The sequence below is a fragment of the Rhizobium sp. GCM10022189 genome, from assembly GCF_042656325.1.
Taxonomy (GTDB): domain Bacteria; phylum Pseudomonadota; class Alphaproteobacteria; order Rhizobiales; family Rhizobiaceae; genus Rhizobium.
The window spans coordinates 575,236-628,536 of the sequence record NZ_JBHSOR010000002.1; the positions used below are offsets into that span (position 1 = coordinate 575,236).

Consider the following 53,301-nt stretch of genomic DNA (forward strand, 5'->3'; position numbering starts at 1 on the left):
TCCGCGAGCTGACATTACCGCAGATTTCGCCCCGGGAGCAGTTTGGCAACCTTTTCGCCCGACAGAACCTCCTGTTCCATGAGGGCTCCGGCGACCCGCATGACGTCCGCCCGCCGTTCCCTGATGATAACCTGCGCTCGCGCCAACTCCTCAGCTAGCAGACGCTCCACCCGCCTTCGCAGAATAGGATCGGCCCGACGAAGCTGCTCGAGATCCCTCGAGCGCGAGACGTCGACATACCCAAGGCCCCCAACACCGTGACCGCCGACCAGGAATGTCGCAATGTCCGAAGCCCGGTGAAGATCGGATCCTTCAACCCCACCGGAGCCGACATACATATCATCGAGGACCGCCTTTTCGGCAGCTCTGCCAGCAAGCAGCATTGCAATCTCGTTCCTGTAGGCCAGAAGCGTACTGTTGCGCACGACTTGTCTCCGCCACTCGACATGCCCAGTGCTGGGGTCGCGATGCCCGGCCTGACGTGCGACCACGATTGCCGCGACATCTCCGATGCCAAGCACGGTGCCGACGAGTGCGTGTCCAGCTTCATGGACACAAATTGGCCATCGCTCCTTCTGGTTTAATACGGCGAAGGGGGGCACGATCGACATGAAATCAGAACCGCGTACTGGCCTCCTCGCTTTTCTAGCGACCCGGCGCGCGTCACGCGCGAGTTGGCGCAGCGCTGCGCCCGTGTAGCCGCTTGTGGCCACCGCGATCATCCGCAGTTCCTCCTTTGGCAGCGTCACACCGACATGTGCTGACAGAATCTGCTCACGCGCTTCAGGGTCCGGCATCTCGACTGCAATGTGGCGATCTAGGCGACCCGGCCTGCGGAGCGCCTCATCGATATCATTGGGTCTGTTCGTAGCCGCAATCACGACCACACCGTCACGCCCCTGTGCGCCATCAAGAAGTTCGAGAAGCGCATTGATGACTTGCAGACTATACCCCGCGCTGTCTCCTCGCAGGTTGCTCCGGGATCCGAAGGAGTCAAATTCATCGATGAACAGAATAGCCGGCGCCGCGGCAATTGCTTCCCGGAAAGTCTTTCGCATCGCGCGCAGCATGTCCCCGAGATGACCATGTGATTGCCAGACCGCGCTGGATGCCGCAAAGAAGGCAGCTCCGCACGATCTAGCCACCGCGCTCGCGAACAAGGTCTTGCCTGAGCCAGGCGGGCCACTTAGCAGCAATCCCGCATCGACATCGCGCCACTCGATGCACCCATTCTTCCAAGCAGTAATATCCTCGACAAGGTCGAGCGCCCACTCGGCCGCCTTGCCGTAGCCCGCAAGCTCTTCGATCCTTGGCTCCCACGCGACCGCCCGCTTCTCCTCGGTCGCTGGCGTTACCTGGCTCGCGGCTGCCAGCTTCTCGAGGGTGACTTCGATCGGACGAGATCGTCTAAGCGCCGCGAACACGAACGGTAGCGGGTGCGTGAACAGCTTCGCCGCCTGCTCACGAGTGATCAGCATGTCAAACACGGACTTTGCAGCCATGATCAAATGGTACGGCTTGAGCGGGCTCACCGGTTCGAGTTGATCCAGACACAGCGTAACTTCCGGTGGAACATCGGCGCCGTGCGCGATAAGGACGATGACGGCATTGCTCAAGGCGAGTGTCTTGAGGGCGTCGGCTGCATCGGTCTCGTCCTTGTACGCGCTGACACGCACCATCGGGACGACATAGTGGAGAATCCCGGCAGACGCGAGGACCGCCTTGACGGCCTGTTGGTATGTATCGATGTCCGCGTCTTTCGGCAGCAGCAAGCCTACGGCCTTGTCGCCCCTCAGAAAAAGCCCGCATCGCCTCAATGCAACGCGTAGCGAATTAGCATAGGTGGTCACTACGAGCGATTTCTTACGCTCGTCGGCCTTAGTCTGTCTCATCAATGCCTCCCTACGAGCGAGAGCGACGGACGATCGTGTCCGGGCCGAGCAGTTTCTCGTCGAGATCGACCTCGAGCAGGCCACGGAGGATCATGCTGGCGACAGATCCCATCGCATTGCCCTCTCGGACCGCCGACAGGCACTCAGCAAGGGAAAGCGATCCCATCTCATCGAGGCCGGTGAGAATGCGGATACGATCGCCAAGCGTCGCCTCTCGGTCAGCGTATCTGACAAGATCGCGCGCGTTCTGAAGCCGAACCGGATCAACCTCGCGCATGGAAATGGCCTGATAGCGATAACCCTTCCGGGCGACGACGCCGGGCAGCCATGTGATGACATCGGGCTGCCCGCGCCAGACTTCGACGAGCAGTGCCTCCTGTTCCGTTTCTACGAGGAAATCGACGAAGTGGTGGCGAGGTTTGCGCGCAGTCGAATCGTTAATGACTGGCTGCGTCACGCAGCGCCAGGAGATCACTTGCGGATCGAGGTCGAGCAAGCATCGCTCGCTTGCTGCGATCGATACACAGTGCGGCCGATGCATTTGACCGTGTTGAATGGAAAACGGGGCTTATAGGCCTTGTGGAGATCGCAAGCGCCATCGCCTGCGGCATGAGCGTTAGAGGTCGTCATGACCTGCCCTCCGATGAATAGCATAGTGTTGCGGCACCGGGACCCGTCCCGGAGTCGGTCAACCTATTCGTATTCGGAAGGTGGGAATGATCTTGCTCATGAGTGAACAATTAGTGAACAGAATTTCGGACGTCAACCATTTTTAAAAGGTGATCGAAAACCAGCGTTCCCGGCACTACGTCCCCGCGCGTGGCCACAGAATGAATATTGCACCGACATGGTGGCTGCACTACCTTTCCCGCGCGCAACGGAGTCGATGCCATGGACCCTCGCATTGTAGACCAGGTCAGAGCAACAAGCACCGCTCCCACTGAGGAGTTCGTCGAAGGTCTCGTCGCAGCCATCCTCGAGGTCGCAGGCGGAGCGGTGACAGTTCGGAAGGCAAGGGACGGCCTCAGCGACGTTCTGCGAAGCGCGCGCAGCGGCGTTCCGCAGATAATCGGAACTGGGAAAGATCCGGTGGTTGCGATTTCCATCGGTGATCTCGCGGCTCTTCTGAATGCGGTCAAGGAGCCTACGCTTGGCGACGTTCTCTCCGCTTCTCGCTCGGAGCCGTACCGAGGACGACGCATCGTGATTAAGCAGGGACGTAAGCGCGAGCCGTTAAAGCGAGGTCGTGTTGCCTCCGACCCTCCCTCCTGAGGCAAGCGGCCGTCGTCGCAGTCAGAAGAAGATCTTCCAGGTAACTGGTAGCAACCTCTCTGATCCGGACACTGATCATGGGGGGTAATGTACCTTGGTGGCAGTTGATCCCGAATTCTGCGAAAGTCCGCGGCACGCGCATCCCTGAGGCCCCGCCAAGCTCCAGGTCGACTGAGCCACATTTTTACGTCAGCCAGCCACCACTCGCACTTGTACGACAACTGGATCACCGGCTAACGTTGCATCACTCATCATCGGGAATGGGACCGGGCTTGGAGAAGAGCTCTTCAAGCGTTCCCTTTACCGGGATGAAAGTTATGCTGAATGTTCCGTCGGTATCCCTCACCTCTTGCGGTCCCGTGGATTTCGCGGCGTCGAAAAGCTCTCGGACACGTGCTTCGGCCTCGTTTCTGAGCCATGCCGTTTCGTGCTTCATAAACGATCCTCCATGGGTCCGCGCAGACTAGCTTCCCACCATACAATCGAAGGGAGGCAATGTGTTGATAATATTCGTACAACTAAATGAACCCCCAGGAAATGCCGTGGCGAAAAGTGTACTTCTATTAGATACCAATATCATCAGCCTGATGGGGAAGCAGAAGTCACCCGCCGGACTCCGTCCCTGGCTGCTCGAGATAGGAATCGATCGGCTAGGCATCTGCTTTCCAGTCATAACAGAGCTCCTGCGGGGAGCCCATCTCAAAGAACAGGAAAATCCGGGAAAAGCCCAGGCGATCGTCGCTTGGGTCGATCAAATTCTGAACACCAACTTCCCTTTGTTGGCAATGACCCCGACGATCGCGTCAATCTATGCCCGGATGACGGCGGTGCCCGCACTTCGGCACATGTGGACCGTTCAGCGTAAGGAGAAGCACAACAGGCTCGGACACGACCTGATGATCTCCGCAGTGTCCATATTCTACCAATCGCCAATCATTACAAACAACGTCGATGACTTCCTCAAAATCACGGAGCGGTTCCCACTTCCCGGCGTCTACGATCCGTTCTCGGAGTGCTGGTGGGTACGGCCACCATTCGAGATCCCACTCCCATCGTACGATCGCAAGGCAGCAGATCCGACAGCGCTGATGCTGCCGACGCTTTAAGTCCGGTCGTCCTCGGGCCGGACTGAGAGCAACGTTTCAATTTTAATTTCCCCTTTTTCCGGACAGCAACTTTCAGATGGTACCGGTCGCGGCAAAGGGGATCATCATGACTCAGACAATACTTCCGGACGAACAGAAACTCATCGATGACGCGGATACGCTGAAGCGGACCATGGGCAAGCTATCGAAGCTGCTGGTCGAAGCGGCGACGGTCATGAAACGCATCCAGAGCGAAACGAGTGCCGACGTCGCTGAGGCATTGGTGATGGTTCAGGCCGGCGTCACACCAGAGGATGCCCGCCTCTTTAAGGCCATTGGCGAGCTGATCGACGACGATCCGGCTCTCCTTGAGCGCGGCGTCTCCGCCGAGACCCTTCGCGTGCTTTTTGCAGGATCGGGCGCTGATCGGGCGGAGGCCATACGCGCGATCAAGGCGGGCCTTCCGGTTGGCGAAGCCAAGATGAAGCGGCTCGAAAGTCATCATCGCTGGATCGAAAGAGGAGCAGCTCAGACCGCGGCGGACGTAAGATCGGCCGCCCTCGAATCCTTGGCGGTGCGCAACGCGCGTGCCCTGCTTGGCAATCTCAGGAGCCAGGCGGACGAATTGCGCGAGGCCGCTGCAAAATTCGCCAACCATTTCGGGCCCGGTGCTCCGCAACAAGGATTCGAAATGGAGACCAACCGGCCCGGATATTTCGAAGCCCACTCACACATCACCGAGAAGGGTGCAGCCGTTCTCCACCTTTTCCAGCTCGTTCTCGGTTCAAATGACACTCTCGAAACTTTCGGGTCCAAGGATTCCCATGCGTCGGAGCTCGAGCTTTCTTGCCGCGCCTTGGAGCGCTTCTCCTCAGGTCGCTTCGGCCACAGAGGTGGCTTTTCCTTCGATGTCACCGAGGCCGACGTCTTTTCGTGGGAGATTATCGATGCCCTCGACTACATCGGCACCCAGTCCCCTCGTGAAGCGGAGCCCAGGCGCCTTCTTTCCCGTCCGCCGCGCAATTTGCGTGTTCTTGAGTTGGGCGCGGGCGCTGGCGGTCAGGCGATCGGCCTGATGTCCGCAGGTTTCGATCATGTCGCGCTCTACGAGAGAGTAAAGAAGCGTGCGCATACCCTGAAAGCCAATTGGCCCACGTGGCCAGTCCGGGACTCCGATTTGAGAACGGTTTCGGATGCCGAGCTCGCGCGACATCATGGCATCGACCTGCTTGCGGGAGGTATCTCCGCCAACGTGGTGTCGAGACAGTCCGGCAAGAACAAGCGGGGCAAGGAAGACGACCTCGTGCCGGAACTCCTCCGCGCGGTACGACTGGTTCAACCTCGCGCCTTCATGATCGAAAGTGCCCGGGGCTTCTCCTTCGAGCCTCATGTTGCCTACCTCGCGGAGTTCAAGGCCAACCTGATCGATCTTGGCTACACAGTCGATTCCTATCGTCTCGACATGAAGGTCTATGGCCTCCCCCGGAACGACGAGCGCATTGTTCTCGTCGGCATTCGTGAGGGCGAACCGGGTACGTTCCTGCCGCCAGTTCTGCGGAATCCGGTCGACCGATATGTTCTGGAAACTCTCGAGCATCTGGTAATCCGTCACGAGACCCCTGCCGATCAGATGCATTTGGTTCAAAGAGGTACACCGCAGTGGCACTACAATAATTGGGCCTTCCGCTGGCGGTCGCGCACAAAAGCGTCACGTATCACGACGATTTCCCGGGAATGGAAGGAAACTCGCGCAGCACGGCAGAAAGATTCAAAAGTGGAAGCAACCGAAGGATTCGACCGCTCGGGTTTCGCGGCGGAGCCGCCCAGAGTCGAGGATTTCCGGGAAGAAAAGGACTACTTTCTCCCGATGATGACTCGCGAGATCGCTGCGCGAGCCCAAGGGTTTCCAGAGAACTGGGTCTTCAAGGCGATCGGTGGCGGCAACATCGACATGATCGCTGATGCGATGCCGCCAGTCCTTGCGAAAGCCGTGGGTCTGCAGATCTACTCTGCGCTCACGGGCGTAACATTCGACCTCGATGCGGCACTGGCCGCGCCGATCGTCAATGAGAAGCAGATCGGCATTGGCGCACTACGACTGAACACGTCGCCCCAGATTGAAGTTCTGCTCCTCGGCGACGCCATCTTTGCCAGGGAACCGAACGCAAAGAAGCGACAGGCCAAGTTCCGGAGCCTCCTCAAGGAGGTGGAGCCGAACCACATGTGTCGTACTAGCCTTGTCAGAACCGTTCGCAGGATTCAGTTGGAGCGTGAGCGCCAGGCGGCCGAAAACCACGCCTGGACGGATCACCGATTCCCAGATGGAATTCCGGAAGGGAGGATCGACGACTAGCGGAGCAGCGAAATTTTTCGAGTCTCCTGCCCGGTGCTCAACGCGACCGCATATCTGGCCACCTCTCTGGATTCCTCCGGGCGCAGGCACGCAATCTCCTCGCCATCGGCGTAGATGGGACCACGTCCGTCGCCGGAGCGAAGGCAGAGATGGATCCGCCGTCCCTCGTGGTCCATGAAGGTGAGCGCCTCGTATTGCCTTTCCTCCTTGTCCGCCAATTCTTCGTGGTCCACCTTGGTGACCGCGATATCAGGTATGAATCCTTCGACCAGCCAGAAGATGTCGGCAAGGGCGTCGCTGGACATTTTCATCGGCTCCCGCTCGAAAGTTACTAGCTTGTTTGCGCGGATCTTGCGCGCGATCGCCGCGAACATCTCTTCGACATTGACCTTGCCGTCGACTTCGCCCTCGATCGGAAGAACCTTTTCACTCCACTTGCGCATGTGCACCCAGCCGGTGTTGCCCAGCTTCTCCTTGCGGTAGTCGCCCTGCAGGATTCGGACCTCGGACCAAGCGGGTCTGGGCTCGTCGGTGTGGCGCTTGTGCGTAAACTCGAGCGATATCGGCGAGAAGCTCCGACCTGTCTGGAAGTCGACGACATATCGCCACCCTTCATCCACGCAGAGAGCTTCCAGCCCCATCCTGTGCATGACAGGTCCCAGATGCTTCCTGATCTGGGCCATGCGCTTAGTCATGAAAATCGGTTCCATCAAATCCTCCTCCGACATGGAGGAAGGATCTCGTTGCGCAATGCACGGCACAACCGGGCGTCGCTGGTGATTATATCCGACCTGCCCCAGGCGCGCGCGGGCGTCCACTAAACGGCGTCTTCCCACCGGACGTCAACAGCCGCCGGTTGAAATATATGTCTGGACAAGAAACGCGAACTAAGCGTTAACTATAGCCGTTTTCGACATCGGCCATGCTCAGGAGAGCGCCGTCATGTGCATGCGAATATCAGCCTCCCGCAACGGGATCGCGAAAGAGCTAGCGGATTAATCCGCCCGCCGACGGACCTCACGTAGGCCCATGAAGAGCCCCCCGCTTTTGTCATCCATCGTGGTACAGGCCACGGGCCTGATCGCTAGGGCGCGTACTTCTTCAAAAACATCCCGCCAAAAGATTTTCCATGATGGTCCTGCGAAACCCGCCGCTCTCCAATACCGATGCGGTGAGATCGAAGGCCACCAGATCGATCTCAGAACTTTGACCTCAGCAAAGGAGCTGCGCCATGCCGCAGATTGAAAACGCACGCCTGCATTCCCGCTGCGACATTCCGGACGAATGCCGCGACGGTCTTCGCCTCTGGTTCGAAGAGTCCTCGACAGGTTCCTTCCCGTCCGCCGAACTGGAGCTTCACCGCGCTGTCGCCCTAGTTTACGCCGACCCCCGTCGTCCGTCGATCCGCGCCCTCTACAAGGCCCTGTGCGAAATGCTCGATTGCGACGAGTGGCTGAGCGGGATTGTCGTGAAACGCCCCTCCTATGAGGCGTTCCGCCACCTCGTCCTGACATTGCCCCCGGCCTTCGTCGACCACATGCGCTACGGCCAGCAGATCGGCACCTGGGAAATCATCAAAGCCGCCGAAAACACGAGTGCCACCATCGCCTCGCTCACGGCATCGGTACAGTAAGGAGACATACCATGGACTTCAACCACGTCGCCTCCCTGCTGAGCGGGATCAGCAGTGCCACGTCCAAGAAATCCCCTGCGAAGAAGGCCCGCAAGACGATCGGCGTCTTGGAGCTGGCAGAACTACGCGCAACCGCAATCCGGGAGGCCGTGTCAGCGGCCAAGGATTGTCCCGGCAACGAGTGGGATTTCTGGACCATCATGGACCAGGCAATCAAAGGCTTCAACCTGCAACTCCGTAGTCACGGGGAGCCGGAAATGGAGCTTGTCGCCTTCGCCGCATTCCTCGGCTTCCTAGATACGGATGCGAACCAGTCCGAGGGCGCAGATGTCTAACCTGCCCGACCGTCCGAAGCCCGCCTCGCCCGTTCGCTCGCTGAACTCATGTCTTCTCGTAGAACGCGCAACTGGACGCGTGCTGGCGCTCAAAATCGTGACCGAGGTGCTTGCCTTCCAACGAGTCCCTTGCACGGAAGCGGCGCGCGACGAAGCTCCGGTTAGCACCCCGCCCACAGCCTAACAGTCCACCCCGTCGAACGTACCCCGACGTGGGCGCCCTTGCGCCCGCGATCGGGGAAGCACGCCCAGTCATCCTTAAGGAGTTTTCGATGCGCCCCGAACACTACATCAAGCAGCACATGCTCGACCGCCGCAACGGCATCCAGCGCGACTACACGATCCCTGGAACCACAGTCTGGCATAAGCCGACGATCCAGCCTCGCTACAAGCCCGTCCTCCCGTCCGAGGCAAACCGAAAGCCGGCGCCGAAGTCGCCGTTCAACTATCGCGGTACCCAGCCGAACCTCGACGGCGAGCGCTCCATGTACTTTGAGAGCGATGTCGAACTGAAGGCAGGGCGGATCCTGCGCGCCTCGCCGCTCGTCAAGGAGCTGCGCGAGCAGTGGCCAACGATCCCTTATCGTGGCGCGGACGGTGAGTGGCACACTCACACCATCGACCTTTGGACGCTGGATCATAACAACGTGCGCTCCTTGATCGCCGCGAAGCCCTGGCAGGTTCTGGTCAAGACGGGAACCCTCCACATCCTCCGTCGCATCCGCGCTCAAGGGTTTTCCGAGTACGCCGACCGCATCAGCTTCGTCACCGACGTCTTCGCCAACGATGACAACAACGCGAACGCGGAATGGATCCTGCTCTCCCGCGTGAACCGCAACGACGAGGAATACCTCATCGCGAAGTCGATCCTGACGCGGATGGTCGGTAACACCGTGCGCTTTTGGGACCTGCTTCGCTCAGCCCCAATCGAGGCCCACCGCCGGACGGCAGTCTGGAACCTCATCGATGACGGCGTCCTAAGCCCTGCCTCACCCGGGCGCATCACCGACACATCGCTTCTCATCATTCATGCACACTGAGGACAGCCTATGAACCAGCTCCTGACCCCTGAGAGTACCGTCGCCCGCTCGATCCCGATCTTCTACTTCGGGCCGAATGACCGTGTCACGATCGATGGCAAGCACCTGACCGTCGTCAACCAGACGACGGAGGGTTCGGTGCTCAAGAATGCCGACGACATTCATGAGCGCTTCACCCACGAGCAGATCTACATGATGACGACCGAGCGTCGCATCAAAGTGGAGCGCGACTACCATATGGAGGCAGGATCGCTCCTGGCTCTCAAGTACGGTAACTTCAAGATCTCCGACTTCGCCGACTATAAGGTCCAGAAGGCGTTGTGGCTCGAAGAACTGATCAAGGAGTACATCCGCTTCGAGACGATCGGCAAAAAACATCCCGTGCTCAAGGCAGAAGGTTTCCGTCAGCGCAAAGTTTCGCTTGGCGTCGACTGCCTGAAATTCCTCCTTCCGATCCTCAAGCGCATCGTGTCGGAGCGCTGGAGCCTGGCGAACGGTGGCGCCGAAATCTCTTATAAGCTTCCGAGCCCGCGTCACTTCCGGCGTTTGCACGACCTGTATCTCGACAGCAACTTCGACCCGCTGGCCCTCGTAAGCCTGAAGACTGGACCGAAATCACGAACGATCCACAGGCAGAGGGATCTCGAACTCTGGCTCAAGTACGTGGACATGTATGCGAACAAAAGCCGCCCAAGCATGAGGGAGTGTTACCTTGCACTGATCGCCGAAGTTGACGAGCTCAATGAAGCCGCCGGCGAAGACGGCTTTCACTATCGCACGCCCTCCCGAAAGGCTTTTGAAAATCTGATCAAAAGCTTCGGCATCTACCATCTGATGGCAAAGCGCTACGGCGAGGAATACGCCCGCAAGAAGTATCAGATCGCGCACGGCGGTCTTGAGATCGAGCGTCCTGGCCAGATCGTTGAGATGGACGAATGGAAGGTTAACCTCGTCCTATTGCTCACACACCTCCGCATCTGGAACATGCTGTCGAAGGAGGAAAAGAAGGCGGTCGAGCGCACGCGCGTCTGGGTCACCGTCGCCATCGACCGCGCGACGAAGTGCATTCTCGCCATGCACTTCAGTCGCCGTCCTCCTTCACATCGCTCCTCGCTGGCTGCTCTCGAAATGGTCGTCTCGGACAAGACGCTGATCTCTAGCGTAGTCGGCGCCGGGACGCCGTGGGAATACGGCCTGAAACCGGAAACGCTCCTTACCGACGCCGGTCCCGCGTTCGTTCACATTTCCTTCCGTGCGGCCGTAGCGGCGCTGAGATGCGTGCATTCGTTCCCGCCTACTGGAAAGCCCGCAGCGCGAGGCACCATCGAGTCCTTTTTCCATACCTGCGAGCTCCGCTTCATGCATTACTTCTCGGGTCGTACGTTCTCGAACATCTTGGAAAAGGGAAAGCGCAATCCCAAGGACGAGGCGTCGCTGAACATGGACGAATTCAACAGTCTATTCGTCCGCGCCATCCTCGACATCTACCATAATACGCCTCACTGGGGGCTAGGCTATGAGACCCCGGCCAACGCTTGGCGCCGCCTTTCAAAAAAGTGCGCGATCATGCAGCCGATCTGCGCCGAAGACCGTCGTACCATCTTCGGAACGGAGTTGGTCCGGACGATCACCGACAAGGGAGTTGCATCAACAGGTATCCACTACGACCACACCGATCTCCAGCGCATGCGCTTCAATCAGCTTGCGATCCCGCATGCGGACACGCCGACCGTTACCATCCGCGTCAGTCGTCTGGACCTGAGCGCCATCTCCTTCCGCAATGCGGACGGCGAATGGATTGAAGCGAAGGCCTCGATCGGCATTCCCCACGACACCACGATCTTCGAGTGGGTCGCCGCACGCCGTGAACGGATGATGATCCACGGCGAAAATGCCAAGGCTAGCCTCTCCGGAATGCTTAAGACCGTCCGCGAGATTCGCGCGGCGGGGACCAGCGCCACCATGCGGGCGGGCATCGGTGTCGATCGTCTGATCGCCGAGAACTACGAGCACATCGAGCGCGAATACTTCAAGGAAGCAATCGTCGACGACCTACTCGCCCGGGCACCGGAACTTGCTCCGCTGACCATTCCTCACAATCCGCTCGAAGTCGGCTTGGAGGCATTCGACGACATTATGGTCAGCGAGCCGATGGAAGATCCCCAGACGGTGAAGGAGGCTGAAATCCTCACCCAGCAGGAGTCCGCGTTCTCGGGCATGGCCTACAGCGATGGCGACGATGACGAAGACGACATCTTCTTCGAGGGAGAAATCTAATGCAGGAGAACACCATGACCGCTGAGCACACCGAAAGCGCTGAGAGCATCCAGACCAGCATCATCAAGTACGACCCCGAGTTCAGGGAAGCCGCTCAGGCCATCTTCGACAGCCTCGATCCGGAGGCACAGAAGCGTGCGAAGATCGTAGGGCTGATGAATGCCGCCTACGTCGGCTCGAAGCCGCGGGACAGCCGTCTCGACCTCGCCTTCCAGGCAATCATCGAAAATGTCGCCGCCACTCTATTCGGCAGGGCTGGAAAACAGCGGGCGATGATGGTCGTCGGCGAGAGCGGATCGGGCAAGACTACCGCAATCGACTGGCATATCGCCAAGCGGCCGCAGTTCGCCCCGCGAAAGAACGCCCATGGCGATTGGGTCAAGAACCTTGTTTTTATGGAGCCGGAAAAGCCGTTGACGATCAAGGGCATCGCACGCAGTGGACTCAAGGCACTCGGATACCCGCTCGACGACACTACAAGAATGACGGCACAGGAACTCTTTGACCTGTGGAAGGTCCAGTTGCGGGAAAACCAGGTACTCTATCTCTGGATTGACGAGATGCAGCACGTTCTGAAGGGTGAGACCACGAAGGAAATCCAGGACGTCGCAGACATTCTCAAGAGTCTGGTTCAGCTTAATGGCTGGCCGATCCATCTCATCCTCAGCGGGGTTCCCGACCTCGCGAAGTTCATCCATCTGTTCGGTGATGCCGATGGGCAGCTCAAGGAGCGAAGCAATCTTGTGGAGCTGCTTCCTCTCGTTTACCCGCAGGATAGAAAGCGTATCGAGAAGATCATCATTGAGACCGTGACCAAGCACGCGGGCCTTCTCTTGGGAGATGACGTCCTAGCCAAGCCGGATGAGGATGCCGAACAGCCGAAGACCGACGGCAAACCTCCGTATAAGTTCGTCTTGTCCGAAGATTTCGTCCATCGCGTCGTCCATGCCTCAAAGGGGCAGTTTGGATCGATCATCCAGAAGACCCGCTCTGCCTGCGAGAACGCCATGCGGCTGGGAAGCGACACGATCCGAAAAGCTAACTTTGCGGCCGCCTATGCAGCAGGCGGTTGCCGCCCCTCACAGAACATCTTCCTTTCGCCGGACTGGAAGAACATTGACCCAGACCACTCCGTCACTGAGTTGGTCGCCCGGAAACGCGGACGCGGCGTAGCCGCTGTTGCGAACGCCACAACAACCAAGAAGAAGACGAAGTAAGATGTCCAACCCGTTCCCGATCCGCCCCACCGAGACCCTGCCAATGTTCGTGGCCCGGTGCGCGTGTAATACCGGTGTGGCGCTTCCGAGCTTCCTCCGACACATGCAAGCCCGCTTCGACAGGACGGGCGAATTGGCTGCCTCTATCGCGGCGTTGTCGAAGTTCACACGGTGCGATCCTGAACTTCTCGCCTCCCGCGCGATGATCACCTCGTACAAGAGCAGGACCACGATCAATGGACAGCTCGTGTTCATCAGGGATGTCGCCCGCGATGCCGCACGTTACTGCCCCGTCTGCCTACAGGCGGACCTCAAAACCTACGTAGGCAAACCATGGTCCAGGCCCTGGTGCCGTCCATCATGGCAGCACACGATGCTTGCGAACTGCGTCGAGCATCGGACACCGCTGGTGGCACTTTCAGGTCAGAAGGCTAGCCGGGGATGCTTTGACTGGTCGGGCATTATTAAGAAGCACTGGAATGCCGTTTCGGCTGTTGGTGGCCAACTCGATGTTGTTGAGGTGACACCGTTCGAACAATATTTCAGCGGCCGTCTTGATGGCGTTCCGGTCGAGAGCAACGACCTTCTCGACTCGCTACCTTTCGAAACCGCAATGAGCCTCTGCTCCGTGATCGGTGCCATGTTGGAGAATGACGACAGCTTCTCGCCGCGGTACAACTCCTCGGGGAGACGCGTGGAACTCGCCGTCATCGGACACGACGCTATTGCGAACGGATACCGCTCGCTGACCAAGGTATTGGAGATCGTCGACAAAAGGACCTGGGAGGCTGGTTGGTCTGGCGGGTTGAAGAATGTGTATCCGCACCTCTACGACTTCCTGCGTGCCCGCACGCGCTACGGCAGCGAGGACGGCGTAATGAATCTGCGAGCGTTTGTCCGTGATCACGCGATGACCGCATTTCCGCTCGGGCCCACGGATGGGTTTCTCTCAAGTGGGGGCACAAGGATCCTCCACTCAGTCCGGACGGCAACCGTCGAGTATCGGCTTCATGCCAAGACAGTCAGAAAGGTCCTCGGTGCAAATGGTTTGCTTCCGGAAAACGCTGACACACTGACCGACAACGAGATCCTGATCAATGCTGACGCAGTCTCCCGTGTGATGGCGGCCTGGAATGAGACCATGTCTGCAGTCGACGTCAGGAAACGTCTGAGGATCAGTCCCGACGTGATCGCACAGTTCGTCGAAGCCAATCTGCTGGAGCAAACGGACGCAGACCCTCGGCATCGACTCCGTTCCGGTTTCACGACCGCTAGCGTCGAAGGTCTCATGGAGCGGATCACCGAGAAGGCCACCGCCGACCCGTCGGCGCCCGGCATGACCCGCCTGGTCGATATCCGCTTGATGAACTTCGTGGAGATCACAAAGCTCATTCTTGCTGGCGAAATCGACGTGGCAGTACAGCGTGTAGGCGAGCCTGACTTCCGGCATATCCTTGTCAATCACAATGCGATCAAAAACGAAGTCTTTCCGGGCGAGCCCGCGGGAACTGTTCCAATGTTTCGGGTAACGGACGTGCTGAAGGTGACCGTGAAGGCGGTGCGCCAACTCGCATCCCTCGGTGAGATCGCCACGGTTTCTGCCATCGGACCGCGTGGCGCTCACGTCGATTTCTACGTGTTGGCATCGGTGCAGAAGTTCGCAGAGAACTATGTGTCTCGCAGAACGTTGGCAAGATATCGGGGCAGGAAAGCCCTCGATGAGTATCTTGCTGGGGTTGTTCCAGCTTTCAGTTTCCGCGATGGCGTAAGGCTGTATCGACGAATTGATCTACCGAAGCGCTGAAATCAACCACTCAAAGGACTCGCTGATGCGGGTCCTTTTTTTGTGCCCGAGATTTGAGAGTGACATTTGTTTGCGAGCAAGACATCCCTGTTTTGCGGGGTTTCGGGAATCGGCCATTGAAAACGTTGGCCTTCTGGAAAGATCGTGACTTTTGTTACGAACCCATTCAAGGTTCTACCTGAAACAGACGTCCGATTTTTTCAGGTCGACCGACCAGAAAACGACTCCAGGCGCCACGCGCCTGGAGTTTTCTGTTCAAGCGACCGGTAATCTCCTTACCCGCTCACAGCGCGCCCATGCCTTCCTCGTCCGAAAGGCTCATGCCGTAATCCTGTCGCAATGGTCGTTGTGAACATAGGATCGGAAAGGTGGGCGAGGCATGAAGATCCTGTTGGTCGAAGACGAGACTAGGCTGGCGGAAGCGGTTGCGGCTTCGCTCAGCAAGACGGGTATTGCGGTCGACCATACCGCTCTTCTTGGGGATGCGATCGAACTGGCCCGACAACAGACCTACGACGCGATCGTGCTCGACAGGCGCCTGCCGGACGGCGACGGCATCACGTTCATTCCCTGGCTGCGAAGTGCCGGCGTCGTGACGCCGGTCATCGTGCTGACGGCCAGAAACGAACCGAAGGAAAGGGTCGCGGGCCTGGACCTCGGCGCCGACGACTATCTGGGCAAGCCGTTTCTGATGGAGGAGCTTTTCGCTCGACTGCGCGCGGTCTTGCGACGCCCGTCGGCCCTGGCGGAGCCGTCCATAGTCGCAGGGCGGATGACCGTGGATCCGATCCGGATGGACGTCATGGTGGGCGAACTGCAGCTCGACCTGCCGCGTCGAGAGCTGATGGTTCTCGTTACGCTTGCGAAGCGAAAAGGCAGGACCGTGCTCAGATCGGCGCTGGAAGCCGAAATCTATAATTACGAAGAGACAATCCAGTCCAACGCCCTGGATGCCCATGTGTCACGATTGAGAAAACGCCTCGCCGACGCGGACGCCGGCGTATCCATTCACAACATCCGCGGCGTCGGATACCTGTTGAAGGAACATTGATGCGATTTCCGAATACGTCGCTGTGGTGGAGACTGAACTGGCAGCTCAGCCTGCTTTTCGTCGGCACGACGGCATCGGTGATTGTCGGGCTGTGCATCTATGGCGCGATGATCCTTTCTCCGAACGTCAGCATGGAGCACCGGCTTCTGAACGCCCTGGAAGGGTCCTTGCGCTACGAACCCGGACAGGGGCTTCGCATCGAAGACAGCCAAAAGCTCGCGGCGTTGAAGGACGATACGCCCAATCTGTTTTTCTACGCCGCAGCCCCGGACGGAACGGCAGTGGCTTATGGAAATATCCCGCCCGCATATGTGCAGCTTGCCAGGTTCGTGCCGCTTATCAAGGACGCCGACATCCGCGGAACGGAGGCAAGCACCCCTGTGCCGGCTTCGGTCGACGACATCGAGATCAACGGGACCGAGATCCGGGTGCTCTATGGCGGTCGCAACGGAAACGAGTCGATCTTCCTCACCATGCTTGGCGGCACATACAAGATCTACGTGCCCCTGCTGGCAGTTACGTTGCCCGCCCTCTTCTTCGCCGTGCCGCGGCTGGTGAGGCGCTCGCTCTCAGGTTTGAGCGACGTCGTTCGGAAAGCGCCCGAGATCGACCCTCGCCAGCCGGGATCCCGGTTGCCGGTGGATCGGGTTCCGAGCGAGGTCGTTCCGCTGATCCATGCGTTCAATTCCGTACTGGAGCGGCTGGAACAGCAGTTCGCAGCCAGAGAGCGCTTTCTCATCGATGCCGCACACGAGCTGCGCACACCGATCGCCGTCATGCAGACGCGTATCGATACGACCCTTGAAGGAAGCGCTCGCGACACGATGATGGATGATGTCGGGCGTCTGCGGGAGACGGCGGAGCAATTGCTCGATTTCGAACGCAGCGAGCAGTCTCCGGAGCCGTTCGAGCAGGCCGACCTGGTGGAAATCGCCAGGAACGTCGTCGCCGACCAAGCCCCGATTGCCATCAGAAACGGATATGAAATCTCGTTCGACAGCGACGTGGAGGCGCTGTATCGGCTGGTAAGCCGGTCGGCGATGTCGCGCGCCATAAGCAACCTGGTGCGCAACGCGATCGACCATGGCGGAAATAGCGGCACGATATCGGTTCGCGTGAGCGAATCGGGCGGAATCTCGGTCTCGGACGAGGGGCCTGGGATTCCGGCAGCGCATCAGGATCTCGTATTCGAGCCTTTCTACCGGGTCGCACCAAGGAGCAGCGGTGCCGGCCTCGGATTGAGCATCGTGAAGCAGATCGTAACCCGTCACCGCGGAAGCGTAACACTCGATGGCGGCCCGACAGGAACCACAGTGACCATCAGCCTGTGACAGATAGATTTTCCGTCCAGCCCTGCCCTTTCATGCAGCGAAATCGCAGAGTTAGGCCACAACGACCGGCCAACGAGTTCAACCTGGACCTTGGCCATAGTGACGTCATCCAGGCGCTCCGGGCCGATACCAGTTCCGGCACCAGTTCCGACTGGCGGTCAACGAATCCCAGAAAAGACGAAATGGCCGAACCAGACGGTCCGGCCATTTTCATCCTGCAGAAAAGATGGGAGCCCGAGGCTCGATCCCGGTAGGCTTGGCCTTGCCTAGAAGCGGCGCGGCGCCTCCGGCTTGTTGCCGACGATGCTGTCGATCCGCTCCAGCACGTCAGACGTCACCTTATCCTTATGCGAGAGAGCCGCGAGATTGTCCTGCAGCTGGCTTGCGCGCGAGGCGCCGAGGATGACGGTCGAGACGTTCTTGTTGGCGAGGCACCACAGAAGGGCGAGATGGGTGATCGACAGGCCGATCTCATCGGAGAGCCTGGCGAGCTGGCGGACCTTTTCGAGCTGGGCGCGGCCGGCATCGGTGGACCATTTTTCTTTCAGCCATTCATAGCCCGGCAGGTTCATGCGGCTGTCGGCGGGCACGCCGTCATTGTATTTGCCGGTGAGAACACCCGAGGCGAGCGGCGACCAGATGGTGGTGCCGAGGCCGATCAGGTCGTAGAGCGGCAGATAGTCGGCTTCGACCTTCTGGCGTTCGAAAATGTTGTACTGCGGCTGCTCCATGGTCGGCGGCGTGATGCGCAGGTCGCGGGCGACGGCATAGGCTTCCGTCAGCTGCTGTGCGGACCATTCCGACGTGCCCCAGTAGAGCACCTTGCCCTGGGCGACGAGATCGTGCATCGCGCGGACCGTTTCCTCGATCGGCGTATCGATGTCCGGGCGGTGACAGAAATAGAGGTCGAGATAATCGACCTGAAGCCGCTTGAGGGCCGCGTGGCAGGCGTCGGTCACATGCTTGCGCGAGAGGCCGCGCTGCGTCGGCTTCTGACCGCCCCAGAAGACCTTGCTGGAGACGATATAGCTGTCGCGGCTCCAGGCGAGCGACTTCAGCGCCTCGCCCATGACGATTTCGGATTTGCCGCTCTCATAACCTTCGGCATTGTCGAAGAAGTTTATGCCGTTGTCATAGGCGAGTTTCATCAGATCGACGGCATCGCCGCCGTTGACCTGCTTGCCGAACGTGACCCACGAACCGAAGGAGAATTCGCTCACCTTCAGACCTGACTTCCCCAAACGACGATATTCCATGATACAGCTCCCATAGGTTATGAAAATCTGCCGCCTTCGGACCGAGGTCGGCATCGTGTAAGCGAGTGATTATCGATTTTTTGCATTCTATGCCAGCGGCAACGATATACGAAGTGCCGCGATCGAAGAAACCGCGTCCTTTCGCATCAGCCCAGCTCTCCCAACGATATCTGTTCTCTTTCAATGGCTTCCATAGAAACAGCAAACATCCGCCGATCCGCTGGCCTCGCGATTCGGCGCATGTTCGTCTACCCGGCCGCTTCCTGCCATCAGCCTATTTGTCAATAACTGCAGGGCCTGTCATTGCCGAATCCGTCGCGGCATGCCGGCCGCAGCGCAAAATCGGTGTCTTGGGCCGAATAACCGACGGAACCGGTCTGTATCGACGTGTCCGGGCTCGTCGAGCAGGACGATGTGATGATGACCAGGGCGACGGCTGCACCGGCAGCCAGAAGTTTTCGAAACTGGGACATGGCGATCTACCCCCATACCGATAATCGGCGACACTCGAACGCAAGCAAATGGGTGTCGGCTAAGGACATAGGCCGGTCCGGCGTTCCGATAACCGTGCCGTCGATCAAGATTTCGTCATTCGCGCACGGGCTGCTGCTGCCTTTGGCGCGGCGGCGCGGTTCTCGGCTACCGTGCCGCGACATCGCTTCCGGTGGGCACCACCTTTCCGTGGTACTCACGCTGGTACAATATCATCCTGCTGTTTTCGGCCGCGATCCTGGCTCTGGCGCCCCTTGCCGGAAACGTTGCCTGGCGGCCCGGCAATCAGGCCGATCCGATCGCCTTCAGCCAGACCGTAACCGCCACGGCCCCGCCGTCCGGATGGCCGAGCGCGCGCTCGCCGAGATAGCTCGCACGCCCCAGCCTCGGGCGCATCGCCTTCGTGGCGTCCGCTCCGGCAATCCCGGCGGCAACAGCCTTCTGCCACGCTTCGCGGCTTGCCTGCCCTTCTCCAAGGCTTGCGATAAAGGCGTCTGCGGCGGGACGCAGGGCATCGATCATCGTCCGGTCGCCGGGCCTTGCCCCGCCAAGATCGGAGACGGCCTCGACGGCAGCGGAGAAGGCCTGCGCCATGTCGGCCGATGTCGGAGCCGCAATGCCGGCAAGGTGACGCGACGCGCGCATCAGCGCGGTGGCGTAGAATGGCCCGGAACTGCCGGCGATGGCACGCCTGACGGCATCGCCCATCGCCATCAGCCCACCTGCGACATCGGCAAAGGCGGCATCGGGAAGCGCGAGCACGGCTTCGGCGCCGCGCTTCATGCTGGCGCCGAGATCACCGTCGCCGGTAATGCCGTCGAGTTCGGTCAGATGCGCTTCTGCATCGATCAGCGCCTTCGCCACGGCCTGCGCCGTCTTCTGAAGCTGCTGGCCGGAGGCTGTGACCGTCACGGATTCGGCCGGGTTTTCTGCCGGTCTCGAGGAGGGCAGCACGCGGTTGCGATTGACCGCCCCGCCCCCCGGCCATGCGCCGGCAGAGGTTGGTGCGTCGATGAGCTCGAGAGCGCCGGCATCGACAGGCAGGATCGAGAGCGAAAAGCCCGGCATGTCGAGCGCCGACAGGAGCGTGCCGGCCCACGCCCTTTCGACCGTGACGCCTCTGCTTTCGAGGGCTGCGAGCGCAGAGCGGGCAACGACCGACAATTCCATCGGCGGAGTAGATCCCAGACCGTTGACGAGCAGGGCGACGCGGTCGCCGCTGCCCAGCCCTCCGTCAGCTTCGATCGTCTCCAGGACGAGCGAGACGAGCTGGTCGACCGGTGCGATCGGCATCCGGCGAACGCCCTGCTCGCCATGAATGCCGAGGCCGACTTCGATCTCCCGTTCGCCGAGAGAGAAGCCGGGCTTGCCAGCGGCCGGCAGAGTGCAAGGCCCAAGCGAGATGCCCATGGAGGAAAGCCGTTCGGCAGCGGAGCGGGCGATGCGCGCCACCTCGTCCAGCGCCAGGCCCTTCTCGGCGGCAGCGCCGGCAAGCTTGTGGACCAGAACCGTGCCGGCGATGCCGCGGCGACGATCTGCGGAAACGGTTTCCCGCAGCGCCACATCATCGGCAACGACAACGATCTCGACGGGAATTCCTTCCGCGCGCGCCAGTTCCGCCGCAAGACCGAAATTGAGGCGGTCGCCCGTATAGTTCTTGACGATCAGCAACGCACCGGCCGGGCCGCTTGCGGCCCTGATGGCGGCAAGCACGGCATCGGTGCTCGGCGAGGTGAAGATGTCTCCCGCGACCGCCGCCGTCAGCATGCCGCTGCCGACATAACCGGCATGGGCCGGTTCGTGGCCGCTGCCGCCGCCGGAGAGAACGGCGACCTTGCGCCTGGCAGGTTCGGGAAGATCGGAGCGGATGACGACGTTTTCGTCGGCCAGCAACATGCTTGCCGGGCTGAGAGCGACGACCCCTTCGAGCATTTCCCGTACGACTGACGAAGGATCGTTGATCAGCTTCTTCATGGTTCTCTCCCAACAACCGGACCGGCTTGAACGCGCATGTTCCTCGGTGAGTGACCTAGCACGATTTCGCCGACGGTGAATACGGGATCAAAGCCGATGGCCGGCGCAGGGACACTCCGCGCGCGCCGGGCTCACGGCAGCCGCCCGTTCAGAAACGGGTTGCCGAAACGAAGATTTCCGCCAGCCGCTCGACCCCCGCCTGGTCTTCAGCGTCGAAACGGGCAGGAAGCGGGCTGTCGAGATCGATGACGCCGACGATCTCCCCGCCGTTTCTGACGGGAACGACGAGTTCGGAGCGTGACGCGGCGTCGCAGGCGATATGGCCGGGAAACGCATGAACGTCTTCCACAAGGATCGAGGCGCGCTCCTTGACCGCCGTGCCGCAAACGCCGCGGCCAACGGGGATGCGCACACAGGCCGGCTTGCCCTGGAACGGGCCGAGCACGAGTTCGTCGCCCTTCAGCAGGTAGAACCCTGCCCAGTTGAGACCCGACATCATCTGATAGATCAGGGCCGAAGTGTTGGCGGCATTGGCGATCATATCCGGCTCGCCTGCGAGCAAGCCCTCTAACTGCCGGGCAAGCTCCCGATAGAACTCGGCCTTGTTGTCCACTTCGATCTGCGCCGCCTGGAACATTGTCACATCCGCTTCCTGTTTCCGAGCCGTTGATATAGGAGGTCGGGCAGGTTTTGACAAACGGCCGATCCGGGCGCGGCAGTTGAATTGCGGCTGCGAATCCGATCAGATTTAGCCATGATGAAAACGATCAGAATATCGGCCGCGCTTCTGTTGCGGAGCGATGGCCACACGCTTCTGGTGCGCAAGCACGGCACGGCGGCCTTCATGCAGCCGGGCGGCAAGATCGAGCCGGGAGAGACGCCCGAGCAAGCCTTGAGGCGAGAGCTTTCGGAAGAAATCGGCATCACCGCCACATCGGCCGAACTCGAATTCCTGGGGCAATTCCAGGCGCCGGCGGCCAACGAGCCAGATCATCATGTCGTGGCCGAGGTCTTCCTGCTGCATGTGAAGGACGACGATATCAAGGCCTCCGGAGAGATCGAGGAGGTTTGCTGGATATCGCCATCGGCACCGGGCGAGATCGTCGTGGCGCCGCTGACGCAACATCACATCCTGCCGTTCTACCGCCGGCGACAAAGCCGGGCGGCCGGCGGAAATATCCGGCATCCGTTTTGCGGAAAGCCGTCGGCGGGCAGATTGATGTCATCGGATGCCGCTCTATTCTCCCAATAGATCAAGGGAGGATCGTGCCATGGCCTTCATTCGTACCCCCGACGCATCCGCCAGCGAGAAGACGGCTTCGATGTACGCTTCGGCCGAAGCGAGCTACGGCTATCTGCCGAACATGTACCGCGCCTTCGGGCACCGGCCGGAGGTGATGGAGAACTGGGGGACGCTGCTTGCCAGTATTCGCGGCCACATGAGCCAGCGGCGCTACGAGCTGGTGACGCTGGCAGCGGCCCGGGAACTCAAGTCGTCCTATTGCATGCTGGCGCACGGGTCGGTGCTGCTGCGCGACGGTTTCACCAATGACAGTCTTTCGGCCGTCGCCGGCGGCAGCGAAAAGGCGCCCATCGATGCCGTCGAGCGGGCGATCATGGACTTTGCCGCCAAGGTGGCGCGTGACGCGACCTCGGTGACGCAAAAGGACGTGGACGGCCTGAAGCGACAGGGATTGAGCGACGCCGAGATCTTCGATGTCACCGCGGCAGCGGCCGCGCGCTGCTTCTTCTCGAAGATGCTCGATGCGCTGGGTGCGGCACCCGATCACGCCTATGCCGAGCGCCTCGACCCCAAGCTTCGCCAGAATCTCGCGATCGGCCGGCCGATCGAGGGACTGAATTCGAACCACTCATAAGACCTGCGATCGCACGCTGCGAGATCGGCCCTTACGGTGCCGGCGGGTCCGCAAAATGCGCGATCGCGAATTCGGCGATCTTCTGGCCGGCGCGGTCGGCGTCATCGAGCACCGAGGGGAACAGCTGCCATTGATGCGGCATTCCCGGCCAGACCTCAGCGGTCACATCGACACCGGCCTTGTGCGCCTTGTCGGCAAGCCGCAGCGTGTCGTCAAGCAGCAGCTCGCCGGAGCCGACCTGCAGCAGCAGCGGCGGAAAACCGGTCAGATTGGCGTAAAGCGGCGAAATATCGGGATTCGTCGCCGAATTGTTGCCGAGATAGGCCTTGCGCAGCGCCTCCAGCGCGTCCTTGTCCAGCACCGGATCGTTGGCAGCATTCGCCGTGACCGATGCACCCGAAGCGGACAGGTCGGTGATGGGACTGAGCGCCACGACGGCGGCCGGCAGCGGCTGGCGGGAGCGCATCTGCCGCAGCACGGCCTCAAGGGCGAGATTGCCGCCGGCGCCATCGCCGACAAGGATGATATTGCCGTTGCTGTAGCCGTTGTCGAGCAGATAGCGATAGGCGGTCAGCGCATCATTGACCTGCGCGGGATAGCCATATTCGGGCGCCAGCCTGTAGTCGATGAGCAGCACATCGCTCGACGCGGCCTTGGCAAGCGAGCCGGCAATCAGGTGATGGGTGCGAATGGAGCCGCTGTAGAAGCCGCCGCCATGGATGAAGAGAATCGCACGCCGGCCGATCGGATGATGAAGGCGCGCCGGCCAGATAAGCTCGGCATCGACCCCATCGGCATCGACATGGCGGATCTGGACGCGCGTCGGCTCGGGCAGCGATGCCATGAAATCGCGAAAGGCGGCGCGGCGGTCGCGCAGGCCTGCAGTGTCCTTGAAATGCTCCTGCCAGCGCGAGAGCAATTTTTCGACCTGCTCATGCGAGGCGGGCGTCTGTGCCGGCATGTCGCGCGCCGGTTTTTCCTGAGCCGCCGTGGGGAAGGCAAACAGAACCGCGGCCGAAAAAACCGCCAGCAGCGTATGACGACATTCCACTTTCCATTCATTGCCAGCAGAATAAACCGGCTTTCTCATTCGCCCCTCCGGCGCTGCTTTTCCTTCGTGCGGCGCATCTTCACCACTTCGCCACCGAGAGTCAAAAGACAGTTTTGGGTGATCGCTCCGCGCTTTCCCGCTGAGATCGGAGCATTCCGACCAGGAAAGGCTCCCGCTTCGTAGTCTGCATTTATTGGTTGTGCTAGACTACTTTAAGGAGGGGACGATCATGGACAAAGCCGCCCTGCTTGGGACGTGGCGCATGATTTCGTGGACGAGAACCGTCGTTGCGACGGGAGAAGTCAGCGACGCCATGGGTGCCGATCCCATCGGATATATCGCCTATCATGCCGATGGCCGGATGATGGCTTTCGTTACCAACCGACGCCGACCGAAACCCAACGGCAAAGCCCCCAGCGACGATGAGAAGGCCGCGCTTTTCGATACGATGCTGGCTTATACGGCTTCCTACACGCTGGAAGGCGACAAGGTGATCCATCATGTCGAGGCCGCCTGGAACCCGACATGGGAGCGCCCTCTTATCCGCCCGGTGCATATCGAGGGCGACATGCTCGTCATCGACGATGCGCTCGGCATCGATCCTGTGACGGGAGAGGATGTCGTCTACCGGCTTGAATTCCGCAAACTCTGAGCGCCAGGAGATGTCGCGATCCTTCGGATTCGCCCTCCCGTGCTTGAGGTCCGTGAATTGTTAGTCGCCGCGGATTGCGTCGATCACCGTCCGGAAGCCCGCCGAAATATGCCGCCGGCTGGGATAGTAGAGATAAAGCGGCTCCTCCGGCTGGCACCAGTCGTCCAGCACCTGGACGAGCTGGCCGCTCGCAATCAGCGGCGCCGCCCTGCCCTCCCAGACATAGGCCAGCGCCACTCCGCTCAAGGCGGCTGCCGTCATCAGTTCGTGGTCGTCGAGCGAGAGCGGGCCGGTCGGATGGAAGGTGATGGCCTGACCGTCCCTCGCAAAATCCCAGGGGTAACGCGCACCCGAGGGGAACATGTTCTGGATGCAGATATGGCGCTTCAGATCATGCGGCGTGACCGGCTTCGGCCGGGTTTCGAAATAGGCGGGAGAGCCCACGACGACAAGGCGCAAGCGCTGCTTGATGCGCACGGCGATCATGCCCTCGGTGACACGTTCGCCAAAGCGGATGCCGGCATCGAAGCCTTCCTCGACGATATCCACCAGCCGGTCCGTCGCCGCGATCTCAAGCTGCAGATTGGGGTTCTTCATCAGCAACGGCCCGATGATCTGGCCGACGACGAAGGGCGCTATGGAATTGCCGACATTGATGCGAACCCGGCCGAAGGGCGTATCGCGGAAGCGGTTCAGCGCATCAAGAGCGGAGCTGATCTCGCCGAAGGCCGGATCGAGATGCGAGCGCAGCAGCTCGCCGGCCTCCGTCAGCGAAACGCTGCGGGTCGTGCGGTTCAAGAGGCGGATGCCGATGCGGTCCTCGAGATTGAGGACGGCGTGGCTGATGGCGGAGGCGGTGACACCCCTCTCCTCTCCCGCCTTGCGGAAGCTCTTGTGCCTGGCGACAGCGGCGAAAGCCGCCATCTCGGAAAGCTCGGTTGCTCTCATTGCTGAATTTCGCTCATCATAGTCTCTCAAATAACAAATCTTATACATGAGCCGGATTTGCGTCAAATTCCTCTCCGTCAGCAACGCACTGCTGAAACAAACAATCCGAGGAAAGGACATTGCCATGAAAGTCTGGTTCATTACGGGTGCATCGCGCGGCTTCGGCGCGCTGATGACCAAGGACGCTCTTGCTGCCGGCGACACCGTCGTTGCCACTGCCCGCAACCCGAAGACCGTCACCGAACAGTTCGGCGATCATCCGAACCTGCTTGCCGTCGCCCTCGACGTCACCAATGAAGAGCAGGCCAAGGAGGCTGCCGCTGCCGCCATCGCCCGCTTCGGCCGCATCGACATTCTCGCCAACAATGCCGGCTACGGCCTGCTCGGTGCTGTGGAAGAGGCAACGGCCGAAGAGATCGAGAAGATCTACGCCACCAACGTCTTCGGCCTCTTGAAAGTGACACGCGCGGTCCTGCCTTATATGCGCCGCCAGCGTTCGGGCCACATCCTGAACTTCTCCTCGATCGGCGGTTATGCCGGCTTCCCAGGCTGGGGTGTCTACGGCTCCACCAAGTTCGCCGTCGAAGGCCTGTCGGAATCCCTCGCAACCGAAGTCGAGCCCTTCGGCATCAAGGTCACGATCGTCGAGCCCGGCTTCTTCCGCACGGACTTCCTGCACGACAATTCGCTGGCGGTCAGCCCGGCTTCCATCCCCGACTATGTCGGCACGCCGGCCGGCAACATGCGCGATTTCGCAGCCGGCGCCAACCATGCCCAGCCGGGCGACCCGGCCAGGCTGACGGCCGGCATCATCGAGATGGTCAACGCCGCCAACCCGCCGCTGCGCATGCCCTTCGGCACGGATACGGTCACCAAGATCGAGGAAGAACATGCCAGGGTGGAAAAGGAATTGGCCCAGTGGCGCGCGCTCGCCGTCTCCACCGACTTCGGGCAGGCGGCCTGAAAAAGACCGACCTTCCCCAGACACAACAAGCGCGCCATCGGTGCGCTTGTTTTCATTTCGGCGTGAAGCGCGTCCAGGCGGCAAGTTTTTCATTCGCCGCGCCGCAGCAATGGCCTATGTCTAGCGCGTCATCACGAAGAGGAAGAGGCAGGCATGGCGAGCACATCCATTTGTATTTACGGGGCCGGCGCCCTTGGAGGCGCGATTGCGGTCAAACTCGCGAGCCGTCTCGGCGACAGCGCGACCATCTCTGTCGTCGCCCGTGGCGCGCATCTGGAAGCGATCCGCAAGAACGGCCTTCGCCTGCATGAAGCGGGAGCCGACGGACCGATCAATGTGCGGATCACGGCAACGGACGATCCGACCACGCTGCCGCCGCAGGACCTCATCATTACCGGCCTGAAGGGCCACCAGATCGCCCCGGCTGCCGAAGGCATGGCCGCCCTCCTGAAGGACGATACGCGCGTCGTCATGGTGCTGAACGGCATTCCCTGGTGGTATTTCCATCGCGACGGCCAAAGCGGCCATGCGGAACTGCAGTTCGACGAACTCGATCCCGGCGGCAAGCTGTGGCGGCTGATCGGTCCGCAGCGGGTCATCGGCTGCGTGGCGCTGCAGGGGGCCGAAGTCGTCAATCCCGGCGAAATCCGCCTCTCCAACAACGGTCGTTTCGTGCTCGGCGAACCCTCGGGCGAAATGTCGGCCGATCTCGAAACCATTGCCGGCCTCTTTGCCGAGGCGGGTCTCAATGTCTCGACCACGCCACGCATTCGCGACGAGATCTGGAGCAAGCTGACGGGCAACGCGGCCTTCAACCCGATCAGCGCCCTGACGCGCGCCCTGATGACGGACATCATGGCCGATCCGGCGCTCTTCGACATGGTCGGCAAGATCATGAAGGAAGTGCGCGCGGTCGGCACTGCGCTCGGCGCAAAATTCAACATCACCATCGAGGAAAGGCTGGAACAGTCACGTCATATCGGCCCGGTGCGCACATCGATGCTGCAGGACCTGCTTGCCGGCAAGGCGCTGGAAATCGTGCCGCTTGTGGGCATGGTCGTGGCCCTCGGCCGCACCGCGAATGTGCCGACGCCCGTCTCGGAAGTCGTGCTGGCACTGGTGACGCAGCTCGACAGGGAAAACCAGCGCGGCGGCTGACACCAGCCCCTTTATGCAATTCCTATATCTTCGCCCGCCACCCCGAATGGAATTCCTATCGGCGACAGCAGTAGCCTTTGCCGCAACAGCAAAGGTCACTGCCATGCGAGATGTCATGTCCCCCCACTATCTGCCGCTTCGCCCGCACCGCATCACGCGGGGCAAGCGGCAGATGCGCGAGAAGCGCACGGCCCAGGCGTTGATGATTTTCGGCATCGTGCTTGCCTGCGTCGAACTCTACGTGATCCTCGGCTCGTTCTGACGCCCCATCATGAACAGCGAAGGATACATGCGCGCCGGCGGCGCGATCACCGCGCTCGTGACGCCGTTCCGCAAGGGCGAAATCGACGGCGCGGCTTTGGAAGACCTTGTTGAATGGCAGGTGCTGAGCGGTGTCGATGGACTTGCCATCTGCACGGCGGCGGGCGAAGGGCCGAGCCTCTCGCCGCAGGAACGCCGCATGGCGCTCGACATCTGCATCCGGACCGCGGCGGACCGTATTGCGGTGATCGCCGCGGCCGGAACCAATTGCACCGAAAGCACGATTGGCCTGATACGGGACGCGGAAGAATGCGGCGCCCGCGCCGTGCTGGTGACTGTGCCTTATTATTCCAAGCCGGGGCAGAAGGGCATTCTCGACCATTTCCGACAGGTCGCGGCAGCCAGCAACCTGCCCATCCTCATCGAAAACGCACCGGCCCGCACGGCAAGCGACCTGACGGTGGAGACGCTGGAACGGCTGGCCGATCTCGAGACAGTCGTCGCGATCGTCGATTCGAGCGGCGACATCGCCCGCTTCACCGACCTGCCACCGGCCCTGCGGCAACGCTTTCGCTTCCTGTCCGGTCACGACGCCACTGCGCTTTCCTTCCATCTCGCAGGCGGCGACGGCATTGTGTCGGCGGCGGCCAATCTCCTTCCGCGTCTCGTCACCTCGCTGCAGCAGGCGGCCTATGGCCGCCATATCTCGGCGGCGCTTGCGCTCAGCGACAGGCTGTACCCGCTACTGCTGGCGCTGGGCTCGGAGGGGGATCCTGCCCGGCTGAAATTTGGGCTGCAGGCGCTGCGCCGCATTGAGCCCGATCTTCGCTTGCCGCTTGTACCGGCCGAGGCCGAAAGCCGCTGCGCGATTGCCGAGGCGCTTGCCCCCTTCATTGGCGACAGCGCCGCGCGCATGGCGCTATCCCTATGAGATTTTAATGTTTTCGGTTCCGGCGGCAAATGGAAACCCTATCCGCCGGCATCTATCTTGATGAGCGTGACACCGCCGGGACCACCAAACGGCGGTTGAGTTAGACTTCGAAAGGACAAACGATGTCACGCCTGACCGATACGAATGCCAAGACCGACCCGCTGCAACGTGGCGAAATCGCCGACGCGGCTGCGGCCGATCCCTCCTATCCGCTGCTTGCCGGCATGGTTGCCGTCGCACCGCGGCTCGGCGCCGTGATGGCCTTTGCCGGGCTCGTGCAGATGAGCTTCCACCTGATTTCGCAGTAAGCGCCGGATAGGATCACGACAATGGCAAATGCACAGCAACGCCGACAGATTTCGGCCCACCGCACCGCGCGCCCCGCCCGCTTCACCGTCGGCCGCGACAAGGGCGGCCGCTGGATCGTCCAGGATCGCGAGGGGCGCGTCGGCGGGCTCTTCGTCAACGAGGCAGCCGCCCTTCATTTCGCGGCGGAAGAGTGCAACCACAATCCGGATGAAATCTGCCGCGCCGGCGCCGGTACGACGCTCGATTTTGCACCTCTTGCGCGCAGTTCCGGCAATATCCACTAAATACTGTGCCGTTCCTGCCATTTTGGCACAGCAGGAACGGCATCGCTGCGCCGATTTCCAACTTTTCCTTAACTCGCGTCCTGATAAAGTCCCGCATACAGAGACTTCATATGCCGCGAGACCTATGCCGAAACCGAACTTCCGCTTCACCCATTATGATCTCAAGGAACAGCGCGCCGGAACGATCATCGAGGTGTCGCTGAGCGCCGTGAACAATGTGCGGCTGATGACGGCACCGAATTTTCAGCGGTTCACCGAAGTGCTCGACTTCAAATATATCGGCGGTGTCGCGCGCAAGTCGCCGGTCAGGCTCGCCATTCCCGAAAGCGGGCACTGGCATATCGTCGTCGATATGGAAGGCCATCACGGACTGGCGGATTCCTCCGTCAAGCTGATCGCCGCCCCGGCCGCGCAGAAGCGCGCCTGATCTCAGCGCGGCCCGGTTTCAGCGGGGATTGCGCTCCTTGCGAAGCTTCGCCCACCAGTCCAGCCGCTTGCGGATCTCGCGCTCGAAACCGCGTTCGGGCGGATCGTAGAAGGTCTGACGGCCCATCTTTTCCGGGAAATAATCCTGGCCGGAGAAGGCATCCGGCTCGTCATGGTCGTAACGGTAGCCTTCGCCATATCCCTCGCCCTTCATCAGCTTGGTCGGCGCGTTGAGAATATGTTTCGGCGGCAGGAGCGAACCGTTCTGCTTGGCGGCGATCGTCGCCGCCTTGAAGGCGTTGTAGACGGCATTCGATTTCGGAGCGGTCGCGAGATAGACGCAGGCCTCCGCAAGCGCGAGTTCGCCCTCGGGTGAGCCCAGGTAATCATAGGCGTCCTTTGCGGCGTTGCAGATGACCAGCGCCTGCGGATCGGCAAGCCCGATATCCTCGACCGCCATGCGCACCAGCCGCCGGCCGAGATAGAGCGGGTCCTCGCCGGCATCGAACATGCGGGCGAGATAGTAGAGTGCGGCATCGGGGTCGGAGCCGCGGACCGACTTGTGAAGTGCGGAGATCAGATTGTAGTGACCGTCCTGCGCCTTGTCGTAGACGGGGGCGCGGCGCTGGACGATGCGCGTCAGGCCTTCCGTGTCGAAAGTTTCGCCCTCGCGGGCTGCGCGCCAGACTTCCTCGGCCAGCGTCAGCACCGCGCGGCCGTCGCCATCGGCCATGCGGATCAGGCTGGCGCGCGCGTCTTCGGTGAGCGGCAGCGGCCTTGCCTCGACCGTTTCGGCTCGTTTCAGCAATTCCTCGAGGCTTTCTTCGTCGTGCGACTTGAAGGTCAGCACACGCGCACGCGACAAGAGAGCGGCATTGAGCTCGAAGGACGGGTTTTCCGTGGTGGCGCCGACGAGGATAACGGTGCCGTCCTCCATGACCGGCAGGAAACTATCCTGCTGGGCGCGGTTGAAGCGATGGATCTCATCGACGAAGAGCAGCGTCTGGCGGCCGTCCATGCGGCGCATGCGGGCAGCCTCGAAGACCTTCTTCAGATCGGCGACACCGGAGAAGATCGCCGAGATCTGCTCGAACGCCAGGCCCGCCTCGCCCGACAACAGGCGGGCGACCGTGGTCTTTCCGGTTCCGGGCGGACCCCAGAAAATCATGGAGCCAAGCGAACCGCTCGCGATCATCCGGCGCAGAACGCCATCCTCGCCGGTCAGATGTTCCTGACCGGTGACTTCGCCGAGCGTCTTCGGCCGCAGGCGATCGGCAAGCGGCCGCCGGCTGGCGACTTCTTCCGGAACACGCGGCGCGAAGAGATCGTCACTCATCGGAAGAACTGCCTGATGCGCTGGCCATCGCGCTCGATCTCGACGCGCCAGAGGCCCGGATCGGAATCGGCGATCTCCTGCAGGTCGCGGCTGGTTTTCACTTCCGCCCCGTTGATGGACACGATGATATCCTTCGGCTCGAAGCCGAGACGGGAAGCGGGAGACCCGCCTTGGACGTCGGAGATCACCACACCGGTCGAATCGAGCGGCATCCTCAGCTCGTCGGCCACACGCGGCGAAAGGTTTTCCACGACCGCACCGGTAAAGGGCGTGCGTCCGCCGATCGTGCGCTGATCGCGCGGCCGGGTTTCCGGCGCGCGGGCAAGGGCAAGCGTCACCTGCTGCTCGCGCCCGTTCTCCACGACCGTCAGGTTGGCCGATTTCCCGAGGCCGGCCGTCGTCAGCCGATAAAGAAGCGCATCCGGATGTTCCACCGGGACGCCATCGACAGCGGTGACGACCTCGCCCGCCCTGAGGCCGGCCCTGGCTGCGGGACTGTCTGCCGTGACCTTGGCAATCAGCGCGCCGCGCGCCTTGTCGAGGCCGAGCGCATCGGCAACTTCTGACGTCACCGGATCGAAGCTCGCCCCGATATAGGGCCGCTCGAAGGATTTGACGCCGGAATCGGCCGAGGCGAGGAAGACCTTGACGAGATTGGCGGGAATGGCAAAACCGATGCCGTTCGAGCCGCCGCCGCGCGAGAAGATCGCCGTGTTGATGCCGATCAGCTCGCCCTTCATGTTCATCAGCGCGCCGCCGGAATTGCCGGGATTGATCGAGGCATCCGTCTGGATGAAGAAGCCGAACTCGTTCTTGACGACCTGGTTGCGCGCCAGTGCGGACACGATGCCGCTCGTCACCGTCTGGCCGACACCGAAGGGATTGCCGATCGCCAGCACGAGATCGCCCACTTCCACCGCATCGGAATTGCCGATCGGCAATGTCGGAAAATCGGCCTTGCTGTCGATCTTCAGCACCGCAAGATCGACGCGGTCGTCGCGCAGCACGACCTTGCAGGGGAACTCGCGGCCGTCGGAGAGCGCCACCTTGATGTCATCGGCGCCTTCGATGACGTGATTGTTGGTCACGACGGTACCGTTCGCCTCGACGATGACGCCGGAGCCGAGCGAAGACTGCTTTTCGGTGCGATTCGGCATCTGCTGGCCGAAGAACTGCTCGAAGAAGGGATCGCCGGCAAAGGGCGACTGACGCTGGACGGTCTTTTCGGCATAGACATTGACGACGGCGCCCGCCGTCTGCCTGACCAGCGGCGCGAAGGAAAGCTGCATCTGCATCTGGCTTTCCGGCACGGTCCTGGTCTGCGCTTCGGCAACGGCCGGCAGCAGGAGCGTCAATGCCAGAAGAGAAACGGAGGCGTGTTTGAACAGGCCTTGCATGGGAATCCTTTTGAAATGCTTTCACGAAAAATGTTGTAGCGCCCGACGCTAGAAAGGAAAGAGGGCGGAAGCATGGAAGATCGAGGCATCACGGATTCGCGAATCCGAATCAGGAAAATCCGGCATGTCGCTGATATCCAAGCTCAAAAGCAGGAAGCTGTCACCACATGGGGACGTCGTCTTGATGACAGGAAGACGGGTTTGATCCTTGCCATAAAACGGACCTGCATCATCTTTGCCGTGGGGCCGCAACCGAGCTTTCTTGCAGTGGGAGAGATCATGAAGACCACCATTCCAGCAGCCGCAGCCTGTGCTGCGCTTTTCGCATTTGCACCGCACGGCGCACAGGCGGCGAGCTTCGATTGCGATGCAAAGGCCTTGCAGCCGGATGAGAAGGCGATCTGTGAGAACCGGTCGCTCAACGATGCCGATGTGAAGATGGTGACGACCTTCGAGCTGCTGTCCGGCCTGCTCGCCATGGGCGCGCGCGGCACGCTGCAGGATGAGCAGACCGCCTGGCTGAAGAAGCGGCAGGCCTGCGGCGCGGATGCCGCCTGCATTGGCGCCGCTTACCAGGAGCGGCTGAAACAGCTCGACGGGACCTACAGGAACATCAATCGTCCGCTCTGAGAATGTTCAATCTGCCCGGCCGTCGAAACCGGCAATCACCTCGTTGATGAGGCTGGCGGCCTGGCGCAGCCTTTCCTCACCATAGATGGCACCATGTTCGTCTGCCCAGACGGCCTGGCGGGCGGAAATGTCGGCAAGCGCCCTCTTCCCTGCCTCCGTCAACACCATCAGCTTGGCGCGCTGATGGACCGGGTTGGTGCGGTAGGCAATCAGCCCCTCTCCCTCCAGGAGGTCGGCGATGCGCTGCACGCCCTGGCGCGCCAGACCGAGCGCCCGCGCCGCGTCGGCAACCGACATCGGCGCGTGATCGGCAGCGGCAAGGACCTGCCAGCGCGCGCTGGTCTGCCCGGCGGGTTTGGCAAGCGCATCGCCCTCGGCCTGCAAATGGGCGGAAAGGCGAAGGACCGCGATGGAAAGGGCGGCAAAGGCGTCGCCGTCAGGGGTACGGTTTTTCGTCATCTTGACAACATATTGTCACTCACCGATAATGACAATATGTTGTCATACGATGCAGTAACACGCAAGGAGGAGCACATGAAGAAGACCTATCACGGAAGCTGCCATTGCGGCCGGATCCGCTACGAGGCCGATATAGACCTGCAGGCAGGGACGGGAAAGTGCAACTGCTCGATCTGCTGGAAGCGCCGCTACTGGGGCGCCAATATCAAGCCCGAGGACTTCCGCCTTCTCTGCGAGGAAACCGGCATCAGCGACTACCAGTTCGGCACATTGTCCGGCCATCACAGGTTCTGCGCCAATTGCGGGGTGGCGGCCTATGGGGACGGCTACGTCGAGGCCGTCGGCGGCGCTTATGTGTCGATCAATCTCGCCTGCCTGGACGATCTCGATCCCGCCGAGCTTGCCGAAGCGCCGGTGCAATATTTCGACGGCAGGAACAACAGCTGGTGGACCGTGCCGGCGGAGACGCGGCATCTGTGAAAACGAAAGAGCCGCTGACTCCTCATCAGCGGCTCCAGGCATTCCTCAACAGGACAGTTTAGCGCGCGTTCAGGTCGCGAACGGCGCCGCGGTCGGCGCTGGTTGCGAAGGCCGCATAGGCCTTGAGCGCGGTGGAGACGTTGCGCTTGCGCGGCTCGGCCGGATGCCAGCCTTTCTGGTCCTGCTCGGCGCGACGAGCGGCAAGTTCGGCATCGCTGACGCGCAGGCTGATCGTGCGGTTCGGGATGTCGATGTCGATCATGTCGCCCGGGCGCACGAGGCCGATCGTGCCGCCATTGGCGGCTTCCGGCGATGCATGACCGATCGAGAGACCTGACGTGCCGCCGGAAAAGCGGCCGTCGGTGATCAGCGCGCAAGCCTTGCCGAGGCCCTTCGACTTCAGGTAGCTCGTCGGATAGAGCATTTCCTGCATGCCGGGGCCGCCCTTCGGGCCTTCGTAGCGGATGACGACGACATCGCCGGCCACGACCTCGTTGCCCAGAATGCCCTTGACGGCCGCGTCCTGGCTTTCGAAGACCTTGGCCGGGCCGGAGAATTTCAGGATCGATTCATCGACGCCGGCCGTCTTCACGATGCAGCCGTCGACCGCAAGATTGCCCTTGAGAACGGCAAGGCCGCCATCCTTGGAGAAAGGATGCTCGACCGAGCGGATGACGCCGCCGACGCGGTCCGTGTCGAGTTCGTCCCAGCGCGCTTCCTGGCTGAATGCCACCTGGGTCGGGATGCCGCCCGGCGCGGCGCGGTAGAACTTGCGCACCGTCTCGCTGTTGGTGCGGGTAATGTCCCAGCGGTCGATCGCATCACCCAGCGTTTCGGCATGGACCGTCGGGCAATCGCGATTGAGCAGGCCGCCCTTGTCGAGTTCGCCGAGGATCGACATGATGCCGCCGGCGCGGTGGACATCTTCCATGTGCACGTCGGACTTGGCCGGCGCGACCTTGGAAAGGCAGGGAACGCGGCGCGACAGCGCGTCGATGTCGGCCATGGTGAAATCCACCTCCCCCTCATGGGCGGCCGCCAGAATGTGCAGAACCGTGTTGGTGGAGCCGCCCATGGCGATATCGAGCGCCATGGCGTTCTCGAAGGCCTGCTTGGAGGCGATGGTGCGCGGCAGGACCTTCTCGTCCTCCTGCTCGTAATAGCGGCGGGCGAGATCGACGATCAGGTGGCCGGCCTCGACGAAGAGGCGCTTGCGGTCGGCATGCGTTGCCAGCGTCGAACCGTTGCCGGGCAGCGACAGGCCGAGTGCTTCCGTCAGGCAGTTCATGGAGTTTGCGGTAAACATGCCGGAGCACGAACCGCAGGTCGGACAGGCCGAACGCTCGATGACCTTGACGTCCTCATCGGAGATCTTGTCGTCGGCGGCCGCCACCATGGCGTCGACGAGATCGAGCGCATGGGTCTTGCCGTGCAGCACGACCTTGCCGGCTTCCATCGGGCCGCCGGAAACGAAGATGGTCGGGATGTTGAGGCGAAGCGAGGCCATCAGCATGCCGGGAGTGATCTTGTCGCAGTTGGAGATGCAGACCATGGCGTCGGCGCAGTGGGCATTGACCATGTATTCGACGCTGTCGGCGATCAGCTCGCGCGAAGGCAGCGAATAGAGCATGCCGTCATGGCCCATGGCGATGCCGTCGTCGACGGCGATCGTGTTGAACTCCTTGGCAACACCACCGGCCGCTTCGATTTCGCGGGCGACGAGCTGGCCGAGATCCTTGAGGTGAACGTGGCCGGGGACGAACTGGGTGAAGGAGTTCACCACCGCGATGATCGGCTTGCCGAAATCCGAATCCTTCATGCCCGTAGCGCGCCAAAGGCCGCGCGCGCCCGCCATGTTGCGGCCGTGGGTCGTGGTTCTGGAACGATAAGCTGGCATCGGTATCTTCCTCAATATCCAGGAATTGTCTGGCGATGCGGGGCGGCAAGGGATTTGCGAAGGCCGGGCAGTCGCTGCTTTTTGGAATTGTCCTAATCCAATCGCCCCAACCTGTCACTACCGGGAATGCCCAAAGCGGTACGGGCCGCACCATCAGGCATATACGAGCGCAAGCGTCGTTTTGTTACGGATTATTCCATCACGGGCGAACACAAAAAATTGGCTTTTCCGCGCTAATATTCAGGGCATACACACTGATCCAAAGCGCGCTATTTGCGTTTGAAAATTCACACGGGCCGCCCTTGCCCAGGAGGAATTCGATATGCCAGCCTATCGTCCGCCAAAGATCCGCTCTTCGGAAATCACGCCGCGCGAGATCTACCTGAAGCGCCGGGAATTTCTCGGCGCCGCGGCGTTCGGCGCGATCGCGCTCTATGGCGCCGGCAAGGCGAGCGCGGCAGCGCTGACCACCGTCAAGAGCAAGTACACGGTCGATGAGAAGCTGACGCCGCTCAAGGACGTGACCACCTACAACAACTTCTACGAATTCGGCCTCGACAAGGGCGATCCGGCCGCGCTTTCCGACAAGTTCAAACCCTTGCCCTGGACGATCAAGGTCGACGGCATGGTCAACAAGCCCGGCACCTTCGATATCGAGGCGCTGATGAAGGAATTTCCGATCGAGGAGCGCGTTTACCGCATGCGCTGCGTGGAAGCCTGGTCGATGGTCATTCCGTGGAACGGCTTTCCGCTGGCCTCGCTGCTCGACAAGGTGGAGCCGCAGGGAAGCGCCAAATACGTCGCCTTCGAGACTGTCGTGCGTCCCGAAGAGATGCCCGGCCAGGCCGGCTTCTTTCAGTCGCTGGACTGGCCCTATGTCGAGGGCTTGCGCATGGACGAGGCGCGCCATCCGCTGACGCTGCTTGCCGTCGGGCTCTATGGCGAAACGCTGCCGAACCAGAACGGCGCCCCGGTTCGGCTCGTCGTGCCCTGGAAATATGGGTTCAAGGGCATCAAGTCGATCGTGCGCATCACGCTGACCGATCAGCAGCCGAAGAACACCTGGCAGGTGACGAACCCGCAGGAATACGGCTTCTATGCCAACGTCAATCCGGCTGTCGACCATCCGCGCTGGAGCCAGGCGAGCGAGCGACGGATTGGCGAAAGCGGCTTCTTCGGCGCCAGTCGCCATCCCACCCTGCCCTTCAACGGCTATGCCGACGAGGTTGCCAGCCTCTATGACGGCATGGATCTGAGGGTGAATTTCTGATGACGGCGTTTTCGCTCGCCATCCCGAAGCGCTGGCAGCCGGCATCCGTCTGGCTGCTCTATGCCGTCGGGCTCGTGCCCGCCGCCTGGAACTTCTATCTCGGCGCGACGGACCAGCTCGGCGCCGATCCGGTGAAGACATTCGAGCTCTTTCTCGGCATCTGGACCATCCGTTTCCTGATCCTGACGCTTGCCGTCACGCCCGCCCGCGATCTCCTCGGCTGGAACTATCTGCGCTATCGCCGCGCGCTCGGTCTTCTGACCTTCTACTACGCGCTGATGCATTTCACCGTCTACATGGTGCTCGATCAGGCGCTGGACATAGCGGCGGTCATCGATGACGTGGTCAAACGCCCCTTCATCATGTTCGGCATGGCTGCACTCGCCATGCTCGTGCCGCTCGCCCTCACCTCCAATAACGTCTCGATCCGCAGGCTTGGCAAGAACTGGATCTGGTTGCACCGCCTCGTCTACATCATCGCCGCCTCGGCAGCCCTGCACTTCGCCCTGTCGACGAAGATTCTCGACCTCGAGCAATATATCTATGTCGGGCTTATCATCGCGCTGATCCTCTACCGGTCCTACAAGCCGATCGGGCGCAGCCGGAAGAAAGGCCAGGGGCGCACACGCGGCCGCGCCGTCGCTTCCTCCGCATCGTGAGGCTGTCCGCTATTGCCGGACGGCGGTGATTTCCAGTGCATGGGATCAAGCAGCAAGGCCGCAGCGATGCCGATCGTATAGGCGACAATATTCCAGAGCGAAAAGACACGGCCGAGCAGAAGCGCGCGTGCCGTCGTCAATCGAAACGCATCGAGCCAGCGTGTGTGATAGAGACGGAGCAGCTATGCCAAGCGGCTTCACGGCCACCGCTATGCCGGCTTCCGAAGTCTCGCCCGCGTCGCCTGCCAATGCCTGCTTGCCGCCGCCCAAAACATCAAGAAGATCGCCATGGCGCTCACCAAAGCACCCAAACCAGCCATGACACGAAGGCCAAAGGCCGCCAACTTCGTTTGCCTCACAACCAAACCGGAAACAACCAAACCTTCAAAAACAAAACCCGCCGAAAAAATCGACGGGTTTGTCAGTGGTCTGAGCCGGGCGCTAAGCCCGGCTTTTCTGTTTTCCGAAATCGGAAAATCTTAGGCGGCGACAGACTGCTCTTCGGCAGCGACGCGGGCCTTGTCGGCTGCGCCCTTGGCGTAGGTGTCGCGGTCAACGAATTCGATGACGGCGAGAGCAGCGTTGTCGCCCTGGCGGAAGCCGGCCTTCATGATACGCAGGTAGCCGCCGTTGCGGGTTGCGTAGCGCGAGGCGATCGTGTCGAAAAGCTTCGAAACGACTGCGGCATCCTTGATCTGCGAAATCGCCTGACGGCGAGCGTGCAGGTCGCCACGCTTGCCGAGAGTGACGAGCTTCTCAACGATCGGACGAATTTCCTTCGCCTTCGGCAGGGTCGTTACGATCTGCTCATGGGTGATGAGCGAAGCAGCCATGTTGGCAAACATTGCCTTGCGATGGCTTGCGGTTCTGTTCAGCTTGCGGCCGGCCTTTGCGTGGCGCATTGCTATTCTCCTTTAATGCAGTGCCCTTACTTCGTTACCGGGCCTGCCGTTTCCTGGCACATGCAGGCGATATGCCTGCTGTTTGACGGGGAAAGGCAGCCGTAAAGAACCTGCCTTTGTTATGTTCTTGCGATCGGCGTGCGGGCGGAAAACCGCTTCACACTTTTCCTCACGCCGCTCAGTACTGGTCTTCGTAGCGCTTGGCGAGATCTTCGATGTTCTCGGGCGGCCATGCCGGCACTTCCATGCCGAGGTGCAGGCCCATGGAAGCGAGAACTTCCTTGATTTCGTTCAGCGACTTGCGACCAAAGTTCGGGGTGCGGAGCATTTCTGCTTCGGTCTTCTGAATAAGGTCGCCGATGTAGACGATGTTGTCGTTCTTCAGGCAGTTTGCCGAACGAACGGACAGTTCGAGTTCGTCCACCTTCTTGAGGAGCGCCGGGTTGAAGGCCAGTTCGGTGACTGCCTCTTCCTCGGCTTCCTTCTGCGGCTCGTCGAAGTTGACGAAGACGCCAAGCTGGTCCTGCAGGATGCGAGCCGCGAAAGCGACGGCATCTTCGCCGGAGACAGAACCATCGGTTTCGATGGTCATGGTCAGCTTGTCGTAGTCGAGAACCTGTCCTTCGCGGGTGTTTTCAACCTTGTAGGACACCTTCTTGACCGGCGAATAGAGGCTGTCGACCGGGATGAGGCCGATCGGAGCATCTTCCGCACGATTGCGCTCGGCCGGAACATAGCCCTTGCCGTTGTTGACGGTGAACTCCATGCGGATTTCGGCGCCCTCGTCGAGCGTGCAGATGACATGCTCGGGGTTGAGGATTTCGATATCGCCGACCGTCTGGATGTCGCCAGCCGTTACAACACCCGGACCCTGCTTGCGCACGACCATGCGCTTGGCATCGTCGCCATCCATTTTGATGGCGATTTCCTTGATGTTGAGCACGATGTCCGTCACGTCTTCGCGGACGCCCGGAATCGAGGAGAATTCATGCAGCACGCCGTCGATCTGCACGGCCGTAACAGCGGCACCGCGCAGAGAGGAGAGCAGAACGCGGCGCAGCGCGTTGCCGAGGGTGAGGCCGAAACCGCGCTCAAGCGGCTCTGCAACGAGAGTCGCCTTGGTGCGCGAGCTCGAAGTGAACTCCACCTTGTTCGGCTTGATCAATTCCTGCCAGTTCTTCTGAATCATAATTTTGCCTTCCGTTCGTTGCCACCATCCAATCGTGGCAACCGAGCTTGAAAACCACCGGGAACGCCAGAGCGCTCACCGGTGACGATAGCGATGATCAGACGCGGCGCTTCTTGCGCGGACGGCAGCCATTGTGCGGGATCGGGGTCACGTCGCGGATGGACGTGATCATGAAACCGGCAGCCTGGAGCGCGCGCAGAGCCGATTCACGGCCGGAGCCCGGGCCGCAGACTTCGACTTCCAGCGACTTCATGCCGTGTTCCTGAGCCTTCTTGGCGCAGTCTTCGGCAGCGATCTGGGCAGCGAACGGGGTCGACTTGCGCGAGCCCTTGAAGCCCTTGGCGCCAGCCGACGACCATGCAATCGCATTGCCCTGCGCGTCGGTGATGGTGATCATCGTGTTGTTGAAGGTCGAGTTGACGTGGGCGACACCCGACGAGATGTTCTTACGTTCGCGACGGCGAACGCGGACGGCTTCCTTAGCCATGCTATTCCTTTCTTGGATCTCTTCACCGCCGTAATCCCAGCGGCTACACCGGAACGGCGCCTATATGGTCCCGCTCCAAACTCAAAAGAGGCCGGCGCAGACCGCCAGCCTCCCCATCCCGGTTTCCCGGAAATTACTTCTTCTTACCAGCGATCGCCTTTGCCGGACCCTTGCGGGTGCGGGCATTGGTGTGCGTGCGCTGACCGCGGACCGGAAGGCCACGACGGTGACGCAGGCCGCGGTAGCAGCCGAGGTCCATCAGACGCTTGATGTTCATCGCCGTTTCGCGACGAAGATCGCCTTCGACCTGATAATCGCGGTCGATGGTTTCGCGGATCTGAAGGATCTCAGCGTCCGTCAGCTGATGAACGCGGCGATCAGCCGGAATACCGACCTTCTCGATGATCTCCTGCGCGAATTTCGATCCGATCCCGTGAATGTAGGTCAGCGCGATGACGACGCGCTTTGCAGTCGGGATGTTGACGCCAGCGATACGTGCCACGCCTATTCTCCTTGCATTCCAGTTGCCATCCGGCAATAGGGCTTCGTTATGCAGCCAGAGGCCGCTCGTTCAAATTCGGGTTCTCAACATCACAAAACGATCGAACCCGGACTTCCTTCGGGAAATCCGCGCCGATCGCAGGGAATGTCGCGAGTTGGCGCGGTTTAGCGGAATCAGTGCAAAAAAGCAACCGCTCCCGCCAAGTTTATTTTCAAAGCTTTAAAGCTCGGAAAGAATGCGTTCGATCTCGGTCGTAACCTGATCGATTTCGGCCATGCCGTCCACGGACTTCAATTTGCCCTTGGCATAATAGTAGCCGATGAGCGGCGAGGTTTCCTTGTAGTAGACCTCGAGACGCTTGGTCATGGTCTCGGCATTGTCGTCCGGGCGGCGCTTGAAGTGGGTGGAACCGCATTTGTCGCAGACGCCTTCCCTGGCCGGAACCTTGTCCGTGTCATGGTAGACGGTGCCGCACTCAGCGCAGGAGTAACGGCCAGCCACGCGGCGGACCAGCTCCTTGTCGTCGACGCGAAACTCGATGACGACAGACAGGTCGAGGCCCTTGGTCTTCAGCATCGCCTCGGTGGCATCCGCCTGCACGAGCGTGCGCGGGAAGCCGTCGAGGATGAAGCCGTTGGCGCAATCGGGCTGATCGATTCGTTCGGAGACGATGGCGTTGACAATCTCGTCCGAGACCAGGTTTCCGGCATCCATGACAGCCTTGGCGCGCTTGCCGACTTCAGTACCGGCCTGAACGGCGGCGCGCAGCATGTCACCCGTGGAAAGCTGCGGAATGCCATGCTTTTCCACGATCCGCTGGGCCTGGGTCCCCTTACCCGCGCCCGGCGGCCCCAAAAGTATAAGTCTCATCGCCCCCTCTTTCCTCCACGCAGCTTCGATTTCTTGATCAGGCCTTCGTACTGCTGCGCGATCAGATGGCCCTGGATCTGAGCCACCGTATCAAGAGTTACGCTAACCACGATCAAAAGCGAAGTCCCACCAAGGGATAATGGGATGCCGGTTTGCGACACCAGAATCTCAGGCAGGATGCAGACGAAGACGAGATAGATCGCGCCGATCACCGTGATACGGGTCAGCACGTAGTCGATATATTCGGCGGTGCGTTCGCCCGGGCGGATGCCGGGGATGAAGCCGCCATGCTTCTTCAGATTGTCGGCCGTGTCCTTCGGATTGAAGACGATGGCCGTGTAGAAGAAGGCAAAGAAGGCAATGAGCGCCGCGTAAAGGACCATGTAGAGCGGCTGGCCGTGGCCGAGTGCCGCAACGATGGAGGTCGCCCAGGCCGGCATCGCCGTCGTGTTGGCAAAACCCGCGACCGTTGCCGGCAGAAGCAGCAGCGACGATGCGAAGATTGCCGGAATGACGCCGGACGTGTTCAGCTTCAGCGGCAGGTGCGAGGTGTCGCCCTGGAACATGCGGTTGCCGACCTGGCGCTTCGGATACTGGATCAGCAGACGGCGCTGCGCACGTTCGACGAAGACGATGACGGCAATGACGGCGATGGCGACGACGATGACGGCCAGGATGAGCGTCGTCGACAGCGCGCCGGTACGGCCAAGCTCCAGCGTGCCGGCAAGCGCGGACGGAAGGCCGGCGGCAATGCCTGCAAAGATGATCAGCGAAATGCCGTTACCGATGCCGCGCGAGGTGATCTGCTCGCCGAGCCACATCAGGAACATGGTGCCGCCAAGCAGCGTCAGAACGGTCGAGATACGGAAGAACCAGCCCGGATCGACAACGAGGCCGTTGCCGCTCTCAAGACCGACGGCAATGCCATAGGCCTGCAGCGCGCCGAGGATGACCGTGCCGTAGCGGGTATACTGGTTGATGATCTTGCGGCCCTGCTCGCCTTCCTTCTTGAGATTTTCGAGCGCCGGCACGACCGAGGTCATGAGCTGCACGATGATCGAGGCGGAGATATAGGGCATGATGCCGAGCGCGAAGATCGCCATGCGCTGCACGGCGCCGCCCGAAAACATGTTGAAGAGGCCGAGAATGCCGCCAGCCTGGCCCTGGAAAGCCTGGGCATAGGCCTGCGGATTGAGGCCCGGAAGCGGAATGTGGGTGCCCAGCCGGTAGACGAGGAGAGCTGCCAGTGTGAACCACAGGCGCTTCTTAAGATCCTCGGCCTTGGCGAAGGTCGAAAAATTGAGGTTTGATGCCAGTTGTTCCGCTGCAGAAGCCATGCGTTTCTCCGCGCTACCAATTCCGGCGCTCTCGAGATGGCCGGCACCGGAATCAGTATGAATTTCTTTTAAAAACCGGGCTTCGGACGGATCGCTGGCGCAACCCTGTGCCTCACCCTCGTTTCCAGTCTTACCGCCCTGGCGCAAGCCGCGTCCAGACAGTTTTCGTGAGGCTCACATATGGGAGCAAAATCGCCCGGTGTGAAGCACCCCGGGCGATATATCATGAGTTTATTATTCTGCCGCTGCGGCAGAAAGAAGCGTTACCTTGCCGCCGGCCTTTTCGATCTTCTCGACGGCAGACTTGGAAGCGCCTGCAACTTCGAGCGTGATCTTGGCCTTGAGCTCGCCATCGGCGAGGACGCGAACGCCGTCCTTGGCGCGGCGGATGACGCCGGCAGCCTTCAGAGCAGCCGCATCAACGGTCGCCTTCGCGTCGAGCTTGCCGGCATCGACGGCAGCCTGGATGCGTGCCAGCGATACGACGACGTAGTCGGCTGCGAAGATGTTGTTGAAGCCGCGCTTCGGCAGGCGACGGTAGATGGGCATCTGACCGCCTTCGAAGCCGTTGATGGCGACGCCCGAACGGGACTTCTGACCCTTTACACCGCGACCGCCGGTCTTGCCGGAGCCCGAGCCGATACCGCGGCCGAGGCGCTTGCGCGAGTGAGTAGAGCCTTCGTTATCCTTGATTTCATTGAGTTTCATGAGCGTTACTCCGGTCTCACTTCTCGTCGACGACGCGAACGAGATGCTGGACTGCACGGATCATGCCACGAACGGCCGGAGTGTCTTCCAGCGTGCGGCGACGGTGCATCTTATTCAGTCCGAGACCGATCAGCGTGCGCTGCTGGACGTCCGGACGGCGAATCGGGCTGCCGATCTGTTCGATCGTGACAGTCTTCGCTTCAGCCTTCTTGGTAGCCTTGGCCATTGGTCAGCTCCTCTTATTCTTCAGAGGCGTTGCCAGAAGCGGCACGGCGAGCCTGGAGCGTAGCATACTTGATGCCGCGCTGGGCTGCGATGTCCTTCGGGTGAACCTGGTGCTTCAGAGCGTCGAAGGTGGCGCGAACCATGTTGTAGGGGTTCGACGAACCGGTCGACTTGGCGACGACGTCATGGACGCCGAGCGTTTCGAAAACGGCGCGCATCGGACCACCGGCGATGATACCGGTACCGACCTTGGCCGAGCGCAGCAGAACCTTGCCGGCGCCATGACGGCCATGAACGTCGTGATGCAGCGTACGGCCGTCACGCAGCGGTACGAAGATCATGTCGCGCTTTGCGCTTTCGGTTGCCTTGCGGATGGCTTCCGGCACTTCGCGTGCCTTGCCGTGGCCGAAGCCGACGCGGCCCTTCTGGTCGCCGACGACGACGAGAGCGGCGAAGCCGAAGCGACGGCCACCCTTGACAACCTTTGCGACACGGTTGATCGCGACCAGCTTGTCGACGAATTCGCTATCGCGCTCTTCACGGCTCTGGCGGTCTTCCCGCTGCGGCCTTCTTTCCTGTGCCATTGTCCTCTTCCTTTTTCTTTTCCGGGTGCAATCGGCAAACAAAACGAGGACCGCATCGGCTTCCCCAAGGGAACGATCTGCGGTCCGGTGAGATCCGGCCGAAGGCTCAGAAAGGCTTCGGCCGGAAACTGATTAGAAGGTCAGACCGCCTTCGCGGGCTGCATCTGCCAGGGCCTTGATGCGGCCGTGATAGATGAAGGCGCCACGGTCGAAGACGACCTCGGTGACGCCCGCCTTCGAAGCGCGTTCTGCAACGAGCTTGCCGACGAGGGCAGCTGCTGCGGTGTCGGCGCCGGTCTTCAGAGAACCGCGCAGATCCTTGTCGAGGGTCGATGCAGCGGCAAGCGTCTTGCCGGCGACATCGTCGATGATCTGAGCGTAGATGTTCTTCGACGAGCGATGAACCGACAGGCGCGGACGGCCATTGGCCACCGACTTGATGTGACGGCGCACGCGGTTGGCGCGACGTGCAAGTGCTTCTTTCCTGCTAGCCATTTCGCGTGATCCTTACTTCTTCTTGCCTTCTTTGCGGACAATCCGCTCTTCGGCATACTTGACGCCCTTGCCCTTGTAGGGCTCCGGACCGCGATATTCGCGGATCTCGGCGGCGACCTGGCCGACCTGCTGCTTGTTGATGCCGGTGACGACGATTTCCGTCGGCTTCGGCACAGCGATCGTGATGCCCTGCGGCGGCTCATAGACCACGTCGTGGCTGAAACCGAGCGCCAGCTGCAGGTTCTTGCCCTGCATGGCGGCACGATAACCGACGCCGTTGATTTCGAGCTTGCGCTCGAAGCCGTCCTTGACGCCCTTGAAGATGTTTTCGATCATCGTGCGGGACATGCCCCACTTGGACCGAGCATCCTTCGTCTGGGAGAGCGGCGTTACGACGACCGCATTGTTTTCGAGCTTGACGCTGATTTCATCATTCGCGACGAAAAACAGCTCGCCCTTCGGACCCTTAGCGGAGACCTTCTGGCCATCGACCGTAGCCGTGATCCCAGCAGGCACCTGAACGGGCTTCTTACCGATACGAGACATGTTTCTATCCTGTCTGTTCGCTATGGAGACCCCTGCCCTGTCTTAGAAGACCGAGCAGAGAACCTCGCCACCAACGTTCTGTTCGCGAGCCTGGTGATCGGCCATCACGCCCTTCGGGGTCGAAAGGATGGTGATGCCGAGGCCGTTCGCGACCTGCGGAATGGACTTGACCGAGACATAAACCCGGCGGCCCGGCTTGGACACACGGCCGATCTCGCGGATCACCGATGCGCCTTCATAGTACTTGAGTTCGATGTTGAGCTCGGACTTGCCGTTGCCGAAATCGACGACGGAGTAGCCACGGATGTAGCCTTCGGCCTGGAGCACATCGAGAACACGCGCACGGAGCTTGGAAGCAGGCGTCGAAACCGACGACTTGCGACGCGAAGCGCCGTTGCGGATGCGGGTGAGCATATCGCCCAACGGATCAGTCATTGTCATCTAACCTGCTCCTTACCAGCTCGACTTGACGATGCCCGGCACCTTGCCGAGATTGCCCAGTTCGCGCAGCGCGATACGCGACATGCGCAGTTTGCGGTAGTAAGCGCGCGGACGACCGGACACTTCGCAACGGTTGCGAATGCGGGTCTTCGATCCGTCGCGCGGCAGGGATGCCAGCTTGATCGAGGCCTTGAACCGCTCTTCGATCGGAAGAGCCTGGTTCATGATGATCGCCTTCAGGGCAGCACGCTTGGCAGCCTGGTTCGCGACCGTATTACGGCGGCGCTTGTTCTTTTCAACTGCGCTTGTCTTCGCCATGTCAGGTTCCTTTTCTACGCTCGTCGTTACGGTTACTGACGGAACGGGAAGCTGAACTCCGTGAGGAGCGTGCGAGCTTCGTCGTCGGTCTTGGCCGTCGTGCAAACGATGATGTCCATGCCCCACATCTGATCAACCTTGTCGTAGTTGATTTCAGGGAACACAATGTGCTCCTTGATGCCCATGGCGAAGTTGCCACGGCCGTCAAAGCTCTTCGGGTTCAGGCCGCGGAAGTCGCGAACGCGCGGAAGCGCGATGTTGACCAGGCGATCCAGGAACTCGTACATGCGGGCGCCGCGCAGAGTAACCTTCGCGCCGATCGGCATGTTTTCGCGGACCTTGAAGCCAGCGATAGAGTTGCGTGCGCGGGTGATGACCGGCTTCTGGCCAGCGATGGCGGCCAGGTCGGCGGCGGCAACGGTGGGCTTCTTGGAGTCAGCCGTCGCTTCACCAACACCCATGTTGATGACGATCTTGTCGAGCTTGGGGATCTGCATCTCGTTGGCGTAGGAGTACTTCTCCTGCAGCGCCTTGCGGATCCGCTCAACATATTCCTTCTTGAGCCGCGGCTCGTACTTTGCCTCAGCCATCGATCACTTCTCCCGAACGCTTGGCCACGCGGACCTTCTTGCCGTCAACAACCTTGAAGCCGACGCGGGTCGGCTTGCCGTCCTTGTCGACGATCGCGACGTTGGACAGGTGGACCGGAGCTTCCTTGGAAATGATACCGGCTTCCTGGGTCTGCGTCTGGCGCTGGTGGCGCTTTACGACGTTTACGCCGCGAACGACGGCGCGATCTTCCTTCGGCAGAACCTGAAGGACTTCGCCGGTGCGGCCCTTGTCCTTGCCTGCGAGCATGACGACCTTGTCGCCCTTACGAATCTTCTGCATCGTTCCCGCTCCTTACAGTACTTCGGGAGCCAGCGAGATGATCTTCATGTGGTTCTTTGCGCGAAGTTCGCGCGGAACCGGTCCGAAGATACGGGTGCCGATCGGCTCTTTCTTGTTGTCGATGAGGACTGCTGCGTTGGTGTCGAAGCGGATGACGGAGCCATCCGGACGACGGATGTCCTTGGCGGTGCGAACGACAACCGCCTTCATCACGTCACCCTTCTTCACACGGCCGCGCGGAATAGCTTCCTTGATCGAAACGACGATGACGTCGCCGATCGAGGCATACTTGCGCTTCGAGCCGCCCAGCACCTTGATGCACATGACACGACGTGCGCCGGAATTATCCGCCACGTCGAGGTTTGTTTGCATCTGAATCATATCAGGTCGCCTTCTTGTTCTTACCGGAATGGTTGGGCAAAGCCCCCTCTTCCGGCTTATGAAAATTGTCTGCCGGCCGCTCGTCACGAGGACAGCGAAAACACGGCAATAGCTTGAATAGCGCGGGGTAGATCGTTGCCAGGGTGGTTTCCCAAACGGGACCTTCCGTGCGCTCAAAGCAAAAGAACGCCCGGCATTCGAGCGTTCCGACGCTGCTTCATACAGAAATTTCCGCGAGACGCAAGGCCTCGCGCGAAATTCTTACTTGGCCTGGGCGGCAACGACCGTCCAGCGCTTGTCCTTCGAGATCGGTGCGCACTCCTCGATGGAGACGATATCGCCGATCTTGTACTGATTGTTTTCGTCGTGGGCCTTGTACTTCTTGGAACGACGAACGGTCTTCTGCAGCAGCGGATGAGCGAAACGACGCTCAACACGAACTACGACAGTCTTCTCGTTCTTGTCACCAACCACGACGCCCTGCAGAATGCGCTTCGGCATGTTCTTCTTCCTTTAAGCCTTTGCTTCTGCCGCCTTCTGGCGGGCAATGGTTTTGACGCGGGCGATGTCCTTGCGGACTTCGTTGATGCGCGAGGACTTTTCGAGCTGGCCGGTCGCCTTCTGGAAGCGCAGGTTGAACTGCTCCTTCTTCAGGTCGGCAAGCTTGTCCTTGAGCTGGTCGGCCGTGAGGCCGCGTACTTCTTCGGCTTTCATCGTGCCTTCTCCTTACTCTGCGATGCGCTGTACAAAGCGCGTCTTGACCGAGAGCTTGGCCGAGCCGAGGCGAAGCGCTTCACGGGCGATTTCCTCGGAGACACCGTCGATCTCGAACATCATACGACCGGGCTTGACCTTGCATGCCCAGTATTCCACGGAACCCTTACCCTTACCCATGCGGACTTCGGTAGGCTTTGCGGTTACCGGAACATCCGGGAACACGCGGATCCAAACACGGCCGGCGCGCTTCATGTAACGCGTGATCGCGCGGCGGGCCGCCTCGATCTCGCGTGCGTTAACGCGGTTCGGCTCCTGAGCCTTCAGGCCGAATTCGCCGAAGGCCAGTTCAGAACCGCCCTTGGCGACGCCCTTGATGCGGCCCTTGAACTGCTTGCGGTACTTAGTACGCTTTGGCTGCAACATTTTCTTACTTCTCCGAGCTTATCTTTCGCCAGCGCTAATTACGCGTTGTCGCGTTCGCGGCGACGATCGCCACGGTCGCGTTCGCGGCTTGCCGGACCCTGTGCGTCGCCTTCCAGCGCGCGGCGTTCGGAAGCCATCGGATCGTGCTCAAGGATTTCGCCCTTGAAGATCCAGACCTTGATGCCGCAGATACCGAATGCGGTTTCGGCCTCAGCCGTACCGTAGTCGATGTCGGCACGCAGGGTGTGCAGCGGAACGCGGCCTTCGCGGTACCATTCCGTGCGGGCGATTTCCGCGCCGCCGAGACGGCCGGCGCAGGTGATCTTGATGCCTTCGGCACCGAGACGCATCGCGGACTGAACGGCGCGCTTCATGGCGCGGCGGAAAGCCACGCGGCGCTCGAGCTGCTGGGCGATCGACTGGGCAACGAGCGTTGCGTCGATTTCCGGCTTGCGCACTTCAACGATGTTGAGGTGCGTTTCGGAGTTCGTCATGTCCGACAGCTTCTTGCGCAGCTTGTCGATGTCGGCGCCCTTGCGGCCGATGATCAGGCCCGGACGGGCCGAGTGGATCGTGACGCGGCACTTCTTGTGAGGGCGCTCGATAACCACCTTGGAGATCCCGGCCTGCTTCAGTTCGCTCATGACGAACTTGCGCATCTTCAGGTCTTCGTGCAGGAGCTGGCCGTACTCGGCATTGTCCGCAAACCAGCGGCTATCCCAGGTACGGTTGATGCCAAGACGGAAACCAATCGGATTGATTTTCTGACCCATTATGCGGCCTCCTCTTGTGCCTGCACTTCACGAACGACGATCGTCAGGTGAGCGAACGGACGTTCGATGCGCGACGCGCGGCCGCGGCCGCGGGCGTGGAAGCGCTTCATGACGATCGACTTGCCGACATAAGCCTCGGCGACGACGAGCGCGTCGACGTCGAGGTCATGGTTGTTCTCGGCGTTGGCGATCGCGGATTCAAGCGTCTTCTTAACGGCGCCTGCGATACGCTTGCGGGAGAATTCCAGCTCAGCGAGTGCACGATCGACCTTCTTGCCGCGGATTGCAGCGGCAACCAGGTTGAGCTTCTGAGGGCTGACGCGGAGCGTACGGGCGACTGCTTGCGCCTCGTTGTCCTTCAGCCGGCGTTCGGCTTTTGCCTTGCCCATTGTTACTTCCTCTTTGCCTTCTTGTCCGCGCCGTGACCGTAATAGGTCCGGGTCGGAGAGAATTCACCGAATTTGTGGCCGACCATGTCTTCGTTGACGCTGACCGGAACATGCTTGCTGCCGTTGTAGACGCCGAAGGTGAGACCGACGAACTGCGGCAGGATCGTGGAGCGACGGCTCCAGATCTTGATTACTTCTGCACGTCCGCCTTCACGAACCTTCTCAGCCTTCTTGAGAAGATAGCCGTCAACAAACGGACCTTTCCATACTGAACGAGCCATTGAGGACTTCCTCTCTTACTTCTTGCGCTGATGACGCGAACGCATGATGAACTTGTCGGTCGACTTGTTCGACCGGGTGCGCTTGCCCTTGGTCGGCTTGCCCCACGGGGTCACCGGGTGGCGACCACCGGAGGTGCGGCCTTCACCACCGCCGTGCGGGTGGTCGACCGGGTTCATGACGACACCGCGGTTATGCGGACGCTTGCCGCGCCAAACCGTACGACCGGCCTTGCCGTCGTTGATGTTGGCGTGATCCGGGTTCGATACTGCACCGATCGATGCAAGGCAGCTGCCGTGCACGAGGCGCTGTTCGCCCGAGTTCAGGCGAAGGATGGCCATGCCTGCGTCACGACCGACGAGCTGTGCGTAGGAACCGGCGGAACGGGCGATCTGACCGCCCTTGCCCGGCTTCATTTCCACGTTGTGGATGATGGAGCCGACCGGGATATACTGCAGCGGCATCGTGTTGCCGGGCTTGACGTCGACAGCCTTGTCGGAAGCGATGACCTTGTCGCCGGCAGCAAGGCGTTGCGGAGCGATGATGTAGGCCTGCTCGCCGTCGGTGTAGGTGACGAGCGCGATGAACGCGGTGCGGTTCGGATCGTATTCGATACGCTCGACGGTACCTTCGACGTCGAACTTGCGACGCTTGAAGTCCACCAGACGGTAGCTGCGCTTGTGACCGCCGCCGATGAAGCGGGCGGTGATGCGGCCGAGGTTGTTACGACCGCCGCTCTTGGTCAGACCTTCCGTCAGCGCCTTGACCGGCTTGCCCTTGTAGAGGCCCGAACGGTCGACGATGACCAGCTGGCGCTGGCTCGGGGTCGTCGGATTGAATGTTTTCAATGCCATCTTCTTATTCCTCAGAGACCGGTGGAGACGTCGATCGTCTGGCCTTCAGCCAGCGTCACGACAGCCTTCTTCACGTCCTGCTGCTTGCCGGCGAAACCGCGGAACCGCTTGGTCTTGCCCTTGCGCAGCAGAGTGTTGACGGCCGTGACCTTGACGCCGAAGAGCGCCTCGACTGCAGCCTTGATTTCCGGCTTCGTCGCCTTCTTGGCGACATTGAAAACAACCTGGTTGTTTTCCGATACCAGCGTGGACTTTTCGGTGATCGCAGGAGAAACGATCACATCGTAGTGGCGAAGATCGGTCACTTGAATCGCTCCTCTAGCGCTTCAACGGCAGCCTTGGAAAGCACGAGCTTGCCGCGGCGGACGATGTCGTAAACATTGATGCCCTGGATCGGCAGAACATCGACGTTCGGGATGTTCTGGGCAGCGAGCTTGAAGTTGCCGTCGAGCTCGGCACCGCCGATGAAGAGGGCGTTGGTCAGGCCGAGCGAGGCGAATACGCCGGCCAGAGCCTTGGTCTTTGCTTCCTTGGCGACGAGATCGTCGATGACGATCAGTTCGTCAGCCTTGATCTTGGCAGAGAGCGCGTGACGCAGGCCGAGCGCGCGAACCTTCTTCGGAAGGTCGTGCTCGTGGCTGCGAGCGACCGGGCCGTGAGCCTTACCACCGCCGCGGAACTGCGGAGCGCGAGCCGAATGGTGACGAGCGCGGCCCGTACCCTTCTGCTTGTACATCTTGGCGCCGGTGCGCGCGACATCGGCGCGGCCCTTTGCCTGGTGCGTGCCCTGCTGCTTCTTGGCAAGCTGCCAGCGGATGACGCGGGCGAGAATGTCTTCGCGGGGCTCAAGGCCGAAAATCGCGTCAGAAAGGGAAACCTTCCCAGCGTCTTTGCCCTCGAGGGTCTTGACGTTCAATTCCATTGGTCTGGCTCCCTTACTTCGCTGCCGACTTGACGGCGTCGCGCACGATGATCCAGGCACCCTTGGAACCGGGTACTGCGCCCTTGATCAGGATCAGACCGCGATCTTCGTCGGTCGAAACCACTTCAAGGTTCTGCGTCGTCACGCGCGTCTGGCCCATGTGACCAGCCATCTTCTTGTTCTTGAAAACCTTGCCCGGATCCTGGCGCGAGCCGGTCGAACCATGCGAGCGGTGCGAAACCGACACACCGTGCGTGGCGCGAAGACCGCCGAAGCCGTGGCGCTTCATGGCGCCGGCAAAGCCCTTACCGATCGTCGTGCCGGTGACATCGACGAGCTGGCCTGCAGCAAAGTGACCGGCCTTGAGCTCGGTGCCGACATCAAGCAGGTTGTCTTCCGAAACGCGGAATTCCTGCAGCTTGGCCTTCGGCTCGACGTTTGCGACGGCGAAGTTGCCGCGCATGGCCTTGGACGTGTTCTTTACCTTAGCCTGGCCAGCACCGAGCTGAAGCGCGGTATAGCCATTCTTTTCTACGGTGCGCTGGGCCACAACCTGGCAGCCATCCAAACGCAGTACCGTTACAGGGACATGCTCGCCGGCGTCGTTGTAGACGCGGGTCATTCCCACCTTCTGTGCAATCACACCTGAACGCATCGGTTCAATCCTTCCAACTCAGCTCGAGCAAGCTCAGAGCTTGATCTCAACATCGACACCGGCGGCGAGATCGAGCTTCATCAGCGCGTCTACCGTCTGCGGGGTCGGGTCTACGATGTCGAGCAGGCGCTTATGCGTGCGCATCTCGAACTGTTCGCGGCTCTTCTTGTCGATGTGCGGGGACCGGTTGACCGTAAACTTCTCGATGCGGGTCGGAAGCGGAACGGGGCCCCGGACGCTTGCACCGGTGCGCTTCGCCGTCGACACGATCTCGCGCGTGGAAGCATCGAGAATCCGGTGATCGAACGCCTTCAGGCGAATGCGGATATTTTGGCCGTTCATTCGACGTTATCCTTGTGTTTGTTTTCCGCATGTCTTTGGACAAGACACGGGTTTTTCTTTCTTCCTAAGG

General features: G+C 60.9%; 65 protein-coding genes and 2 pseudogenes. 25 read left to right on the forward strand and 42 right to left on the reverse strand.

Features of this window, described 5'->3' with window-relative positions; translation table 11 throughout:
- Nucleotides 1–14: 14 nt before the first annotated feature.
- The 3 genes from ACFPWW_RS03030 to ACFPWW_RS03040 all read right to left on the reverse strand — a co-directional run bounded on the left by ACFPWW_RS03030 (nt 15) and on the right by ACFPWW_RS03040 (nt 3,600).
- Nucleotides 15–1,892, reverse strand: a complete 1,878-nt coding sequence (locus tag ACFPWW_RS03030) for an AAA family ATPase (RefSeq protein ID WP_377310301.1) — start codon at nt 1,890–1,892, stop codon at nt 15–17.
- A gap of 10 nt (nt 1,893–1,902) precedes the next feature.
- A complete protein-coding gene (locus ACFPWW_RS03035; RefSeq protein ID WP_377310303.1) occupies nt 1,903–2,388 on the reverse strand; it encodes a hypothetical protein in 486 nt (161 codons plus the stop codon).
- A 1,020-nt stretch (nt 2,389–3,408) separates the two neighbouring features.
- Nucleotides 3,409–3,600: a hypothetical protein gene (locus ACFPWW_RS03040; protein ID WP_377310305.1), complete on the reverse strand. Its 192-nt coding sequence runs from the start codon at nt 3,598–3,600 to the stop codon at nt 3,409–3,411.
- A gap of 106 nt (nt 3,601–3,706) precedes the next feature.
- On the opposite strand from ACFPWW_RS03040, the gene ACFPWW_RS03045 reads away from it, so the two are divergent.
- Together ACFPWW_RS03045 and ACFPWW_RS03050 are read left to right on the forward strand one after the other, a co-directional pair.
- Entirely contained in the window at nt 3,707–4,270 is a 564-nt protein-coding gene (locus ACFPWW_RS03045; RefSeq protein WP_377310306.1) for a type II toxin-antitoxin system VapC family toxin, read from the forward strand.
- A 106-nt stretch (nt 4,271–4,376) separates the two neighbouring features.
- Complete coding sequence (locus tag ACFPWW_RS03050) at nt 4,377–6,602, forward strand: DNA cytosine methyltransferase (protein ID WP_377310308.1); 2,226 nt, start codon at nt 4,377–4,379, stop codon at nt 6,600–6,602.
- Here the strand turns inward: ACFPWW_RS03050 and ACFPWW_RS03055 are convergent.
- On the reverse strand, nt 6,599–7,312 hold the full coding sequence (locus ACFPWW_RS03055) for a hypothetical protein (RefSeq protein WP_377310309.1): 714 nt from the start codon (nt 7,310–7,312) through the stop codon (nt 6,599–6,601). The two genes, ACFPWW_RS03050 and ACFPWW_RS03055, sit on opposite strands and share 4 nt — an antisense overlap.
- Nucleotides 7,313–7,833: 521 nt before the next feature.
- Here ACFPWW_RS03055 and ACFPWW_RS03060 point away from each other — a divergent pair.
- From ACFPWW_RS03060 to ACFPWW_RS03095, 8 genes are all read left to right on the forward strand, one after another.
- Nucleotides 7,834–8,235: a hypothetical protein gene (locus tag ACFPWW_RS03060; protein WP_377310311.1), complete on the forward strand. Its 402-nt coding sequence runs from the start codon at nt 7,834–7,836 to the stop codon at nt 8,233–8,235.
- Between the two features lie 11 nt (nt 8,236–8,246).
- On the forward strand, nt 8,247–8,570 hold the full coding sequence (locus ACFPWW_RS03065; protein ID WP_377310313.1) for a hypothetical protein: 324 nt from the start codon (nt 8,247–8,249) through the stop codon (nt 8,568–8,570).
- Nucleotides 8,571–8,842: 272 nt separating this feature from the next.
- A complete protein-coding gene (locus tag ACFPWW_RS03070) occupies nt 8,843–9,610 on the forward strand; it encodes a hypothetical protein (RefSeq protein ID WP_377310316.1) in 768 nt (255 codons plus the stop codon).
- A gap of 9 nt (nt 9,611–9,619) precedes the next feature.
- Nucleotides 9,620–11,887, forward strand: coding sequence for an integrase (locus ACFPWW_RS03075; RefSeq protein ID WP_377310317.1), 2,268 nt, complete (start codon nt 9,620–9,622; stop codon nt 11,885–11,887).
- Complete coding sequence (locus ACFPWW_RS03080; protein ID WP_377310319.1) at nt 11,887–13,104, forward strand: ATP-binding protein; 1,218 nt, start codon at nt 11,887–11,889, stop codon at nt 13,102–13,104. Before ACFPWW_RS03075 ends, ACFPWW_RS03080 begins: the two co-directional genes overlap by 1 nt.
- A 1-nt stretch (nt 13,105) precedes the next feature.
- Nucleotides 13,106–14,908, forward strand: coding sequence for a TniQ family protein (locus ACFPWW_RS03085; RefSeq protein ID WP_377310320.1), 1,803 nt, complete (start codon nt 13,106–13,108; stop codon nt 14,906–14,908).
- A gap of 379 nt (nt 14,909–15,287) precedes the next feature.
- On the forward strand, nt 15,288–15,959 hold the full coding sequence (locus ACFPWW_RS03090; protein ID WP_112758058.1) for a response regulator transcription factor: 672 nt from the start codon (nt 15,288–15,290) through the stop codon (nt 15,957–15,959).
- Nucleotides 15,959–17,290, forward strand: coding sequence for a sensor histidine kinase (locus tag ACFPWW_RS03095; protein WP_377310322.1), 1,332 nt, complete (start codon nt 15,959–15,961; stop codon nt 17,288–17,290). The genes ACFPWW_RS03090 and ACFPWW_RS03095 overlap by 1 nt, the downstream gene beginning before the upstream one ends.
- Before the next feature lie 266 nt (nt 17,291–17,556).
- On the opposite strand, the gene ACFPWW_RS03100 is transcribed toward ACFPWW_RS03095, so the two are convergent.
- The 4 genes from ACFPWW_RS03100 to ACFPWW_RS03115 form a co-directional block, all read right to left on the reverse strand.
- Nucleotides 17,557–18,546 (reverse strand): potassium channel beta subunit family protein, encoded by a 990-nt coding sequence (locus ACFPWW_RS03100; RefSeq protein ID WP_112572242.1) that lies wholly within the window; start codon nt 18,544–18,546, stop codon nt 17,557–17,559.
- A 281-nt stretch (nt 18,547–18,827) separates the two neighbouring features.
- Nucleotides 18,828–19,019 (reverse strand): hypothetical protein, encoded by a 192-nt coding sequence (locus tag ACFPWW_RS03105; RefSeq protein WP_377310324.1) that lies wholly within the window; start codon nt 19,017–19,019, stop codon nt 18,828–18,830.
- A 304-nt stretch (nt 19,020–19,323) separates the two neighbouring features.
- The gene (locus tag ACFPWW_RS03110; protein WP_377310325.1) at nt 19,324–21,012 is read right to left on the reverse strand and encodes a dihydroxyacetone kinase family protein; all 1,689 of its coding nucleotides are present in this window, start codon (nt 21,010–21,012) and stop codon (nt 19,324–19,326) included.
- A 148-nt stretch (nt 21,013–21,160) separates the two neighbouring features.
- Nucleotides 21,161–21,649 (reverse strand): GAF domain-containing protein, encoded by a 489-nt coding sequence (locus ACFPWW_RS03115; RefSeq protein WP_377310427.1) that lies wholly within the window; start codon nt 21,647–21,649, stop codon nt 21,161–21,163.
- A gap of 117 nt (nt 21,650–21,766) precedes the next feature.
- Here ACFPWW_RS03115 and ACFPWW_RS03120 point away from each other — a divergent pair, with 117 nt between their 5' ends.
- On the forward strand, nt 21,767–22,264 hold the full coding sequence (locus ACFPWW_RS03120; protein ID WP_377310327.1) for an NUDIX hydrolase: 498 nt from the start codon (nt 21,767–21,769) through the stop codon (nt 22,262–22,264).
- Nucleotides 22,265–22,283: 19 nt separating this feature from the next.
- The gene (locus tag ACFPWW_RS03125) at nt 22,284–22,889 is read left to right on the forward strand and encodes a carboxymuconolactone decarboxylase family protein (RefSeq protein ID WP_113413429.1); all 606 of its coding nucleotides are present in this window, start codon (nt 22,284–22,286) and stop codon (nt 22,887–22,889) included.
- Nucleotides 22,890–22,920: 31 nt separating this feature from the next.
- On the opposite strand, the gene ACFPWW_RS03130 is transcribed toward ACFPWW_RS03125, so the two are convergent.
- On the reverse strand, nt 22,921–23,850 hold the full coding sequence (locus ACFPWW_RS03130; RefSeq protein ID WP_377310428.1) for an alpha/beta hydrolase: 930 nt from the start codon (nt 23,848–23,850) through the stop codon (nt 22,921–22,923).
- A gap of 319 nt (nt 23,851–24,169) precedes the next feature.
- Here ACFPWW_RS03130 and ACFPWW_RS03135 point away from each other — a divergent pair, with 319 nt between their 5' ends.
- A complete protein-coding gene (locus ACFPWW_RS03135; protein ID WP_377310328.1) occupies nt 24,170–24,592 on the forward strand; it encodes a lipocalin-like domain-containing protein in 423 nt (140 codons plus the stop codon).
- A 60-nt stretch (nt 24,593–24,652) separates the two neighbouring features.
- Here ACFPWW_RS03135 and ACFPWW_RS03140 read toward each other — a convergent pair whose 3' ends face one another.
- On the reverse strand, nt 24,653–25,540 hold the full coding sequence (locus ACFPWW_RS03140; protein WP_377310330.1) for a LysR family transcriptional regulator: 888 nt from the start codon (nt 25,538–25,540) through the stop codon (nt 24,653–24,655).
- Between the two features lie 124 nt (nt 25,541–25,664).
- Between ACFPWW_RS03140 and ACFPWW_RS03145 the strand changes: the two genes are divergently transcribed.
- From ACFPWW_RS03145 to ACFPWW_RS03175, 7 genes are all read left to right on the forward strand, one after another.
- Nucleotides 25,665–26,504 (forward strand): oxidoreductase, encoded by an 840-nt coding sequence (locus tag ACFPWW_RS03145; protein WP_377310332.1) that lies wholly within the window; start codon nt 25,665–25,667, stop codon nt 26,502–26,504.
- 153 nt (nt 26,505–26,657) lie between these two features.
- Entirely contained in the window at nt 26,658–27,662 is a 1,005-nt protein-coding gene (locus tag ACFPWW_RS03150; RefSeq protein WP_377310334.1) for a ketopantoate reductase family protein, read from the forward strand.
- Nucleotides 27,663–27,777: 115 nt separating this feature from the next.
- A complete protein-coding gene (locus tag ACFPWW_RS03155) occupies nt 27,778–27,924 on the forward strand; it encodes a hypothetical protein (protein ID WP_377310335.1) in 147 nt (48 codons plus the stop codon).
- A 9-nt stretch (nt 27,925–27,933) separates the two neighbouring features.
- The gene (gene dapA, locus ACFPWW_RS03160; protein ID WP_377310337.1) at nt 27,934–28,854 is read left to right on the forward strand and encodes a 4-hydroxy-tetrahydrodipicolinate synthase; all 921 of its coding nucleotides are present in this window, start codon (nt 27,934–27,936) and stop codon (nt 28,852–28,854) included.
- Between the two features lie 122 nt (nt 28,855–28,976).
- Nucleotides 28,977–29,162, forward strand: a complete 186-nt coding sequence (locus ACFPWW_RS03165) for a hypothetical protein (protein WP_377310339.1) — start codon at nt 28,977–28,979, stop codon at nt 29,160–29,162.
- Nucleotides 29,163–29,183: 21 nt separating this feature from the next.
- Nucleotides 29,184–29,447: a hypothetical protein gene (locus ACFPWW_RS03170; protein WP_377310340.1), complete on the forward strand. Its 264-nt coding sequence runs from the start codon at nt 29,184–29,186 to the stop codon at nt 29,445–29,447.
- 124 nt (nt 29,448–29,571) lie between these two features.
- Complete coding sequence (locus ACFPWW_RS03175; protein ID WP_112572269.1) at nt 29,572–29,874, forward strand: DUF1883 domain-containing protein; 303 nt, start codon at nt 29,572–29,574, stop codon at nt 29,872–29,874.
- Nucleotides 29,875–29,892: 18 nt separating this feature from the next.
- Here ACFPWW_RS03175 and ACFPWW_RS03180 read toward each other — a convergent pair whose 3' ends face one another.
- On the reverse strand, nt 29,893–31,209 hold the full coding sequence (locus tag ACFPWW_RS03180; protein ID WP_112572271.1) for a replication-associated recombination protein A: 1,317 nt from the start codon (nt 31,207–31,209) through the stop codon (nt 29,893–29,895).
- On the reverse strand, nt 31,206–32,606 hold the full coding sequence (locus ACFPWW_RS03185; protein WP_112572272.1) for a DegQ family serine endoprotease: 1,401 nt from the start codon (nt 32,604–32,606) through the stop codon (nt 31,206–31,208). Before ACFPWW_RS03185 ends, ACFPWW_RS03180 begins: the two co-directional genes overlap by 4 nt.
- Nucleotides 32,607–32,885: 279 nt before the next feature.
- Between ACFPWW_RS03185 and ACFPWW_RS03190 the strand changes: the two genes are divergently transcribed.
- On the forward strand, nt 32,886–33,236 hold the full coding sequence (locus ACFPWW_RS03190) for a lysozyme inhibitor LprI family protein (protein ID WP_377310342.1): 351 nt from the start codon (nt 32,886–32,888) through the stop codon (nt 33,234–33,236).
- A 6-nt stretch (nt 33,237–33,242) separates the two neighbouring features.
- Here ACFPWW_RS03190 and ACFPWW_RS03195 read toward each other — a convergent pair whose 3' ends face one another.
- A complete protein-coding gene (locus ACFPWW_RS03195) occupies nt 33,243–33,695 on the reverse strand; it encodes a MarR family winged helix-turn-helix transcriptional regulator (RefSeq protein ID WP_377310344.1) in 453 nt (150 codons plus the stop codon).
- 75 nt (nt 33,696–33,770) lie between these two features.
- Between ACFPWW_RS03195 and ACFPWW_RS03200 the strand changes: the two genes are divergently transcribed.
- Entirely contained in the window at nt 33,771–34,175 is a 405-nt protein-coding gene (locus ACFPWW_RS03200) for a GFA family protein (protein WP_113499652.1), read from the forward strand.
- Nucleotides 34,176–34,233: 58 nt separating this feature from the next.
- Here ACFPWW_RS03200 and ilvD read toward each other — a convergent pair whose 3' ends face one another.
- Nucleotides 34,234–36,072 (reverse strand): dihydroxy-acid dehydratase, encoded by a 1,839-nt coding sequence (gene ilvD, locus ACFPWW_RS03205; RefSeq protein WP_112758023.1) that lies wholly within the window; start codon nt 36,070–36,072, stop codon nt 34,234–34,236.
- A 322-nt stretch (nt 36,073–36,394) separates the two neighbouring features.
- Between ilvD and msrP the strand changes: the two genes are divergently transcribed.
- Nucleotides 36,395–37,342: a protein-methionine-sulfoxide reductase catalytic subunit MsrP gene (msrP, locus tag ACFPWW_RS03210; RefSeq protein WP_112572279.1), complete on the forward strand. Its 948-nt coding sequence runs from the start codon at nt 36,395–36,397 to the stop codon at nt 37,340–37,342.
- Nucleotides 37,342–38,001 carry a protein-methionine-sulfoxide reductase heme-binding subunit MsrQ gene (gene msrQ / locus ACFPWW_RS03215; protein WP_112704955.1) on the forward strand — a complete coding sequence of 220 codons (660 nt, stop codon included), beginning with the start codon at nt 37,342–37,344 and terminating at the stop codon, nt 37,999–38,001. Before msrP ends, msrQ begins: the two co-directional genes overlap by 1 nt.
- A 41-nt stretch (nt 38,002–38,042) precedes the next feature.
- On the opposite strand, the pseudogene ACFPWW_RS03220 reads toward msrQ, so the two are convergent.
- Nucleotides 38,043–38,183: pseudogene (locus ACFPWW_RS03220) on the reverse strand (DUF2809 domain-containing protein); the annotation flags it as partial.
- A 4-nt stretch (nt 38,184–38,187) separates the two neighbouring features.
- On the opposite strand from ACFPWW_RS03220, the pseudogene ACFPWW_RS03225 reads away from it, so the two are divergent.
- Nucleotides 38,188–38,484: pseudogene (locus tag ACFPWW_RS03225) on the forward strand (hypothetical protein); the annotation flags it as partial.
- On the opposite strand, the gene rplQ reads toward ACFPWW_RS03225, so the two are convergent.
- The 27 genes from rplQ to rpsJ all read right to left on the reverse strand — a co-directional run bounded on the left by rplQ (nt 38,481) and on the right by rpsJ (nt 53,231).
- Nucleotides 38,481–38,903, reverse strand: a complete 423-nt coding sequence (rplQ, locus tag ACFPWW_RS03230; protein WP_112572283.1) for a 50S ribosomal protein L17 — start codon at nt 38,901–38,903, stop codon at nt 38,481–38,483. The pseudogene ACFPWW_RS03225 and the gene rplQ overlap by 4 nt on opposite strands.
- Before the next feature lie 178 nt (nt 38,904–39,081).
- Nucleotides 39,082–40,092, reverse strand: coding sequence for a DNA-directed RNA polymerase subunit alpha (locus tag ACFPWW_RS03235; protein WP_112572285.1), 1,011 nt, complete (start codon nt 40,090–40,092; stop codon nt 39,082–39,084).
- Nucleotides 40,093–40,189: 97 nt separating this feature from the next.
- Nucleotides 40,190–40,579 carry a 30S ribosomal protein S11 gene (gene rpsK, locus ACFPWW_RS03240; protein ID WP_003547577.1) on the reverse strand — a complete coding sequence of 130 codons (390 nt, stop codon included), beginning with the start codon at nt 40,577–40,579 and terminating at the stop codon, nt 40,190–40,192.
- Nucleotides 40,580–40,712: 133 nt separating this feature from the next.
- Nucleotides 40,713–41,081, reverse strand: coding sequence for a 30S ribosomal protein S13 (rpsM, locus tag ACFPWW_RS03245; protein ID WP_184399319.1), 369 nt, complete (start codon nt 41,079–41,081; stop codon nt 40,713–40,715).
- 219 nt (nt 41,082–41,300) lie between these two features.
- The gene (locus ACFPWW_RS03250; RefSeq protein ID WP_112572289.1) at nt 41,301–41,951 is read right to left on the reverse strand and encodes an adenylate kinase; all 651 of its coding nucleotides are present in this window, start codon (nt 41,949–41,951) and stop codon (nt 41,301–41,303) included.
- The gene (secY, locus tag ACFPWW_RS03255; protein WP_112572291.1) at nt 41,948–43,288 is read right to left on the reverse strand and encodes a preprotein translocase subunit SecY; all 1,341 of its coding nucleotides are present in this window, start codon (nt 43,286–43,288) and stop codon (nt 41,948–41,950) included. Before secY ends, ACFPWW_RS03250 begins: the two co-directional genes overlap by 4 nt.
- Nucleotides 43,289–43,522: 234 nt before the next feature.
- On the reverse strand, nt 43,523–43,996 hold the full coding sequence (gene rplO, locus ACFPWW_RS03260; RefSeq protein ID WP_112572293.1) for a 50S ribosomal protein L15: 474 nt from the start codon (nt 43,994–43,996) through the stop codon (nt 43,523–43,525).
- Nucleotides 43,997–44,012: 16 nt separating this feature from the next.
- Complete coding sequence (gene rpmD / locus ACFPWW_RS03265) at nt 44,013–44,222, reverse strand: 50S ribosomal protein L30 (protein WP_007812887.1); 210 nt, start codon at nt 44,220–44,222, stop codon at nt 44,013–44,015.
- Between the two features lie 13 nt (nt 44,223–44,235).
- Entirely contained in the window at nt 44,236–44,805 is a 570-nt protein-coding gene (gene rpsE, locus ACFPWW_RS03270) for a 30S ribosomal protein S5 (RefSeq protein WP_112572295.1), read from the reverse strand.
- Between the two features lie 132 nt (nt 44,806–44,937).
- Complete coding sequence (rplR, locus tag ACFPWW_RS03275; protein ID WP_097584703.1) at nt 44,938–45,300, reverse strand: 50S ribosomal protein L18; 363 nt, start codon at nt 45,298–45,300, stop codon at nt 44,938–44,940.
- Between the two features lie 12 nt (nt 45,301–45,312).
- Nucleotides 45,313–45,846, reverse strand: a complete 534-nt coding sequence (rplF, locus tag ACFPWW_RS03280; RefSeq protein ID WP_112572297.1) for a 50S ribosomal protein L6 — start codon at nt 45,844–45,846, stop codon at nt 45,313–45,315.
- A 42-nt stretch (nt 45,847–45,888) separates the two neighbouring features.
- Nucleotides 45,889–46,287 carry a 30S ribosomal protein S8 gene (rpsH, locus tag ACFPWW_RS03285; RefSeq protein WP_112572299.1) on the reverse strand — a complete coding sequence of 133 codons (399 nt, stop codon included), beginning with the start codon at nt 46,285–46,287 and terminating at the stop codon, nt 45,889–45,891.
- A gap of 12 nt (nt 46,288–46,299) precedes the next feature.
- Nucleotides 46,300–46,605 (reverse strand): 30S ribosomal protein S14, encoded by a 306-nt coding sequence (gene rpsN / locus ACFPWW_RS03290; protein WP_018115514.1) that lies wholly within the window; start codon nt 46,603–46,605, stop codon nt 46,300–46,302.
- A gap of 32 nt (nt 46,606–46,637) precedes the next feature.
- Entirely contained in the window at nt 46,638–47,195 is a 558-nt protein-coding gene (gene rplE / locus ACFPWW_RS03295) for a 50S ribosomal protein L5 (protein ID WP_112572301.1), read from the reverse strand.
- The gene (rplX, locus tag ACFPWW_RS03300; RefSeq protein ID WP_112572303.1) at nt 47,188–47,496 is read right to left on the reverse strand and encodes a 50S ribosomal protein L24; all 309 of its coding nucleotides are present in this window, start codon (nt 47,494–47,496) and stop codon (nt 47,188–47,190) included. Before rplX ends, rplE begins: the two co-directional genes overlap by 8 nt.
- A gap of 12 nt (nt 47,497–47,508) precedes the next feature.
- The gene (gene rplN, locus ACFPWW_RS03305) at nt 47,509–47,877 is read right to left on the reverse strand and encodes a 50S ribosomal protein L14 (protein ID WP_003573790.1); all 369 of its coding nucleotides are present in this window, start codon (nt 47,875–47,877) and stop codon (nt 47,509–47,511) included.
- A gap of 261 nt (nt 47,878–48,138) precedes the next feature.
- A complete protein-coding gene (rpsQ, locus tag ACFPWW_RS03310) occupies nt 48,139–48,378 on the reverse strand; it encodes a 30S ribosomal protein S17 (RefSeq protein ID WP_018115517.1) in 240 nt (79 codons plus the stop codon).
- A gap of 12 nt (nt 48,379–48,390) precedes the next feature.
- Nucleotides 48,391–48,591 (reverse strand): 50S ribosomal protein L29, encoded by a 201-nt coding sequence (gene rpmC, locus ACFPWW_RS03315; RefSeq protein WP_007531673.1) that lies wholly within the window; start codon nt 48,589–48,591, stop codon nt 48,391–48,393.
- A 12-nt stretch (nt 48,592–48,603) separates the two neighbouring features.
- Nucleotides 48,604–49,017 (reverse strand): 50S ribosomal protein L16, encoded by a 414-nt coding sequence (gene rplP / locus ACFPWW_RS03320; RefSeq protein ID WP_108001321.1) that lies wholly within the window; start codon nt 49,015–49,017, stop codon nt 48,604–48,606.
- Nucleotides 49,018–49,055: 38 nt separating this feature from the next.
- Nucleotides 49,056–49,790: a 30S ribosomal protein S3 gene (rpsC, locus tag ACFPWW_RS03325; protein WP_112572305.1), complete on the reverse strand. Its 735-nt coding sequence runs from the start codon at nt 49,788–49,790 to the stop codon at nt 49,056–49,058.
- Entirely contained in the window at nt 49,790–50,179 is a 390-nt protein-coding gene (rplV, locus tag ACFPWW_RS03330) for a 50S ribosomal protein L22 (protein ID WP_112572307.1), read from the reverse strand. Before rplV ends, rpsC begins: the two co-directional genes overlap by 1 nt.
- Nucleotides 50,180–50,181: 2 nt before the next feature.
- Nucleotides 50,182–50,460: a 30S ribosomal protein S19 gene (gene rpsS / locus ACFPWW_RS03335; protein ID WP_007531666.1), complete on the reverse strand. Its 279-nt coding sequence runs from the start codon at nt 50,458–50,460 to the stop codon at nt 50,182–50,184.
- 15 nt (nt 50,461–50,475) lie between these two features.
- Nucleotides 50,476–51,312: a 50S ribosomal protein L2 gene (gene rplB / locus ACFPWW_RS03340; protein WP_112572308.1), complete on the reverse strand. Its 837-nt coding sequence runs from the start codon at nt 51,310–51,312 to the stop codon at nt 50,476–50,478.
- Between the two features lie 11 nt (nt 51,313–51,323).
- Nucleotides 51,324–51,617 carry a 50S ribosomal protein L23 gene (locus ACFPWW_RS03345; RefSeq protein ID WP_112572309.1) on the reverse strand — a complete coding sequence of 98 codons (294 nt, stop codon included), beginning with the start codon at nt 51,615–51,617 and terminating at the stop codon, nt 51,324–51,326.
- Nucleotides 51,614–52,234, reverse strand: a complete 621-nt coding sequence (gene rplD / locus ACFPWW_RS03350) for a 50S ribosomal protein L4 (RefSeq protein WP_112572311.1) — start codon at nt 52,232–52,234, stop codon at nt 51,614–51,616. Before rplD ends, ACFPWW_RS03345 begins: the two co-directional genes overlap by 4 nt.
- Before the next feature lie 13 nt (nt 52,235–52,247).
- Nucleotides 52,248–52,889 carry a 50S ribosomal protein L3 gene (gene rplC, locus ACFPWW_RS03355; protein ID WP_112572313.1) on the reverse strand — a complete coding sequence of 214 codons (642 nt, stop codon included), beginning with the start codon at nt 52,887–52,889 and terminating at the stop codon, nt 52,248–52,250.
- A gap of 33 nt (nt 52,890–52,922) precedes the next feature.
- A complete protein-coding gene (gene rpsJ / locus ACFPWW_RS03360; protein ID WP_003547547.1) occupies nt 52,923–53,231 on the reverse strand; it encodes a 30S ribosomal protein S10 in 309 nt (102 codons plus the stop codon).
- Nucleotides 53,232–53,301: the final 70 nt, after the last annotated feature.

Coding starts and splice junctions, on each gene's coding strand:
- ACFPWW_RS03030 (WP_377310301.1), bottom strand. CDS start 1,892: ATGAGACAGACTAAGGCCGACGAGCGTAAGAAATCGCTCGTAGTGACC.
- ACFPWW_RS03040 (WP_377310305.1), bottom strand. CDS start 3,600: ATGAAGCACGAAACGGCATGGCTCAGAAACGAGGCCGAAGCACGTGTC.
- ACFPWW_RS03050 (WP_377310308.1), top strand. CDS start 4,377: ATGACTCAGACAATACTTCCGGACGAACAGAAACTCATCGATGACGCG.
- ACFPWW_RS03055 (WP_377310309.1), bottom strand. CDS start 7,312: ATGGAACCGATTTTCATGACTAAGCGCATGGCCCAGATCAGGAAGCAT.
- ACFPWW_RS03060 (WP_377310311.1), top strand. CDS start 7,834: ATGCCGCAGATTGAAAACGCACGCCTGCATTCCCGCTGCGACATTCCG.
- ACFPWW_RS03065 (WP_377310313.1), top strand. CDS start 8,247: ATGGACTTCAACCACGTCGCCTCCCTGCTGAGCGGGATCAGCAGTGCC.
- ACFPWW_RS03070 (WP_377310316.1), top strand. CDS start 8,843: ATGCGCCCCGAACACTACATCAAGCAGCACATGCTCGACCGCCGCAAC.
- ACFPWW_RS03075 (WP_377310317.1), top strand. CDS start 9,620: ATGAACCAGCTCCTGACCCCTGAGAGTACCGTCGCCCGCTCGATCCCG.
- ACFPWW_RS03080 (WP_377310319.1), top strand. CDS start 11,887: ATGCAGGAGAACACCATGACCGCTGAGCACACCGAAAGCGCTGAGAGC.
- ACFPWW_RS03085 (WP_377310320.1), top strand. CDS start 13,106: ATGTCCAACCCGTTCCCGATCCGCCCCACCGAGACCCTGCCAATGTTC.
- ACFPWW_RS03090 (WP_112758058.1), top strand. CDS start 15,288: ATGAAGATCCTGTTGGTCGAAGACGAGACTAGGCTGGCGGAAGCGGTT.
- ACFPWW_RS03095 (WP_377310322.1), top strand. CDS start 15,959: ATGCGATTTCCGAATACGTCGCTGTGGTGGAGACTGAACTGGCAGCTC.
- ACFPWW_RS03100 (WP_112572242.1), bottom strand. CDS start 18,546: ATGGAATATCGTCGTTTGGGGAAGTCAGGTCTGAAGGTGAGCGAATTC.
- ACFPWW_RS03105 (WP_377310324.1), bottom strand. CDS start 19,019: ATGTCCCAGTTTCGAAAACTTCTGGCTGCCGGTGCAGCCGTCGCCCTG.
- ACFPWW_RS03110 (WP_377310325.1), bottom strand. CDS start 21,012: ATGAAGAAGCTGATCAACGATCCTTCGTCAGTCGTACGGGAAATGCTC.
- ACFPWW_RS03115 (WP_377310427.1), bottom strand. CDS start 21,649: ATGTTCCAGGCGGCGCAGATCGAAGTGGACAACAAGGCCGAGTTCTAT.
- ACFPWW_RS03120 (WP_377310327.1), top strand. CDS start 21,767: ATGATGAAAACGATCAGAATATCGGCCGCGCTTCTGTTGCGGAGCGAT.
- ACFPWW_RS03125 (WP_113413429.1), top strand. CDS start 22,284: ATGGCCTTCATTCGTACCCCCGACGCATCCGCCAGCGAGAAGACGGCT.
- ACFPWW_RS03130 (WP_377310428.1), bottom strand. CDS start 23,850: ATGCCGGCACAGACGCCCGCCTCGCATGAGCAGGTCGAAAAATTGCTC.
- ACFPWW_RS03135 (WP_377310328.1), top strand. CDS start 24,170: ATGGACAAAGCCGCCCTGCTTGGGACGTGGCGCATGATTTCGTGGACG.
- ACFPWW_RS03140 (WP_377310330.1), bottom strand. CDS start 25,540: ATGAGAGCAACCGAGCTTTCCGAGATGGCGGCTTTCGCCGCTGTCGCC.
- ACFPWW_RS03145 (WP_377310332.1), top strand. CDS start 25,665: ATGAAAGTCTGGTTCATTACGGGTGCATCGCGCGGCTTCGGCGCGCTG.
- ACFPWW_RS03150 (WP_377310334.1), top strand. CDS start 26,658: ATGGCGAGCACATCCATTTGTATTTACGGGGCCGGCGCCCTTGGAGGC.
- ACFPWW_RS03155 (WP_377310335.1), top strand. CDS start 27,778: ATGTCCCCCCACTATCTGCCGCTTCGCCCGCACCGCATCACGCGGGGC.
- dapA (WP_377310337.1), top strand. CDS start 27,934: ATGAACAGCGAAGGATACATGCGCGCCGGCGGCGCGATCACCGCGCTC.
- ACFPWW_RS03165 (WP_377310339.1), top strand. CDS start 28,977: ATGTCACGCCTGACCGATACGAATGCCAAGACCGACCCGCTGCAACGT.
- ACFPWW_RS03170 (WP_377310340.1), top strand. CDS start 29,184: ATGGCAAATGCACAGCAACGCCGACAGATTTCGGCCCACCGCACCGCG.
- ACFPWW_RS03175 (WP_112572269.1), top strand. CDS start 29,572: ATGCCGAAACCGAACTTCCGCTTCACCCATTATGATCTCAAGGAACAG.
- ACFPWW_RS03180 (WP_112572271.1), bottom strand. CDS start 31,209: ATGAGTGACGATCTCTTCGCGCCGCGTGTTCCGGAAGAAGTCGCCAGC.
- ACFPWW_RS03185 (WP_112572272.1), bottom strand. CDS start 32,606: ATGCAAGGCCTGTTCAAACACGCCTCCGTTTCTCTTCTGGCATTGACG.
- ACFPWW_RS03190 (WP_377310342.1), top strand. CDS start 32,886: ATGAAGACCACCATTCCAGCAGCCGCAGCCTGTGCTGCGCTTTTCGCA.
- ACFPWW_RS03195 (WP_377310344.1), bottom strand. CDS start 33,695: ATGACGAAAAACCGTACCCCTGACGGCGACGCCTTTGCCGCCCTTTCC.
- ACFPWW_RS03200 (WP_113499652.1), top strand. CDS start 33,771: ATGAAGAAGACCTATCACGGAAGCTGCCATTGCGGCCGGATCCGCTAC.
- ilvD (WP_112758023.1), bottom strand. CDS start 36,072: ATGCCAGCTTATCGTTCCAGAACCACGACCCACGGCCGCAACATGGCG.
- msrP (WP_112572279.1), top strand. CDS start 36,395: ATGCCAGCCTATCGTCCGCCAAAGATCCGCTCTTCGGAAATCACGCCG.
- msrQ (WP_112704955.1), top strand. CDS start 37,342: ATGACGGCGTTTTCGCTCGCCATCCCGAAGCGCTGGCAGCCGGCATCC.
- rplQ (WP_112572283.1), bottom strand. CDS start 38,903: ATGCGCCACGCAAAGGCCGGCCGCAAGCTGAACAGAACCGCAAGCCAT.
- ACFPWW_RS03235 (WP_112572285.1), bottom strand. CDS start 40,092: ATGATTCAGAAGAACTGGCAGGAATTGATCAAGCCGAACAAGGTGGAG.
- rpsK (WP_003547577.1), bottom strand. CDS start 40,579: ATGGCTAAGGAAGCCGTCCGCGTTCGCCGTCGCGAACGTAAGAACATC.
- ACFPWW_RS03250 (WP_112572289.1), bottom strand. CDS start 41,951: ATGAGACTTATACTTTTGGGGCCGCCGGGCGCGGGTAAGGGGACCCAG.
- secY (WP_112572291.1), bottom strand. CDS start 43,288: ATGGCTTCTGCAGCGGAACAACTGGCATCAAACCTCAATTTTTCGACC.
- rplO (WP_112572293.1), bottom strand. CDS start 43,996: ATGAAACTCAATGAAATCAAGGATAACGAAGGCTCTACTCACTCGCGC.
- rpmD (WP_007812887.1), bottom strand. CDS start 44,222: ATGGCCAAGGCTACCAAGAAGGCTGAAGCGAAGACTGTCACGATCGAA.
- rpsE (WP_112572295.1), bottom strand. CDS start 44,805: ATGGCACAGGAAAGAAGGCCGCAGCGGGAAGACCGCCAGAGCCGTGAA.
- rplR (WP_097584703.1), bottom strand. CDS start 45,300: ATGGCTAGCAGGAAAGAAGCACTTGCACGTCGCGCCAACCGCGTGCGC.
- rplF (WP_112572297.1), bottom strand. CDS start 45,846: ATGTCTCGTATCGGTAAGAAGCCCGTTCAGGTGCCTGCTGGGATCACG.
- rpsH (WP_112572299.1), bottom strand. CDS start 46,287: ATGACAATGACTGATCCGTTGGGCGATATGCTCACCCGCATCCGCAAC.
- rpsN (WP_018115514.1), bottom strand. CDS start 46,605: ATGGCGAAGACAAGCGCAGTTGAAAAGAACAAGCGCCGCCGTAATACG.
- rplE (WP_112572301.1), bottom strand. CDS start 47,195: ATGGCTGAGGCAAAGTACGAGCCGCGGCTCAAGAAGGAATATGTTGAG.
- rplX (WP_112572303.1), bottom strand. CDS start 47,496: ATGCAGAAGATTCGTAAGGGCGACAAGGTCGTCATGCTCGCAGGCAAG.
- rplN (WP_003573790.1), bottom strand. CDS start 47,877: ATGATTCAGATGCAAACAAACCTCGACGTGGCGGATAATTCCGGCGCA.
- rpsQ (WP_018115517.1), bottom strand. CDS start 48,378: ATGCCGAAGCGCATTCTGCAGGGCGTCGTGGTTGGTGACAAGAACGAG.
- rpmC (WP_007531673.1), bottom strand. CDS start 48,591: ATGAAAGCCGAAGAAGTACGCGGCCTCACGGCCGACCAGCTCAAGGAC.
- rplP (WP_108001321.1), bottom strand. CDS start 49,017: ATGTTGCAGCCAAAGCGTACTAAGTACCGCAAGCAGTTCAAGGGCCGC.
- rpsC (WP_112572305.1), bottom strand. CDS start 49,790: ATGGGTCAGAAAATCAATCCGATTGGTTTCCGTCTTGGCATCAACCGT.
- rplV (WP_112572307.1), bottom strand. CDS start 50,179: ATGGGCAAGGCAAAAGCCGAACGCCGGCTGAAGGACAACGAGGCGCAA.
- rpsS (WP_007531666.1), bottom strand. CDS start 50,460: ATGGCTCGTTCAGTATGGAAAGGTCCGTTTGTTGACGGCTATCTTCTC.
- rplB (WP_112572308.1), bottom strand. CDS start 51,312: ATGGCATTGAAAACATTCAATCCGACGACCCCGAGCCAGCGCCAGCTG.
- rplD (WP_112572311.1), bottom strand. CDS start 52,234: ATGGAATTGAACGTCAAGACCCTCGAGGGCAAAGACGCTGGGAAGGTT.
- rplC (WP_112572313.1), bottom strand. CDS start 52,889: ATGCGTTCAGGTGTGATTGCACAGAAGGTGGGAATGACCCGCGTCTAC.
- rpsJ (WP_003547547.1), bottom strand. CDS start 53,231: ATGAACGGCCAAAATATCCGCATTCGCCTGAAGGCGTTCGATCACCGG.